Raw genomic sequence first — 57,671 nt, forward strand, 5'->3', positions numbered from 1 at the left:
AGTAAAGCTAGATACAGTTACGTTACATCTGTGCTTTTTTTACAGATAAAATGCCGATCGGCTGGACAAATAGCACGCTTGCGGTCGAAAATAGCCCCCTCTCAAACCACAATAAGCCAGAAAAATTTATGAATGCAGTTGTTATTGCAGTTTGCTTGATGCTGGGGCTCAGCCTGGCAAGAGTTCACGTCGTTATCGCGCTCACCATCAGTGCGCTCGTAGCAGGCTTAGTGGGTGGCATGGATTTACAGCATACGGTCGATGCATTTAATACCGGACTCGGTGGTGGTGCTCAAATCGCTCTCAGCTATGCCTTATTAGGCGCATTTGCCGTTGCCCTTTCTCACTCGGGTCTAACGACGTTAATTTCAACAAAAGTGATAGCCCAGCTGGGTAAAGAGCAAAATAGTCGTAACATCGATCGCGTGCGTTGGTTACTGTTGCTTGCCCTACTGGCAATGGCCGTTTCTTCGCAAAATATTTTGCCTATCCATATCGCCTTTATTCCCATATTGATCCCGCCATTACTACACGTCATGTCTAAATTACGTCTAGATCGCCGTTTAGTGGCGTGTGTACTCACCTTTGGTTTGGTCACCACTTACATGATCTTACCCATTGGCTTTGGCGGCATCTTCCTCAACGATATTTTGCTCTCTAACCTTAATAGCAATAATCTTGATGCCGTGCGCGAACAGATCCCAACGGCTATGTTGATACCCGCGCTTGGGATGATTGTCGGCCTATTAGTCGCCACATTCATTAGCTACCGTAAGCCTCGTGAATATCAACAAGCAACAGCGTTAGTTAACGAACCCGAAGCCAGCATTAATCGCCGCAATATTCTAATTGCCCTTAGCGCCATATTGGCCACACTATTGGTGCAACTCTATACTGGCTCAATGATTTTTGGCGCTCTGATTGGCTTTATCATCTTCAGTTTTTCAGGGGCGCTTAAGCATGTTGCCGACCAAGATATCTTTAATCAAGGCGTGCGCATGATGGCTAATATAGGCTTTATCATGATATCGGCTGCTGGGTTCGCTGCAGTGGTCAAAGAGACTGGTGATGTCAGTACCTTAGTAGAATCACTCTCTTACTTGATTGGCGATAATAAGGCGTTAGCGGCGTTCTTGATGTTAGTGGTTGGCTTATTGATCACTATGGGCATCGGCTCATCATTTTCAACCATCCCCATTATCGCCACGATTTACGTGCCTCTGGCCATGAGTTTTGGCTTTTCTGTTGCCGCAACGATTGCACTAGTCGGCACAGCGGCAGCATTGGGCGATGCGGGTTCACCAGCCTCAGACTCAACCCTAGGCCCCACTGCGGGTCTTAATGCAGACGGTCAACACGACCATATTCGCGACAGCGTGATCCCAACCTTCATCCACTATAATATTCCGTTGCTGATCTTCGGTTGGATTGCCGCTATGGTGTTGTGACCTTGATGGCATAACTTAGCGACTTAAGATACGAAAAAGGCAGCCACTTGGCTGCCTTTTCGCTAACTAAGATACACCAATATTAATGGCGCTTAGAAAGTGTAACCCACACTAACCATATAAACCCATGGATCGATATCGGTTTCAATCATCACAGGTGTATCACCAAGATTGAATTTAACATCAGTGCTGATTTGTGCATACCAAACAGAGGCGTTCACCAGCCAGTTCTTATTCACTTGATAATCAAGACCAACCTGAGCCGCTAAGCCCCATGAATTACTTAGACTGAGATCAGACAACGCGCCGTTCAGATCATTGGTAAAGTCATTGTCGAAGAAATTGGTAAAATTAACACCGGCACCAATATATGGACGAAGTTTAGATTGAGCCGAACCAAAATAGTACTGTGCGACTAAGGTTGGCGGAAGGTGCTTAGTTTCGGCAATCTTACCAACGCCGTCTAATGAAATGTCGTGACTAAAAGGTGTTGCCGCTAACAACTCAACCCCAATATTATCGGTCAGCATATACCCAAAGTTAAGCCCCAACTGAGTATCATTATCGACTTTAAATTCACCAAAACCTGCGACATCTTGGCTAGATTCATTTGGTGCGACCACAACGGCACCTGCACGCACAATAATATCACCAGCTTGGTGAGCAGAAACCGCAGCGCTAAATCCGCCAGCGAGTAGGGTGGCAGCGACAAGACCTGAAACAAGAGATTTTTTCATCATACTACTCCATTAATACAATTGTGTATTGAGATTGTTATTAGCAATTTGCTTACATTTGCCGCCATCCTGCCAGCTGCAACCTTGCTGCATATTGATCCATATCAATAAAACAAAACCCACTACAATCACGAACGCATATTAGTGACACTGGTCACACCCACGGAACAAACATTGAAAATACCCCTTTAAAAAGAGTGACCTAGATCAAACGACAGAATATGCCTCACCTCAAAATGAAATAAAAAATGGGCTTAACCCAACAGGATGAAAGCAACTTAGCGTTAACATTTCGTGTTGCCAATTGGGTCGTATCCGATAGTAAAAAAACACATATCAAATTACCCCAAATGCTCAGAGGAACAGCTAAGTGATTTGTTAAAGATTGGGCACTCGGCCAGTCTAATTTATTGAGCGCAAACTTTAGGTATAAAAAAAGGAGCCGTAGCTCCTTATTTCAGACAAAACAACTGCAGGTTTAACGAGCTGGCACTGGCTTCATAATCACCTCAGTGGTGTATTTATCATTATTGATAACAGGGAATTTATCGTACGTTTGAAAAATAACCATACCGTTATAGCGGATCATCGCAACCACCCCATAATTAATGCTGCTGTCGATAGTCTCTGCGGCAAAGGTGAATTTAAATGGTACAGGCACCTTAGCAATATTAAACGATTTCTGAGCCACAATAACTCCAGGTGTATCAAGATCGATAACAGCAATGGTAATAGCACTGCCTTGAGGTAAGGCTATGCGCTCTAAATAGCCTGCCGCTCCATTAACGATCACTGGCGGCTCGGGCTCAACGGTGACGCAAGCGCTAAGCAACAATAAACAAAACAGCGTAATAAACCCTTTTACTTTAACTTTCATTATGTGCATCCCATTAACTCATCATAAAAAATACCTTAAGCCCCAAGCCGCACTTAGGTTGTTCGCCACGGTTTAACCTCACCAAACTCATCACTGCGTTAAACGAATTAAACCTTCTTGTGTGGCAGATGCCACTAAGGTGCCATCTTCACTGTAAAACTCCCCTCTGACAAACCCTCGACCGCCCGACGCATTTGGACTATCTATGCTGTAAAGCAACCACTGACTTAGATCTAAAGGACGGTGAAACCACATGGCATGATCTATCGTGGCCATACGCATGCCCGGAGTTAAAAATGACACTCCATGGGGCTGGGCTGCGGTCACTAAAAAATTAAAATCCGACGCATAGGCCAGCAGATATTCATGCACCGACAGATCATTGGGCACACTACCGTTGGCGCGGATCCATACATACCGCTTAGGATCTGATGCCGCTGGCGCTACCGGGCTGCTGGGGTTCACTAAACGCATCTCTAGCGGGGAGTCAGCCATAAACTTTTCAAGCACATGGGCTGGCACTTTATCGCGCAGTGTCATCGCCAGTTCTTGTTGGTTCATTAATCCTTCAGGTCCGGGCACATCTGGCATCTGGCTTTGGTGTTCAAAACCTTGCTCATGCGCTTGAAACGAACAGGTCATGTAAAAAATCGGCCGCCCTTTTTGAATAGCTTTCACTTTTCGCGCACTAAAGCTGCCACCGTCACGAACCACTTCGACATCGTACACTATTGGCAGTTTTTCATCGCCGGCGCGTAAGAAATAGGAGTGAAATGAATGAACTTGCCTTAAAGGGTCAACGGTTTGCGCCGCCGCGCTTAAGGCTTGGCCCATCACTTGCCCACCAAATACGTGACCGAAGCCTAAATCTTGGCTCTGGCCTCGATAAAGGCCAACCTCTATCTGCTCAAGCGACAACAGCGATAACAGATCATCTAATACTTGACTCATTACACCTTACCGACAATATCTACTTAAATTAGACGACAAGCTTACCTTAGAAGACGTTCATATGACTAGGGGCTAGCAGGAGCGGAAGGCTTTTAATTACGCGGGCAATTACTCAATCACAATATGATGTTCACCTGCACTTCTTTTAGCCCATGCAGTGACCTGAGCTTCGCCACTGGGATGAACTTGGTAAGGACGTGCTTGTTTAAGCTCATGCCAATGGGCATGTATAACATTTGGATTGCACTCAGCATCGGTAATGCGCATGTGTTGAGATTCGGTAAACTTGCCGTGACTCACACTACCTGCAGCGACCAATAAATGCTGTCCGGTGGGCGCTAAAGTCGACGTTAAAAATAACATGACTGCATTCACCGATGAGGTCGAAAATAGTGGCTTAACTAATGGTGACAAATGATGTTCAGTCATTTGGGTCAACGCGTGGGGAGTAATCGAATTAACACAGATATTGCTATCCATACCTTCAATGGCCAGGCTATTAACTAAGCCAATTAATGCCATCTTACTGGTGGAAAAACAGCTTTCATGTCGATCGCCATATAAAGCACTGGCACCACAGCTCATGAGTATACGCCCATAACCTTGGCGTTTCATTTCAGGCCACACCAACTTGGTTAGCATAAAACTGCCATTGACATCGATATCGAGTTGTTGCTGCCACTGGGCATAAGAAAGATCCTCAAACGCACAGGGACGATGAATACTGGCATTATTAATCACAATATCAATATGGCCCCAGCGAGCAAGAATTGTCTTAACCGCATCATTTAAACCCACACTATCACGCACATCTAACTTAAAGCTCAAGGTCTGCGCGCCGAGCTCAGTTAAGGTTTGCGCTGTTTTGATTAGGCCAGAGTCTTGAGTTAACACAGCGTTAGGATCGGCAATACCTGCATCAATGAGCGCGACATGCGCGCCTCGCTCAGCAAGGGCGATGGCATAAGCTCGCCCTAAGCCCGCTCCGGCTCCAGTGATAACTGCCACCTGTTCATCAAAACGCATCAGCCATTTTCCTTATGTCATTGCCTTGTTGATGCTTCCCTACATCAAACTATTGCAACTAAATAATCTTATATTAATTAATTAGATAATAGTTAATTTGGCCATTAACTGACCTTACACTAGAGTCCTATGACAGCATATATGATGGTGATATTCTTTGAGGTCACCGACAAATATGAGTCAGGATCGGCAAAGCATTGTGCGCTCGTTCAAACTTTGACGATTTAATTTTACAAATTGATAACAACAAGATTGCTTGCCCAACAAACAAAATGATAATGGGTGTTTTTGATAAAAATAGAACGAAGCAGTTCACATAACGCTAATGCAAGCACTGCAAGGCGTCACTGTTTTTTGCTATGCTACTCATCGACAGTCTCGAGCGAGTATCGCTCCCACCCCTATTCGGCTAAATAAGTACTAACACGATAATGAATCCTTGGATCCTGGCGACACGCCCACGCACACTTCCTGCAGCTATTGGCCCCTTATTAGTAGGCAACATTTTAGCGATCAACCTAGCACAATTCAGCTGGTTTATCGCCGCTATCTCCATGCTATGTGGGGTTTTACTGCAAGTGGCAGTTAACTTAGCAAACGACTACTTTGACTTTAAAAGCGGTATCGACACCCATGAACGCTTAGGCCCTGTACGGGTAACACAGAGCGGCTTGCTGGCGCCCGAAAAAGTGCGCAATGCCATGCTAGTCTGTCTGGCTCTAGCGTTAGTAGTTGGCTCAATACTCATTTATCATGGCGGCTTGCCCATCGCACTATTAGCGCTCTTGTCAATTTTAGGAGCCCTTGGTTATAGCGGTGGCCCCTATCCATTGGCGTCGCATGCATTGGGTGAAGTGGCGGCGTTTATCTTTTTTGGGTTAGTGGCTGTCGTGGGTAGCTTCTATCTACAGGCTGGCACGACCAACACCGCAGCCTGGTTGCTTGGCAGCGCTATAGGCCTATTTAATGCGGCCATCATGTTAGTGAATAACACCCGAGATATTCCAACCGATGCTAAAGCAGGTAAATTGACCTTAGCGGTCAAAATTGGTGAAGGTCAAGCGCGGGTGCTCTACCAGGCATTGGTTTATCTGCCTTTTGCACTGATTATCGGTGGTTTTTTTCTGGGTTTATTACCGGGTTTACCAGTACTATTGGGCGGCTTATCGCTGATTTTGGCGCGTAAACTCAACAGTGAATTTAGCCAAACATCTGGGGAAGCCTTAAACCCCTTATTGGGCAAAACGGCCAAATTAACGATTATTTTTAGCGCATTATTTAGTCTAGGCTTAGCGTTTAACTGGGTATGAGCCAACCAAAGCTGATATGACACCGCTACGCTAAAGTAAACAAGTCATAACACATTATTAAGGCCAGTGGGTCACTGGCCTTAATAATATTATTGGGGAGATAAATTTAGCGATAACCCGAAACTTATCACTCTTTACACCTCGTATTCGGTACCATCTTTTGAAGTGAATTGCTTATTGCAACTTCCCGCCTGTCCGCTAACTAGACTCGTCCAACTGCGCTGTGATGGCGCCTGTTGACTGTTAACTATGGTCATTAATGTCGCTTCAACTTGCACATCGTCAATCCCTGCTAAGTCATTACAGCCATACTCACCACGACGATTGATCGACACTTCAACGTGAAAGCCATTGTTTTTCAGTACTAATGACGTCGGCTCACATTTATGCCCTGTTAACGCGACAAACTGTCTAGGTTCTGCCAACCCACTTTGGCTACCGTCGGCAAAGAATGCCAATAACTGCTTATAATAAATCACATAACTGCATACATCCTGATGCGACCCATTACTCAACGGAAAGTGTTGATCCAGCACTTGCTTGGCATAGGCTGTCGCTTCACAGTCGCTGTGTTGCTCTAAGGCGGTGTTTGCGTTTGCATGTGTCATAGGCATTACCTGCTTGATGAAGTTGTAAATACTGTGGTCGATAAGATTAGATTGCTGTGTGTGAATATTCATAGCTTCATCCTCGTCTATAATTTGGCACGTTTATCACGTTTGGGGCATCTCAAAGCTGACTGACTAATGGGTATCGACTTTGCCGAAATACACTGCAATTACACTTTTCTCGATTGCTTGATTTGTAGTCTAGTCTTTTTTTCTTTACAATTTCACAATAGAAATTTCACAATGTGAATTTTACAAAATGAAAAACAACACAAGCTTAATGAGAAAGTCACATTTTTTAGGGACCAAAATCCGGAACCTCAGAAAACGTAACAACCTTACCATGGAAGATTTGTCCGCCCGCTGTATCCGTGTGGATGCCGATTCGGCACCCTCGGTCTCCTATCTGTCGATGATAGAACGAGGCAAACGTGTGCCTAGCGCCGGCATGTTAGCTGTGATAGCGGCGGTGTTTCAAAAAGAGGTCGACTGGTTTCTTGACGATGCGCCCGAGCAACAAGCCATCACCCCAGTAAAAGGTTCTCGCGGCGGCATAAGTGGCATGGCGTTAGAGCCAAGCTTTTTGTTTTCCAATGAAATTTTACAAATCGCCATCCCTGAGATGTTGTCACAAACCGGCATCAGCGGCCGCCAATTTGCCCACTTGTTAATTCGCGCTCATCAGGAACATCACCAAAATCATTTTCCCGATCTTGAACGCGCCGCTGAAGAAGTGGGCTTAAAACGCATGCCGCTCAGCCTAGATGATCTGCTGGAAATTGTCGCCAAGTTGGGATTAACAGTAAAATGGTTTACCCGCGCGCCTAAACAAATCCGCCTTGAAGCGGGCGCTAGCGATCAGCACATCATCACCTCTTATTTTGAAATGCCCAATAAGCTGTGCCTCAACAAATTACTCAACAATCACACTAATCGACTCAAATACGATTTAGCCGTCCACATAGGCCATTGTGTTTTACACAACAAAGATGGCTTAAAAAGCATTATGGTCGCGGGTCGAAGCCACGGCACTAGCCTAAGTGAAGACAGCTTTAGCGCGCCGCAATCTTCCACCGTCGATGCGCAAGATATTTTGCATGCTTGGCGTGATTTTGAGTCAAGTTTTTTTGCTGGCGCCCTGCTTTGCCCCAAAGTACCTTTTAGGCAACTGCTCGACAGACACGGTTATGAAATTGATGTGGCTAAACGTGTTGGAGTGTCGGCTTCGGTGGCGATGCGCCGCATGACGGCCGTGTCACCTTATAGCCATTGGCACTATTTTGATGCCTACTCACCAGGAAAACTCAAAGCCGTCTATCGAGGCAATGGCATTCCGCTGCCTTGGGGCAATATGCGCCAAGTTGAAGATCCCTGCCAGCACTGGGCGGTATTTAGAATGATCAATGCCACTTCGACGGGGTCTTCGGCACAGATCTCGATTTTAGATGTGGCTCAAGAGCCAAAAATTTACTGCTGTGAATCCATTAGGGTGAACGATCTGGCTGGCACACCCCATGTGCTATGCGCCGGTATTGACCTCAACCCCGCCATCGAAGCTCAGGGCGGCGATGCACAAGCTATCGCCCATGAGCTGAAACAGGTCTGTGTTGATAACGGCGGCTCAGCTCACCTGCCCACCAGCATTAAAACAGATATTAAACGCGTGGCGAGAATACTCAATATCAATTGGATTGAGCGCGGCATAGACAACGAAGCCAGATTGATCTGCTCGCGGGGCTCAACCTGCCCACGTAAACCCAGCTGTTACGCCAGCGGCACTTGCGGCGGATAGATAATCGTATCAGCGCTATCACAACGGCAAAGGCCACAGGGGAACCCGTGGCCTTTTGCTTATCCATATCTCAACGGTTAGATGTCATAACTATTGGCTATAACTTCACTAACGTACGTGGCTTGTGGCTCCAATTGAGGTGATATTTTTCCCCTGCTGGAGTATCAACTCGCTCAAAACTATGGGCACCGAAGAAGTCACGTTGACCTTGTAATAGGTTAGCAGGCAAGGTGTCGCAGCGATAACTGTCATAATATGCCAATGCCGAGCCGATACAAGGTACAGGCACCCCGCTTAATACGGCTTGGGCCACTGCGCTGCGCCAATCGAGCTGCTTGGTTGACAATGCTGTACTAAAGCTCTCAGCCATCAACAAGTTGCTCAGTTCCATCCCTTGTGTTTGCGCGGCTTGATAAGCCTCAGTGATCGACTGTAAAAACTTGGCACGAATAATACAGCCAGCGCGCCATATCTTAGCAATTTCGGCAAAGTCCAATTGCCAACCTCTCTCGGTAGCCATCATCGCCATCAGCTGAAACCCTTGGGCATAGCAAGCAATCTTGGCGCAATATAAGGCGTTTTCTAACTGTTCGATAAACGTCGTCCGCTCACTGCCGGTAAGCGCCGCCTTGCTTGGCCCCGCTAGACACTGGCTTAATTGTTGACGCTGTGTTTTTTGAGTGCTCATTGCGCGGGCATAAACGGCCTCAGCAATAGTTGGCGCCGGAGTACCTATCTGTAAACTGCTTACCGCGGTCCACAAGCCAGTGCCCTTTTGTCCCGCTTTATCGAGGATCATCTCCACTAAAGGCTTGTCTGTTAAAGGATCGACTTGAGCCAGCACCTCGGCACTTATCTCCATTAAATAACTATTGAGGCTGCCTTGGTTCCAACGCGAAAAGACCGCACTCACTTCTATGGCACTCATGCCACAGGTATCTGACAGCAACTGATAAGCTTCACAGATCAGCTGCATATCGGCATATTCGATACCGTTATGTACCATTTTGACATAATGCCCTGCGCCAGCAGGGCCGATATAGGTGGTACAGGGCTCGCCCTCTGTCACCGGGTTACCTGGCTCTTGTCGCTCTATCGGTAAGCCGGTTGTCGCATCCACTTTAGCGGCTATCGCTTGCCAAATGGGTTTAATATGCTCCCAGGCATTGATATCACCACTAGGCATAAGTGATGGACCAAAACGTGCGCCCATTTCACCACCCGACACAGCGCAGCTAAAAAAGATAAATTGACTCGCATAATGGGCTTCACGGGCGACGGTATCGGTCCATAGGCTGTTACCTGTATCAATGACAATATCATCGGCTTCAATGCCCGCATCAATCAGGGCACCGCAGACGCCATCGACAGGCTCCCCGGCAGGTACCGATAACACCACAATACGGGGTTTAGTGAGATTGGATAACATTTCAGAAAGATTATTACAGCCTTTAATACGCTGAGGCTGGCCGGCTAAGCGCTCTTGTTGTTCTTGTGCCAGTAAGCCATTAACTTTGTCATTATCTAGATCGAACGCAGCCACACGATAGTGGTTGTCGGCAATATTAAGTGCGAGGTTTTTTCCCATCACACCTAGGCCTATCACGCCAATATCGAGTAGTTTTGAATGATTTTGCATTACATGTGTCCCCAGCTATGAATGATGCCTGTAGATGATTGTGTTTACGGAATTTCAATCACATCTCTGGCCAAAAGAGATAAACACTAACAAGCCGATTAATCATTTTTAAACAAGCAGCAAGTTGATAACAATTATACAAAAATGGCTAACTAAATGACTAGGTAATATCCAATATCACTGGTCACTGAGTAAAACAGTGTATTTCAATAAACCGCAAATTTTAGTGTCATTTACTGATTAAGCTCCGCGGTCAATGTGAGGCACAGATCGCGCATTTCATCGAGCTTGGCACCTGAAATGCTCACCTTATCTAATAATTGCTGGGTTAACGTCAAGGCATCTTGTTTTAACGCCGCGCCCGCTAATGTCACATTAATCACTTTTTTACGTTCGTCACGACTGTCAATCGTTCGCGCCACCAATCCCTTACCTTCCAGACGCTTAACTATGGGGGTCAAGGTGCCTAAATCGAGGCGTGTCGATTGAGAAAGATCCGTCAAACTGGCGCCATCGTGTAACCACAATGCCTGCATTACTAGGTATTGAGGATAAGTTAAATCACACTGTTCTAACAGTGGGCGGTAGGCACGCACTAGGGCGTTAGCGGCAGTATAGAGGGCAAAACAGACATTATCTGACAATGCAGGTTTCACTGTTGAGGTCGTTGCCATCCCAGTGTTTTCAGCGGCGTTAGAGGATAGGTTATCTGATGTGCTCGTCACTATGTTGCTGCCCTTAGATTCGTTGTTCACGGTAGAAAGTAATCATAAAATAATGTGTAAAAATAAAAATACAACAATTTGATTTAAAAAGAAAATGTCAAAACCCGATAGCTTGATACCTCAAAAGAGCTGACGTTACGTTGATTTACCGTCAGCCGCCGGCATTTAGTTTGCGCGCAAAGTATTTGCATTATTCAGACTTTGAGAGTAGAGTTTACCACAATTAGTTAGCGCACAAAGCAAAATGAGGTTTTTTCATGCAAGCACAACATATTTTACTCCAATCTCGCCCAGAAGGGATGCCAACGGCAGACAACTTCGCCTTAACTCAAGTCACTCTACCTGAGTTACAGCAAGGTCAGTTTTTAGTCAAAAACCTATGGATGTCAGTTGACCCATACATGCGTGGCCGCATGATTGACAGAGAAAGTTATATCGCACCATTCGCCTTAGGCGAAGTGCTTGAGGGTGGTGCCATCGGCGAAGTAATAGCATCCAAGCACGCCGACTTCCCCGTTGGCAGCAAAGTAAGCAGCATGAATGGTTGGCGCACACATTATGTGACCGACGGTAGCGACCACACTATTTTACCTACAACCCCTTTGTGTGAGTCTCACTTTCTTGGCGTGTTAGGCATGCCAGGCATGACGGCATGGACAGGTTTAAACCGTATCGCCGAGCTCAAAGCAGGTGAAACCCTATTTGTATCGGCCGCTTCTGGCGCTGTGGGTAGTGTGGCTTGTCAACTGGGGTTGTTAATGGGAGCCAAAGTGATCGCCTCGGTCGGCTCTGACGAAAAAGCAGCGAGCCTCAAAGCCATGGGCGTGGAGCAGGTGATCAATTATAAAACCACCACAGACTTAAGCGCCGCACTGCGCACGGCAGCGCCCCAAGGTATCGATGTGTATTTTGAAAATGTCGGTGGTGATCACTTAGTCGCCGCACTGGATAATATGAACGAGTTTGGCCGTATCGCCGTGTGTGGCATGATCGCCGATTACAATGATACTACGCCGTCGCCTGGCCCAAGTAACATTAGTAATATCATTGTAAAAAAACTAAAAATTCAAGGTTTTATTGTAATGGATCACTGGGAACATTATCCAGAGTTTACCCAACAGATGAGCCAGTGGTTGGCTAATGGCCAAGTGAAAGCCGAGCAAACTATCTATGAAGGTATCGAGCAAGCCCCTGCGGCATTTATCGGTCTGTTTGAAGGTAAAAACCGCGGTAAGATGGTGGTTAAACTCGCTTAAACGCCTTAATAAAAAGTCGTAAACTAAACAGCCGACTCGTTAAGAGTCGGCTTTTTTGAGTTTTGGTTATCAGACAACAAAGCCTAAAAAAAACAGGGCCTTAAACAGGCGTTAACCTACCAGCTGTCAAGATTTATTTTACCTTTAATAATCCGATAAAGACGCATAACCCGCCGCCCACCATACCGGCCCACGCTTCTAGTGGGGTATCGCCGCTGAACGCTCGGCTGATCTGCGAGCTTGCCGAATCATAAATGTTATAACCCCACACTGCCAACGCGACGCCAACAAGAATAAGCGCTATACCAATGACTTTATTGACCATCATGAGTCTGTATCCTTTATTTTTAACCATTCGATAATTGGCAACAACACATAAGAACTGACTCGCGTGTAAAGACAGTTAACTCAACGCAATGTGTTGACCCCAACGGACAAGCAGTAGACTGCCGCCAACAAATACCATGTTAAAACAAGCCCTAACCACCCAGTGGTAACTAGCGAATGACAATTTAAACCGCTTAGACACTATCACCATAATCCCCATCAATGTAAACCATGGGGTAAAAAAGAAAATCAACTGCCACGTGACCAACATAACGGCTATATCGTGCAGTCCACCACTGACGCTAAATGTCACAACCGTAGCCAACCCTTTAGGAAAAACTTGGCTTAAGGGCTTCATCACGTGTAGGGATAAGTAATAACCCCATATCGGATTCCAATAATGCCAAAAGAGATGAAAGCCACCAGCCCCTAATGAACGTTGCAACATATTGCGCATCGAACCTGACGCGCCAAGTGGTAACCCGTTGCGCTTTTTGACATACGCAGATAAAGATATCAATTTATGCATACAGATAACACTCTCTCCCACCGCCCTTATCTCATTGTACCAACGCGCAGGAACCACGCCACAGTATTAAGCACAAAATCACTTGCTCTCATTTCTACCAAGCAGTTGACATAATGGAGTAACTTTATAGACTCATTACCACTTAGGCTGCAATCACCTCATCGTTACCATTTTACGGTTGCCAGTCAACAATGGGCATTGCACTATAAGCGGCGACGTTATCCAAACCCGATATCCCTAACACTGTCACGGCTCGCTCTGCCACTCACTGAGAAGTAGATATGCGGATACTTGTAGTAGAAGACAATCCCGATATTTTAGTCAATATAGTGGATTACTTGACACTGAAACACTGTGTGGTTGATGCATTTTATAATGGCACCGCCGCGCTTAATCAGATAAGAGAGCAAGAATACGATCTACTGGTACTGGATTTATCCTTGCCAGGGCTAGATGGCTTAACCTTATGTCAGCAATTACGCGCAGAACAAAACATGTTACCCATAGTGATGCTCACCGCCCGTGACACACTCGACGACAAACTGCACGGTTTTGATGCCGGAGCCGATGATTATTTGGTTAAACCCTTTGCCTTACCCGAATTATGGTCGCGTATTCAGGCAGTGCTAAAACGCAGCCAAAAACAACAGGTGCGTCAGCTTCAAGTCGACGAATTGACACTGGATCTCGACCGGCTTCAGGCGAGTCGAAATGGTCACATCTTCAAGCTAAACCCTAAATGCTTAAAACTACTAGAAATATTAATGCGTCACTCGCCACATGTCGTCAGTCGCGATACCTTAACTGATCAGCTATGGGCCGATGACCCACCTGACTCAGATACCCTAAAATCGCATATTTATTTACTGCGTAATCAAATTGATAAATCTTTTGCTTACCCATTACTGCATACCGTACATGGTCAAGGTTATTGCTTAGCCGCCAAGGAGCATACCGATGCGGCTAACCATTAAATCTCGGTTGCAACTGGCACTTAATTTGGTAATAGTCTCGATGAGTACGTTAGCAGCAGCCGGTATGCTATTGCTGGTATCCTGGTTTGAAGACACACTATTTTATAACCATTTACAGAGCGACCTCACCGATCTCATTAGTCATCATCAGGGCATTACGGAGCCACTGGTGTTACCTATGACCGATACGGTTTACTACAAACTCCCCAAAAACGATCAAAGCCTATTACCCGAAGCCTTTCGTGATTATCCCCAAGGCGCACATGAAATACTGCTCCCCAATAAGGCCTATAACTTATTCGTACACAATGAGTCAGGCTGGAAACACGTGTTAGTACAAGATCAAAGTGAATTTGAACGTTATGAGCTGCTGGTGTTTATTGGAGTCAGCTTAGGCGCTTACTGATATGGATGCTCGGCTTTGGTTTATCTCGACATTTAAGCCGACAGATCTTGCAGCCAATATCGCAACTGGCAAGTGAAGTGGCCAGTCTGCCGCAACAAACGGACAATCGACTCGAACGACATTACCCCAATGATGAAACCGGCCAACTGGCACGCAGTTTCGATCATTATGTATTGCAAGTGAACGAGCTCTTACTGCGAGAGCAGCAATTTGCCGCCAACGCCAGCCATGAATTACGCACGCCTATGATGGTGATCCGAGGCGCACTAGATATGCTGGGTGAAAGTGAAGTCCCCCCCGCCATAGCCCGCCAATTACAACGTGTAGACGGGGCGCTTGGGCAAATGCAACAGCAGACTGAGCTCTTTTTACAGTTATCGCGTACGCCAGATTCACTGTCGGGTAATAACGAGCTCAGCCCATTAGCCGAACTAGCAGCCGCCCAATTAGCTCATTGGCAGCCATTGGCCGATAACCAAGGCTTGCAGTTAACTTTAGAGGTGGTCGAACAAACCCCGCCTCAACCCGCAAACATGATGGTTGCCGTGTTAAATAACCTATTGCGTAATGCCATACAACACACAGCTAGCGGCGGCATTACTGTCACCATCACAGCACATTACCTGCGTGTATCTGATACTGGCAGCGGTATGAGCGACGAGCTACAAATCAAGGCGCGAGAACGCGGTGTTAATGTGGCCAACCCCGCAGGCTATGGCTTTGGGTTGGCAATAATAGAGCGGATTTGTGAACATCAAGGCTGGCGACTCATCTTATCATCTCCACAACACAGCGGCACCCAAGCCACCATCTACTTTGCCGCTAACGAGATTGACGATAAGGCTTTATCCTGACGACAAACATTAAAAATATCCAGCTGGGGTCGATAAACCTGGGTCGATACATCCAGTAAACCCAACATGGAGTCAAACAGATTGTCATGAGAATATCCCTCTTGCTGAGCCAGCCTAGTTAAACAGTTTTCATCTAGCTGTTTATCGGCGGTAAAGGTGTCTGAAAACCAGGTCAACATAGGGACATGGGTTTGTTCTGTGGTCGCCAGCGCATAGGGCATGCCATGCAAGTACATGCCCGACTCCCCGAGCGACTCACCATGATCAGACACATACAGTAAGCCAGTATCCAAATCTTCATGTTGACGTAATTGCTCAATTACCTGAGCAATAATGTAATCAGAATAATACAAGGTATTGTCATAGGTATTATTTAATTGCCGTGCGTCGCAGTTTTGAATGTCACTGCGCTGACAATCGGGTTGAAAATGCGCAAATGCTTGAGGATAACGTTTGTAGTAAGTGGGACCATGGCTGCCCACCATATGCAGCACTATCACGCTCTGCTGGGCATCGAGCTTGTTGAGCTGCTCCTGCAACCCTTCTAATAACACCTGATCCTGACAATAGTCGCCATCACACACGGGATTATTTGCATCAGGTTTAAACTCTACCGTCTGAATACGAGCGCAAACCCCTTTACAGCCGCCGTCATTTTCCAACCACACAGTATTGATCCCCGCCCTGTGGATGATATCCATTAAGTTATCTTGGTTGTCGGCGTCGCTACCTGAAAATTCCTGCCGAGATTGCCGCGAGAACATACAAGGCACCGAAATGGCCGTCGCCGTACCACAGGAAGAGACATCCTGAAAATAGGTGATACCTAAGGGCTTAGTAAATGCATTGGTGTCACGCTCATAACCACCATGTTGAAAATTAGCCGCACGCGCCGTCTCACCGACCATCAACACCATGACCTGTTTACGACTCGACGAAGACTTAGCGGTTAATGTGGCGTCTTCACCTAGCATTTGATACGGCTTAGGAAGGGTAAAATAGGTTGATTTAAGATAACCATAAAGGCTATGGCTAAAATGAGTGGGAATGATCATCTTATTAAGGTAATGGTTATTGCGGCCCACAGAGGCATAGTCTTTATAGTAAAGAGCTGCAATCGCCAAAATCACCAACAAAGAGATCGCAATAGAGACCAACTTCATCGCCAACTCACGCCAAATGGTGCTGCGCCGAATCGGCAATTTCACAATTAGCACCGCAGGTAACAACCCGGTAAACACAAACCATAATAACGCGCTGAGCGTGAAATAAGATTTAGCTTCACCTGAGTGAGTTTGCATCACATTGACCAGCATGTCGCGATCGACAATGGTGCCGTAGTTATACATGGCATAACTCAGTAGCGACGAGATGATGATCAGAGGGACCAACAACCATTTTTCACACCGAAACACAGTCAACAGGCTAAAAATCCCATTAAAGGCAGCAATAAAAAACAGCGGAATGCTTAACACAAACCCTAGGTTAACGTCACTCAACCCTTCTAGTATGCCAAAGAGCTTGACCAACAAGGCCACATTGAGCACCCAAAAAAAATAACACGACACTAATAAGATAAGCCGCGCAGGCGTCAGCGCAATAGCTCCGCCATTAGGGCTGTCTACTGCACCCGGTTTTTCGTTCGCATTTGAGAACTTGTTAACACTCGCAAGCAGAGGTTTAGTCAATAAGGCCATAGCTGGCTTCCATACTGAGAGACAATAATCAGCATGTTATGCTTACGAAAGTAAAAAAAAGGTCAAATGACGAAGTTAATTTAGCCGTTAACAAGACTTTATTAGCGGCAATGCACTGACAGTTGCCCCCCGAGCGAGTGTTCTTTTTCACGGCGAAGACAGGCTGAATAAAGTACAGTGATTGGCTACTGCGATAACATGCTGTGGTGGCAGCGGTAACTAGCCCAAGTGATTAATCACTGTCACTGTGGCTCTATTGTGAGCAGTAATTGAGAGTGGTATGCCGAGATAAAGGGCAGCGGCAGCTTCAATTAGGTGTAAGCCCTAACGATTTTCATCACACTTGGCTTTTGTCACTCACTGTAATGTAGGCAAACTCACATCGCCTACACCTAAGGCATTGCGTTTGAGATGACATATAAGTCGTGAGCAGCTTAGTAATGAGTAATGAGTAATGCTGAAATAATAGCAGTATGACTTAACATGAAAAGGGCCAAAAGGCCCTTTTCATACAAGATTAATCACCCGCCTTACACATGGGCATCGGCATAGCCCATGCGGGTTAATACATTACGCACTAGCTCTAATGTATAAGGATCTTCAATGGTCGCTGGCATATTAAAGGTCTGATTATCGGCAATTTTACGCATAGTACCGCGTAAAATTTTCCCCGAGCGTGTCTTAGGTAATTTAGGCACGGCACTGACTAACCTAAACGCGGCCACAGGGCCAATCTGCTCGCGCACAAGGGCTGTCAGTTCTTTATGCAGCCGCTCATCACTTAAGGTGCAGCCTTTTTTAAGCACCACCAACCCCAGCGGCACCTGCCCTTTGAGCTTATCATCAACACCTATCACCGCCGCTTCTGCCACGGCTTCATGTTGACAGAGCACCTCCTCAAAACGCCCGGTCGATAAACGGTGGCCGGCAACATTAATGATGTCGTCGATACGACTCATAATATACAAGTATCCCTCTTCATCCATGTAGCCCGCATCACCAGTGAGATAGAAACCTGGGTACATAGACAAGTAACTTTCTTTATATCGCGCCTCATTTTGCCATAGTGTCGCCAAGGTGCCGGGGGGCAGTGGCAGCTTTATCACCACATTGCCCGTTTGATTAGCCGCAACGCACTCGCCCATCTCATCAACCACTTGCACATCATATCCTGGCACCGCTAATGCAGGGGAGCCCGCCTTAACCGGCACTGGCGCTGTGCCCATCATGTTGGCGGCTACTGGCCAACCCGTTTCAGTTTGCCACCAATGATCGATAATAGGTTTGTTTAGCTTCTGCTCTGCCCAATGTAAAGTGTCGGGGTCGCAGCGCTCACCCGCTAAAAACACGGTTTGTAAACAACTTAAATCAACATCTTTTATGAAGTCGCCATCAGGATCATCGCGCTTAATGGCTCGAATAGCGGTCGGCGCAGTAAAGAAACTCTTCACCTGATATTGAGCAATAGTACGCCAGAAAATACCGGGATCGGGCGTCCCCACAGGCTTACCTTCAAATAGTAGCGTTGTCGCCCCCACCAGCAACGGACCATAAACGATGAAGGAGTGCCCTACCACCCAGCCCACATCCGATGCGGCCCAAAACACATCACCGCCATTAATGTCGTAGATATTTTTCATCGACCAAGCGAGTGCCACGGCATGACCACCATTATCACGCACCACTCCTTTGGGTTGACCTGTGGTACCAGAGGTATAAAGCACATATAAGGGATCGGTCGCTGCCACTGGCTGACAACCGACATAAGGCGCATCGACCATAGCGGCTTGCCAATCCACATCACGGCCGTCAACTAGATCCGCATGTAACTGATGCCGATTGAGGATAAGGCATTGCTCCACGTGATGAGTCGCTTGGCCTAGGGCATCATCGAGTAAGGGTTTATATGCCACCACGCCCGAAGGTTCGATACCACAAGATGCCGATAGGATCATCTTCGGCTTAGCATCATTAATACGCGTCGCCAGCTCATTGGCCGCAAAACCACCAAATACCACCGAGTGAATGGCGCCTAATCGCGCACAAGCCAACATGGCATAAGCCGTTTCGGGGATCATCGGCATATAGATGATCACTCTATCGCCTTTACTCACCCCTTGGCTTGCCATGTACCCCGCCAGACGGCTCACCTGAGCTTGCAGTTCAGCGTAAGTAATCCCATATGCGGTATCGGTTATCGGACTGACATATTGAATCGCCACTTGCTCGCCACGTCCCGCTTCCACATGGCGATCGACGGCGTTGTAACAGGTATTGATCTCACCACCGCTAAACCAGCGATACATTGGTGCTTGTCTATCATCGAGCACCTTGTCGAAGGGTTTATCCCAGTCAAGTGCGGCAGCGGCATCCGCCCAAAATACGTCTGGCTGCTCTATAGATTGTTGGTGTAATTGGTTATGTAACGCCTTCATTTGCCTCTCCCCGATGACATGGGCTATCACCGATATCGGTTGCCGCTCACTCTGTTTTGCCCCGTGATACCACGAGGACCAGTTAATAGCATTATGAGACACGGCGCACCTTTGCCCATTAGACCTTTGCATAATGGCCACCAAGCTAACACACTAAGACGTTGTTAATAAAGACTTTTTTATTATGTGCATAAGTGATGGCGACAATTTGCCGCCTAAAATCTTTACCTTTACGTAAACTTCATATATCGTTCTAACAAATGTTAATTGTTATGGTATTTTTTGATGAGCGACAAACACACCAGTCAGACGACTTATTCCATTAGCGAGCTGTCAAAAGAGTTCGATATTACCACCCGTAGTATCCGCTTTTATGAAGATCAAGGGTTGCTAAAGCCTAAGCGCCGTGGGCAAACCCGTATCTATGGCCTCAAAGATAGAGTGCGTCTAAAACTGATTTTACGCGGTAAGCGCCTCGGCTTTTCTCTAGCCGAAACCCGCCGTTTATTCGAGCTTTATGACGCCGACAAAAATAGCAGCACCCAGCTACACACCATGCTCGATCTCGTCGAAGAGAAAAAGTCAGCACTGCAGCAGCAGATGGACGACATCAAGGTGGTATTGATGGAGCTCAATTCTGCCGAGCAGCAATGCCGCGCAGCACTAGAGCAGCAACAATAACCTCGGACAGCTAAACCATAGATAATTAACTCAAACCATTAATTTTTAATACTAAAATAATTATAAAAATCAGACCTGTAGGATATAACAATGACTCAACTCTACTCCTCTCTCAATTTTGGTCTCGGTGAAGATGTCGATATGCTGCGTGATGCAGTACACAGTTTCGCCGCCAATGAAATCGCCCCTATCGCCGCTAAGGTCGATGCGGAAAATGCCTTCCCTAATGAGCTCTGGCCCGTACTCGGTGACATGGGGTTGTTAGGCGTCACTGTGCCTGAAGAGTACGGTGGCGCCAACATGGGCTACCTTGCTCATGTGGTAGCGATGGAAGAAATTTCGCGTGCATCGGCGTCTATTGGCCTGAGCTACGGCGCGCATTCTAACTTGTGCGTTAACCAAATTAATCGCAACGGTAACGCCGAGCAAAAGGCTAAATACCTGCCTAAACTGGTGAGCGGCGAGCATATTGGCGCCTTAGCCATGAGTGAGCCCAATGCGGGCTCCGATGTGGTGTCAATGAAACTGCATGCACGCAAAGAGGGTGACCGTTATATCCTCAATGGCAACAAGATGTGGATCACTAATGGACCCGACGCCCACACTTACGTGATTTACGCTAAAACAGACCTAGATAAAGGCCCCCACGGGATCACCGCATTTATCGTCGAGCGCGGTTCCAAAGGCTTTAGCCAGGCACAGAAGCTCGACAAACTGGGTATGCGCGGCTCAAACACCTGTGAATTGGTATTTGAAGATTGTGAAGTCCCAGAAGAGAACATCTTAGGCGGCCTCAACAACGGCGTAAAAGTGCTGATGAGCGGCCTAGATTACGAACGCGTTGTCCTGTCTGGCGGCCCACTAGGGATCATGACGGCCTGTATGGATATTGTGGTGCCCTACATCCACGAGCGTGAGCAGTTTGGTCAATCTATCGGTCAGTTCCAGTTGGTTCAGGGCAAATTAGCCGACATGTATACGGGCATGAACGCGGCAAAATCTTATATCTATAACGTTGCTAAATCTTGCGACCGTGGTGAAACCACCCGCAAAGATGCCGCAGGCGCGATCCTCTACTCTGCTGAGCTCGCCACCAAAATGGCGCTCGATGCCATTCAACTACTCGGCGGCAACGGTTACGTCAACGAATATGCCACAGGTCGCTTACTGCGTGATGCCAAGCTATATGAGATTGGCGCGGGCACCTCGGAAATTCGCCGCATGCTGATTGGCCGAGAACTGTTTAACGAATCTAAATAGTCAATCGCTTATCGATGGCCGAGCCACTTCTCGGCCTTTGATGAGGGCCAACGCCTCATCAGACACCATCACAGTTTACAAAAGGAACATTGACGTGACGCAACTGAGTAGTCGAATCAATCCCCGCAGCGATGAGTTCAAAACCAAACAGCAACAGATGGCGAGTGTCGTCGCCGATCTCAAACTCAAACTCGCCGAAATTGAACAAGGTGGCGGCACTGTCGCTATGGAACGTCATCTTGCTCGTGGCAAGTTATCGCCTCGCCAACGCGTCGAGAAACTACTCGACTCTGGCTCGCCGTTTTTAGAGATATCCCAATTTGCCGCCTATGAGGTGTATGACGATGTGGTGCCCGCAGCAGGCATCATCGCCGGCATTGGCAGAGTCAGCGGCGTCGAATGTATGGTGATCGCCAACGATGCCACGGTTAAAGGCGGCACCTACTATCCGCTGACCGTCAAAAAGCATCTGCGCGCGCAAGATATTGCTAAGCGTTGCCACCTGCCCTGTATCTACTTAGTCGATTCGGGCGGCGCCAACCTGCCACGTCAAGATGAAGTATTCCCCGATCGCGATCATTTTGGGCGTATCTTCTATAACCAAGCCCAGATGTCAGCATTAGGCATTCCTCAAATTGCGGTGGTCATGGGCTTGTGCACCGCAGGTGGCGCTTACGTGCCAGCCATGGCCGATGAGTCCATTATCGTTAAAGAGCAAGGCACCATCTTCTTGGCTGGCCCGCCATTAGTTAAGGCGGCAACGGGTGAGGAGGTCTCGGCCGAAGAGCTTGGCGGCGCCGAAGTGCACACCAAAATTTCTGGCGTTGCCGATCATTTGGCGCAAAACGATGAGCACGCCCTCGAGCTTGCCCGTAAAGCCGTGACACGTCTCAATCACAATAAACAGATTAAAAGCTTGTTAAGCCCTGCCAAACCACCCAAGTTTGATATTAATGAACTTTACGGCATTGTCGGTACCGATCTTAAGAAGCCCTTCGATGTCAAAGAGGTGATTGCCCGTATCGTCGACGACTCTGATTTCGATGAATTCAAAGCCAATTATGGCGCGACGCTGGTGTGCGGCTTTGCCCGCATTCATGGCTACCCCGTGGGTATTGTGGCTAACAACGGCATCTTGTTTTCCGAGTCGGCGCAAAAAGGCGCTCATTTTATTGAGCTCTGTTGCCAGCGCAAAATACCGCTGCTGTTCTTGCAAAATATCACCGGCTTTATGGTGGGTAAAAAGTACGAGCATGAAGGCATCGCCAAACACGGCGCCAAGATGGTGACCGCGGTATCTTGTGCCAATGTGCCTAAATTTACCGTGATTATTGGCGGTAGCTACGGCGCGGGTAACTACGGCATGTGTGGCCGAGCCTTCGAGCCGACCATGATGTGGATGTGGCCAAATGCGCGCATCTCTGTGATGGGCGGCGAACAAGCGGCCGGCGTATTGGCCACCGTTCGTCGTGATGGACTCGCTCGTAAAGGCCTTGAGTGGTCAAGTGAGGATGAAGCGGCATTTCGCGCGCCAATCGTCGAGCAATATGACAAAGAGGGTCACCCTTATCATGCCAGTGCTCGCCTTTGGGATGATGGCATTATCGATCCTGCGCAAACACGCGATGTTGTCGGCTTAGCCTTGTCTGCCGCCCTAAATGCCCCAGTACAAGAAACCAAGTTTGGTGTGTTCCGCATGTAAGCGGCCATTAACTTCGATTTCTCAACGTAGGCAGAGGATGCAAACATGACCGACAAGACAACACTAGACACTCATTTAAACAATAAGTTAGACACCGATTTTCAATATCTCAGCTGCGCCTTAAACAGTGGTGTCGGTGAGATGGTGCTTAATCGCGCCGACAAACATAACGCCTTCGATGAGGTGATGATTAGCGAGATGATCGCAGCACTGGATAGTTTTGCTAGCAATGACGATTGCCAAGTCTTAGTGCTCAAGGCCAATGGCAAAAACTTTAGCGCTGGCGCCGATCTTAACTGGATGCGCAAACAAGCCATGATGGATTTTGAGCAAAACTTGGCCGATGCCAATGAGCTCGCCACCTTGATGCATACATTGGATAAGTTCCCTAAACCGACTATTGCGCTGGTACAAGGAGCTGCCTTTGGTGGCGCACTAGGCCTTATCTGCGCAAGCGATATCGCGATCGCCAACGAGCGCGCCAGCTTTTGCCTAAGCGAAGTCAAGCTTGGATTAATTCCCGCAGTGATCAGCCCTTACGTGGTACGCGCCATGGGGCAACGCGCCTCACGCCGCTACATGCTCACCGCCGAGCGTTTTAATGCAGAAACAGCGTTAAAGCTCAATGTTATCCATGAGATAGCTGATGATCTCGACGCTGCAGCAGCACCCATTATCGCCGCCCTGTTAAGCAATAGCCCACAAGGTATGGCATGGGTAAAAACCTTGTTGTCACGCTTAGAAGATGGCGTTATCGATGACGATACATTGAGCTACACCAGTGAGCGCATCGCCCGTATTCGTGTATCTGATGAAGGTCAAGAGGGGCTAAATGCCTTTTTCGATAAACGTAGCCCAGATTGGAAAGCGATATGAACACCACAATAAATAATGACCCTATTGCCAAGCCAAGCCCGGGAGTTCGCTAACATGTTTACTAAACTACTGATTGCCAACCGCGGCGAAATTGCTTGTCGCATTATCAAGACCGCCAATGCCATGGGGGTAAAAACTGTCGCCCTCTATTCCGATGCCGATAAAGATGCGCGTCATGTGGCGATGGCCGATGAGTCTTTCTACTTAGGTGGTAGCGCACCTAGTGAGTCATACCTAAAAGGCGATCTGATCCTCGATATCGCTAAGCGCAGCGGCGCTCAGGCCGTTCATCCGGGTTATGGCTTTCTATCTGAAAATGCCAACTTTGCACGCCAGTGTGAACAAGCAGGCATCGCCTTCGTTGGCCCAGGCGCCGACGCCATCGATGCCATGGGCAGCAAAAGTGCGGCTAAGATCATCATGGAAAAAGCCAATGTGCCATTAGTGCCGGGTTACCATGGTGACGATCAAAGCGATGCAAGCTTACTTCAAGCCTCGAAAGAGATAGGCTTTCCGCAACTTATCAAAGCGGCCTATGGCGGTGGCGGTAAAGGAATGCGTATTGTTGAGTCTGAAAAAGAAGCACTGGAAGCGATTAACTCGGCGCGCCGAGAAGCGGCATCGTCTTTTGGTAACGATAAATTATTGATTGAACGTTACCTAAGACAGCCGCGCCATGTCGAAGTGCAAGTGTTTGCCGACACCCAAGGCAACTGTATCTATCTCTCCGACCGTGACTGCTCTATTCAACGTCGTCACCAAAAGGTGGTTGAGGAAGCCCCAGCACCCGGTCTAACCGACAGCCTTCGCCGCGCCATGGGTGAAGCAGCCGTTGCTGCCGCAAAAGCGATTGATTATGTCGGCGCCGGTACCGTCGAGTTTCTGCTCGATACCCACGCGACCGATGAGGCGAGCAGCTTCTACTTTATGGAGATGAATACGCGTCTACAGGTTGAGCATCCTGTCACCGAGATGGTCACCGGCCAAGACCTAGTAAAGTGGCAGCTGATGGTTGCCAGTGGCAGCGAATTACCACTGAGCCAAGATGAAGTGCGCATTCATGGACATTCATTTGAAGTGCGAATTTACGCCGAAGATCCGCAAAATGCGTTTTTACCCGCCAGTGGTAAACTGAACTTCCTGCGTGAGCCCGAGCAAAACCGCTATGTGCGTATCGACTCAGGCATTCGCGAAAACGATGTGATCAGTAACTTTTACGACCCCATGATTGCCAAATTGATTGTTTGGGACGAGTCACGCCCACGGGCACTGCAACGTTTAGTGCATGCCCTCGAGTCATATCAAATCAGTGGCCTGAAACATAACATCGAGTTCTTAGCCAATATCGCTGAGCATCACGCCTTTAGCGATGCCAACTTTAGCACCGACTTTATTGAGCGTTACGGCGACACCTTAATTGGTACGAATTTAGATACTGACAATAGCAAAGAGCAAAATAGTGCCCTCGCCTTTGCCGCGCTATACCACCTTTGCGCGCAAAAAGAGCAGGCAAAACTCACCGCTACCAATAGCAATGATCCCTACTCGCCTTGGGGCCAAGTGAGTGGCTTTAGGCTTAACCGCAGCGGCGTTCACCAGCTCACCTTGCTGGATGACCAACATCAAATACAGCACTTAACCCTCAGTCAAGTAGGTGATAGTTATTATCTCAACTTTAACGATCAAACACTGACCCTCAGCGGTGAGCTAAAACAAGATCTGCTGCATGCGGAGATTAACGGCCATAAGAGCAAGATCCCCGTGAGCCGTGAAGGTGATGACTTTACGCTATTTTTACCCTCTGGCAGCTATCATTACCGTGCGATTCAGACTGAAATTTTTGAAGAGCAAGGCAGCAGCGAAGATAAACTAAAAGCGCCTATGAATGGCACTATCGTGACCCATCTTGTTGCAGTCGGCGATAAGGTTGAACAAGGTCAAGGCTTAATGGTGATGGAAGCGATGAAGATGGAATACACCATAGAAGCTCCCTTTAATGGCACCGTTGCTGCCTTTTTCTTTGAGCCTGGCGAGCTGGTCAGTGATGGCGCAGTACTTGCCGATGTCAGCGCTAGTGAGGAGGCTTAATCATGTCCACTAGCCTTGGCAGATACCCAAGCAAGGTAAGCCTTTTTGAGGTTGGTGCTCGCGATGGCTTGCAAAACGAGCGAGCAGTCACTACGGCTGACAAGCTTATCCTTATCGACCAGTTAGCCATGGCTGGCCTAAAGCGCATCGAGGCTGGCAGCTTTGTGTCACCCAAATGGGTGCCACAGATGGCCGATTCGGCGGATATTTTTAAGCAGCTCAATAAACGCAGTGGCGTAGTCTACAGCGCGCTGACGCCCAATTTAAAAGGGCTGGAACTTGCGCTTGACGCTGGTGCAGACGAAGTGGCCATCTTTGGTGCCGCTTCACAGAGCTTCAGCCAGCGTAATATCAACTGTTCAATTGAGGAATCGATAGAGCGCTTTATCCCTGTGATAGAGGCGGCTAAAGCCAAAAACATCGCCGTACGGGGCTATGTCTCTTGTGTTTTAGGCTGTCCCTATGAAGGTGATATTGCCGTAAGTGAAGTCGCGAGAGTGGCAGAACTTCTTTACAAGATGGGCTGCTATGAAGTTTCACTCGGCGACACTATCGGTGTTGGCACGCCCATTAACGCCCGTAAAATGGTTGAAGCGGTTGCCGAGAAAGTCCCTGTAGGCAAACTTGCGCTGCATTTTCATGATACCTATGGTCAAGCGCTGGCTAATATTCTCGCCTGTTTAGAAACAGGCGTGAGGGTCATCGACAGCTCGGTCGCAGGTCTGGGTGGTTGCCCTTATGCCAAAGGTGCATCGGGTAATTTGGCAACAGAAGATCTGGTCTACATGATACACGGTTTAGGCATAGAAACCGGCGTTGATTTACCGCGTTTAATTGAGGCGGGCAACACAATTAGCCAAGCTCTGGGCCGAAAAAATGGCTCTAAAGTGGCCCTTGCGCTGACCGAATAACCCTTAGGCGCGACTAGAATAAATAGATGCTGGGCGCTGAGCCTAGCGCCTCTCACAGGAGATAATAATAATGGCAGGACTCAATAAGCTGGTTAACAGCTACGAAGCAGCATTAGATGGCCTTGAAGACAATATGACCATTATGGTGGGTGGTTTTGGCCTGTGCGGCATTCCTGAAGGGCTTATTGCCCAAATGGTAAAAATGGGCACTCGCGGACTCACAGCGATTTCCAACAACGCTGGCGTCGATGATTTTGGCTTAGGGCTGCTGTTAAAGAGCCGTCAGATCAGCACCATGATCGCCTCATATGTGGGTGAAAACGCCACCTTTGAGCAGCAGATGCTCTCAGGCGAACTCAATGTGATTTTGACACCACAAGGCACGTTAGCGGAAAAAATCCGCGCGGGCGGCGCTGGTATTCCCGCCTTCTTTACCGCCACAGGCTATGGCACCCCCGTCGCTGAAGGTAAAGAGACGCGCGAAATCGATGGCCGTCACTACGTACTAGAGCCAGCGCTAAAAGCCGACTTTGCCTTAGTCCGCGCGTGGAAAGCCGATACTATGGGTAACTTGGTATTCCGTAAAACCGCCGCCAATTTCAACCCTATGATGGCCACCGCTGGCAAAATCACCGTGGTGGAAGCCGAGCATATCGTTGAGCCTGGGGAGCTCGACCCTGATCATATCCATACTCCAGGTATCTATGTCGATCGCCTCATTCAAGGCACGTTCGAGAAGCGTATCGAGCAACGTACCGTTAAAGCAGCCACTAAATAGGAGGAAACACCATGGCGTTATCAAGAGAACAATTAGCACAACGTGTTTCCCAAGAGCTGCAAGATGGCTTTTATGTCAATTTAGGCATTGGTATTCCCACCTTAGTCGCTAACTATATCCCCGAGGGCATTGAAGTGATGCTGCAATCGGAAAATGGGCTGCTTGGCATGGGCGAGTTTCCAACGGAAGAGACCATAGATGCCGATCTGATCAATGCGGGTAAACAAACGGTAACGGCAGTCCCCGGCGCATCTTTTTTCTCGTCGGCCGAGAGCTTTGCGATGATCCGCGGCGGCCACGTAGATTTAACCGTGCTTGGTGCGTTTGAAGTCGATGTGAATGGCTCAATTGCTTCTTGGATGATCCCGGGGAAATTGGTCAAAGGCATGGGCGGCGCCATGGATTTAGTGGCTGGCGCCGACAATATTATCGTCACCATGATGCACGCCGACAAATACGGTAACTCAAAGTTGCTGCCCAAATGCGAGCTACCGCTCACCGGTTATGGCTGTATCAAGCGGGTATTAACCGACTTGGCTTTTGTCGAAATTAAAGATGGGGCGTTCCATCTGCTTGAGCGCGCACCCGGTGTGAGTGTCGAGGAGATCATTGAAAAAACGGCAGGGAAACTTATCGTGCCTGAGCATGTACCTGAAATGGTATTTTAAGCTCACGTCGATTGTTAGCACTACCACATGGTGAGAGTATCTCATGCTAAATGGGAGATAACCCGAGCGTTGGCTCATCGCTTGAGCGCGGGATAAACCGCAAAAACCACCCAAGGATACCGATTCTAGGGTGGTTTTTGTTAAAACGACTTAGCGATTAGCGCGTTGTATTGCTTGAGTCCAAAACTGTCTGGCGAGCTGCCGCGATTCTAACGCTTTGTGCGAAGTACTTTGCCCCAGTTTGCGATCGGCTTGGGATTGTTCATACCCTTCACAGGCCAACTCACTGATGGTTTGTAACGAGTCACTTATCTCTGTGGCCGCAATTCCCTGCTCCTTCATCGCATTGGCACTATGATCTGTCATACCATTGATGCGCTGCATGGTTGAGACTAATCCAGCAAATACCGTTTCCGCCTGCTTCACCAATTCAACGGCGCGAGTCGCTTGGGTTTGTCCTGCGACTAATGTACGTGCTGCATTGGCGGCACTTTGTTGAAATTTATTAACAATTTCATCTATTTGACTGGTAGAGTCGCTGGTTCTCGACGAGAGTTTTCGCACCTCATCGGCCACTACCGCAAAGCCTCTACCCGACTCACCCGCCCTCGCTGCTTCGATAGCCGCATTCAGCGCAAGTAAGTTGGTTTGCTCCGCGATATTACTGATCACATCAAGAACTTCATTGATTGCCACGCTGTCGTGTTCAATCTCTTGTACCACGCCAGCAAAATTGCCGACCTCTTGATTGAGCCCATTGATTGCACTGATCACCGCATCTAACTGCGCATAGCCCTGTGCCACAGTGGCTTGGCTACCTTCAACATCAACGGCCACCTGTTTAATTTGTTCACCTAACTCATTAAAACTTGCTGTCATCTCCTCGACGGCCGCAGCGGCTTGCGCCGTTTGTTGACTCTGGCTGTCAGCCCTTTGCGCTGCAGCAGTGATGGAGTCCAGTAACTCTGAGCTGTCTTGTGCAATGGCCGATGATGTATCTGCCATTCGCCCCACTGCACCGGCCACCTCGGCGGTCAGGGAGTCCATGGCAAATAAGATATTGCCTATCTCATCGTTACGCCCAGTAAAAATATACCTTGCCGCCCCATCATCACATATCGACAGAGCGCGTTCATTAAGCTCACTCAGTGGCCGCATGATCCGCTGCAGCCCAAACCACAGAGGCAACATCATCACCAATGCTAACCAGGGCGAATAGATGCTACAGGCTAAACTCAGCAGCATCAGTACCACTGCAAACAACTTGATTTTAGTGGTAAAACTAAACGTTGCGCTGTCGAGCTCATGGCGCGATTCATCCTTATTCAAACTCTGATAAATCGCTTTTGCTCGCTCAATCTGCGCTTTGTCTGCGCGGCGGCGAACCGATTGATACTCTTTAACCTGACCATTCTCTATAACTGGTGCCACATAAGCATTAACCCAGTAAAACCCGCCATCGTTACAACGGTTTTTAACGATTCCCATCCAAGCGCGACGCGCTTTGAGTGATTTCCATAACATGCCGTAAGCTTGCTTGGGCATATCGGGGTGGCGCACAATATTGTGCGGTTGCTGCAATAACTCCGTTTCTTCGAAACCACAAATTCGGCAAAAGTCGTTATTAGCATGTAAAATATTCCCGCTTAGGTCTGTCGTAGACAACAATATATCTTCGTCGCTAAGCAGTACCTCTTTATCGGTCACTGGTTGGTTATTACGCATTAGCTATCAAATTTAGTCATTGATCGTTGGAATCGCTAAATTCTGAGGCTAAGACCAAAAGATACTTTTGATCTAGCACAACTTTTATGTATCGATAATGTTACAGCTGATGTTTTTAAGAGCGAGATCTCATCTCTGAAATACAATCATAATACTGGGTATTACCTATAGATATACAATTATCAAAGCTAGATCACAGATGTTACAAAAATTGGATCATCGAGGTAATAATAAGCATCAGAAAAAATGCGAAATATAGAAACTAAATTCAATCGATAAACTGTGGCTATTATTTAACACCCCACAGTTATTCATTTCCTAACTGACAATCACAGATAAAAGGCCGCATATTCACGCAGCCTAATGAGTAATCGTAATTATGGTGTAACAAGGTGGAGGAGAGGTATATCACTAAAAGACAATCAGCCGCTATTTCACCCCTAGTTAATTTAATCCCACAAAAACTCACGAAAATGTTTACGACAAACAGACTCGTAACTTTCATTACCACCAATCGCCACTTGCTCACCCTCTTTCATGGGCTTGCCTTCACCGTCGAGTCTCACGACCATGTTGGCTTTTCGACCGCAATGACAAATAGTTTTTAGCTCGACCAGCTTATCGGCCCAAGCAAGCAGGTACTGACTACCACTAAAAAGCTCACCCTGGAAATCGGTTTTAAGCCCGTAGCACAATACTGGAATATCTAAAATATCAACTACATAAGTTAATTGTTTTACCTGTTCTTTACTGAGAAATTGTGATTCATCGATTAAGATACAGTGTAAATGTTGTTGTTGATGAGCACGCTGGATCATCGCGGATAAATTATCGCTAGCACTGAACACTTGCGCGTCAGTCTCAATACCGATACGTGACGCCACCTTACCTATGCCATAACGATCGTCAATTGACGCTGTCATCACTAAAGTGTGCATACCGCGCTCGCGATAATTATAAGATGACTGAAGTAAAGAGGTCGATTTACCTGCATTCATCGCAGAATAGTAAAAATAGAGCTGCGCCAACTGAGTTATTCCTATGATTATTTTGAGGGCACATTTTAACACTAATTAGTCCTATTTCGCAGCTATAAACTGGTTCAATTACCCTAGTTGTGAACCACAAAACATTGCTGACACTTCCCTAACAAAGCAGATTAATGGTATTGTTAACTATTAAATTTGAGTAAAATATCTGAGCAAACTCAAAGTTGCTTAAGACAATTTTAATTCAAACTTGCTACTTTAAACGCGAGTAAATAATAACAAGACAACAATTGAAGGTTCTTATACACATGCGCCAAACATTACTTGCTGCGTCTATCGCGGCCACGATTGCCCTTACAGGCTGCTCAATCCATGAAACTCAAGCGCCTTCTGCCGCAGCGGTTCAAACTCAAAATCCGTTAATGCAACCCAGTGCGCTTCAATATCAAGCGCCTGATTTTAACATCATTAAGGATGAGCATTTTAAACCTGCGCTAGAACAAGGCATTAAAGAGCATTATCAACAAGTACTCGCGATTGCCAATAACAGCGAAGCACCAACATTTGAAAACACCATAGTCGCACTAGAAACCAGCGGCGAACTGCTAAACCGTGCTTCAAAGGTGTTTTATAACTTGGCGGGCACAGATAGCAACCCAACAATGCGTAAAATCCAAGGTGAAATGGCGCCCAAAATGGCCGCTCATTCAGACAATATTCACCTTAACGCACCATTATTCGCTCGCATCGACAGCCTCTATCAACAGCGCAGCACCTTAGGTTTGACCAACGAGGAAGTACGCCTCATCGAGGTTTATCACCAACGCTTTGTCATGGCTGGCGCCAAATTAACCGATGAGCAAAAAGCACAAATTCGCGTGCTTAATGAAGAACAATCGACACTGACCAATGAATTTAGCCAGCGCCTAATGCGCCTGACCAAAGAGATTGCGGTGGTTGTTGATGATGTCGATCAATTAGCGGGCTTGTCTGACAGTGAAATTCGCGCCGCCAAAGCCGATGCAGCGGCTCAAGGCCATGAAGGCAAATACCTGCTTAGCATCACCAATACTACGCGCCAACCTGTATTAGCTAAGCTTGAAAACCGTGAGTTACGCCAGCGTGTATGGCAAGCCTCATCGACCCGAGGTATGCAGGGTGAAAACGAAACGGCTTCATTGGTTGCTCGTCTTGCACAACTTCGCGCCGAGCGCGCCGCACTACTGGGCTACAAGAGCTGGGCTGACTATCGCCTAGCACCGCAGATGGCTAAAAATCCCGAAGCGGTTTACAAGATGTTTGGCTCTATGGTGCCAGCCGTTGTCGCTAATACTCAAAAAGAAGCCGACGATATTCAGGCGATGATCAATAAAACCGGTGGCGATTTTACCCTAGCGCCATGGGACTGGGCGTTTTATGCCGAAAAGGTACGTCAAGAGAAGTTTAATCTTGATGAAAGTTCCATCAAGCCTTATTTCGAGTTCAATCGAGTATTAACTGACGGCGTATTTTTCACACTGGAATCGCTTTACGGCGTGACCTTTAAGCCCCGTCCCGATCTTCCTGTGTACCATGAAGATGTGAAAGCCTATGAGATGTTTGATACTGACGGGACTTCGATGGCGATTTTCTACGGCGATTACTTTGCCCGTGAAGGCAAGCGTGGCGGTGCATGGATGAGCTCATTTGTAGCGCAATCAAAACTGCTTAACAATAAGCCTGTGGTGGTTAACGTGATGAACATCAAGAAGGCGCCAGAGGGAGAGCCCACCTTCGTTAGCTACGATGAAGTGACCACTATGTTCCACGAATTGGGTCATGGCACTCACGGTATGTTCTCTAAAGTCACTTACCCTAGCCTATCGGGCACTGCGGTCTCTCGTGATTTTGTCGAGTTCCCATCGACTTTCGAAGAAGACTGGGCAGCCCACCCTAAGGTGTTAGCTAACTATGCTAAGCACTATGAGACTGGTGAGGTGATCCCTGATGAATTGCTGCAAAAATTACTTAAATCGCGCAGCTTCAATCAAGGCTTCGATACCCTAGAGTATATGGCCGCCGCATTAGTAGATTTAGAATGGCACTCACTACCTGCTGACGCACCATTACAAGATGTAGCGAATTTCGAAGCTAACGCGCTGGAAAAACATGGCATCAATATCGCTGCCGTACCACCACGCTATAAGTCGACCTATTTTGCTCATGCCTTCCCCGGTGGATACTCGGCCAGTTACTACGCCTATATGTGGAGTGAGATCTTAGCGGCCGATGCGTTCGCCTACGTGCAAACCCAAGGTGGATTAAACCGCGACATTGGCATGAAGTACCGTAAGACCATTCGTGAAGTGGGTAACAGTGTGCCACCAATGGAAGCCTACAAAGCCTTCCGTGGACAAGCACCGACCACAGAAGCGTTACTTAAGCGTCGTGGTTTAAACTAAAGCTATTCACGCTAAGCCCATTAAAAATGCCGCTATGATTAGCGGCATTTTTTTATCATTGATTTAGCCTTAGCGGATCATGATGATATCGTCGGCTTTGCGGCCTGATAGCGAAGCACACTTATCACAAACAGCACAATTACCACAAACAGCACACTGCTGGCACCTAAGCCTGCAGCCAGTGATTCGGTAAAGCCTAGCACCACATAGCCACCTAAGCATATCCCGGCGACAATAAGCGCGTAAGGTTACTGCGTAAATACACTGAGCCTTGCGGTTTACACTACAGTGACTCATGCAACGCCCATAAAAATGCCGCTATGATTAGCGGCATTTTTTATCACTGGTTTCGCCCTAGCGGAACATGATTATATCGTCGGCTTTGCGGCTTGATAGCGAAGTACAACCACACTTATCACAAACAGCACACTGCTGGCACCTAAGCCTGCAGCCAGCGATTCGGTAAAGCCTAGCACCACATAGCCACCTAAGCTTATCCCGGCGACAATAAGCGCGTAAGGTAACTGAGTTAATACATGGTCGATGTGATGACAATTGGCGCCTGTTGACGACAAAATGGTGGTATCGGAGATCGGTGAGCAGTGATCGCCAAATACCGCGCCCGCTAATACAGCTGCCAGCATAGGTAGCATCATATTGGTGTGGGTGCCCATGGCCATATCGGCGGCAATCGGCAACATGATGCCGAACGTGCCCCAGCTGGTGCCCGTTGAAAACGCGGTCAATCCGGCCAAAATAAATAATACCGCAGGCAGTAATGCAAAGGGGATATTACCCGTAGCTAGGCTGGCCATATATTTACCCGTTTCCATCTGACCAATCACACCGGCAATCGTCCAGGCAAACAGTAAGATATAGATAGCAGGTAACATAGAGCGTGCGCCCGCAATCATCCCCTTAAGGATTAATGATTTATCTAAGCCTTGACTGAGCACTAACAGTAATGTGGCCACCAAGCCAATGATCGCCCCAAAAAACAGTGATGAAGCCACATCGGTCTTTTCAAAGGCGCCAATTAAGGTAAATGGCAGATTTTCGGCAGCTAACGCATCGGCACCGCTGCTGATCATAAAATAGATAGTGGCGGCAACCAGTACGGTAATGGGTAAAAATAATCCTGAAATTTTCCCCGAATCGGCTTCAGGCAGATCGCTATTGGCCCCTGGTGGTAGCCCTTTAGATTCATCATACAGATGGCCCTTTTGGGCGTTAAGCTCATGCTGGCGCATGGGGCCAACATCGAGCCCCATAAAAGCGACACATAATAGGAGTAACAGCGCAAAGATGGCGTAGAAGTTCATCGGGATCATCTGAATAAACACGCTTAGATGCCCCGTATCGGCAAAACCATGTGCCGTTAAAATACCGCCAATCAGCGCAATAATATACGCCCCCCAACTCGATACTGGTGAGATAACGCAGATTGGGGCTGCGGTCGAATCCAGCAGATAGGCCAGTTTACTGCGCGAAATGTAATAGCGATCCGTTAACGGCCTTGCCACACTGCCGACAACTAAACTATTGAAATAATCGTCAATAAAAACCACGCAACCTAAAAACATGGTCAGCAACTTAGCATCTCGTTTATTACGAATATGCTGACGAGCCCAATCGGCAAATGCCTTAGCAGCGCCGCTGACAGTGATCAACGCAGTGATCATCCCTAGCAAGATAAGGAAGCCAAGAAGATAGACATTCCAGCTATTTAGGGCGCCATCGTCCCAAAATAACCCTGTCACCTGCTTAGTAAGGTAGTGTCCTGAGTCTACTACTGAGTAATCGGTAATAAAAACCGCACCAAGCAGAATGCCCACCCCAAGCGAAAGTAATACTCGACGAGTAAAAATCGCCAGCAAAATAGCCACCACAGGGGGCAGCAAGGAAAGCGCCGAATCGGCGTAACTCAAAGTTGTCATTGTTTTATATTGTCTTCGTTAAAATACGAATGGAGGGCAACTGAACTGGTGGGATATAGCAAAAGATATTACACCTGTCCTATCAGTAGCGCTCCATAGTGATACCAGTTGTCGGTATACCTTCTTTTTATCATTCCGGATAAAAAGCACTATGGCAGTGCTGCCTCTATTCGATGACAGCCCCAGCAGTGAGCTTTGATGAACTCAACCACTTCGGCATCAAATCCTTTCCTATTCGCTATACGGCATCACCCTAACGAATACTACTAATATTTAATGCACCTCTACGTCTCAGGACGCCTACCAATTTCACTATCGGCAGGCGTGACGCACATAAAAACACAAGCGGCTTTAAGGATGCTACCTTAAAGCCGCCCAACGTGATCTATATCACACTAAGTTTTAAATGAACACCAAGACGTTCACTAAGTACTTACAATTAATTAAAGAAGTGCCACTAACTTAGGTACTGCATCAAACAGATCGGCTTCTAAACCATAATCGGCCACTTGGAAAATAGGCGCTTCTGGATCCTTGTTGATAGCCACAATCACCTTAGAATCCTTCATCCCAGCCAAGTGTTGAATCGCACCCGAGATCCCAACGGCAATGTACAGATCTGGCGCAACAATCTTACCCGTTTGTCCCACTTGCAGATCGTTAGGCACATAACCCGCATCCACCGCCGCACGAGATGCCCCTAAAGCGCCACCCAATTTATCAGCAAGCTGCTCTAATATCGCAAAATTCTCAGCACTGCCCATTGCACGGCCGCCCGACACCACAACCGATGCAGCGCCTAAATCTGGGCGCTCTGATTCAGTCAATGTTTGTGAAACAAATTCAACATTACTGGTAAAAACACCACCAAGAGTTTGCTCGGCTGCTACGCCATCATTGCTTACGGCGTCAAATGCACTCACGCGTACCGTCATCACCTTGATGGCATCTAAACTCTGCACGGTTGCCATCGCGCTACCAGCATAAATTGGGCGCACAAAGGTATCTTCACTGACCACTTCAACCACTTCAGACAGTTGTGCCACATCAAGCAAGGCAGCCACGCGAGGAAGCACATCTTTACCTAGGCTCGAGGCCGAAGCCAAAATATGTTGATAATCGTTGGCGATAGAGACCACTAACGCCCCTAAGTTTTCGGCGATGCCATGGGCATAAGCGCCATTGTCAGCCACTAACACATTGCGCACACCGCTCAATTGCTTAGCCGCCTGGGCCACAGTGGCACAGTTTTCACCGGCGACTAATAGATCCACATCGCTACCAATTTGGTGTGCACACGCTACCACTTTGGCCGTGTCTAGTTTTAGACTCGTGTTATCATGTTCTGCTATTACTAGAATCGCCATTAGATCACCTTCGCTTCATTTTTTAGCTTTTCAACCAGCTCCTCAACAGAAGCCACCATCACGCCCGCCTTACGCTCTGCAGGTGGAGTGACTTTTAACACGTTCTGATGCTGCTTTAGCTCAACGCCAAGACTGTCGACAGTGATGGTCTCCAGTGGTTTGCGTTTTGCTTTCATAATATTGGGTAATTTGGCGTAACGAGGCTCGTTCAAACGTAGATCTGTCGTAATAATAGCTGGCAGTGGCATCTTCAACGTTTGTAGTCCGCCGTCGATTTCGCGAGTCACCACCACAGTGTCACCCTCGACCTTCACCTCTGAAGCAAAAGTCGCTTGCGGCATGCCAGCTAATGCTGCCAACATCTGGCCGGTCTGATTGTTATCGCCGTCAATAGATTGCTTGCCCAGTAAAATAAGCTGCGCTTGCTCTTGGGCCTGAATCGCATTAAGCAGCTTGGCAATGGAAAGCGGCGCAAGTGCTTCGTCAGTTTCGACATGAATACCACGATCGGCACCCAATGCCATGGCGGTTCGCAGTTGCTCTTGGGCAGCCTTAGGGCCTATAGTTGCCACGACGATTTCAGTGACAATACCCGCTTCTTTTAACCGAACCGCTTCTTCTACGGCAATTTCACAAAATGGGTTAATCGCCATTTTAAGATTTGCGGTATCGACGTTGCTATTGTCAGCATTCACCCTGACCTTCACATTGGCATCGACGACGCGTTTAACTGGCACCAATACTTTCATAAGGCTTCCTTCTTACTATCTTTTTATGTTGAATAAAAAAGTGCATAGCAAAACTATCACAAACTTAAGCCACTTTACGTGCTGTTGACGTTAACGTCAACAAGAACGCAACGAGAAATCTACAAACGAAAAATGACACAAAACGTCAATATAAAAGGGACTACGTTCACTTTTCCCCATCAATTTTAATGAAATTAGACTCTGCATTAATAAAATGACTATATATAGCAAAATAATTATTTAATTCGTTTGATTAAGACGGTATTAGTTTCTATTATTATCACTGAAATCCTATTCACAATTATATTTAAGTGGGACACCATAATATGAGCGAATTTCTAGATATATTGACGCATGGCCGTCGTTTTAAAGCTGCGGTAAAAGAGTTATCAGTAGAAGACTTAAAAGATGTTGCCAGCAAACTAGAAAAGATTATTACCGATAAAGAGAAGCAGGCTGAAGAAGAAAGCGCAGCTATCGCTGAACGCAATGCTAAAATTGAAGAGATCCGTCTTCAAATGGAAGCCGTTGGTTTATCAGTTGATGATTTAGGCGCTGTAGCTGCTAAAAGTGCACCGAAAAAACGCGCACCTCGTCCACCTAAATATAAAATCGAAGTCGATGGTGAAACCATCACTTGGACAGGTCAAGGTCGAACGCCAACCGTATTTAAAAATGAATTAGAAAAAGGCCGTAGCCTAGAAGAGTTTCTTATCTAGTCGCACAAACGAACATTGCTGAGATCATCAGCAGTGATTTAATAGCAGCAAGCCAACGTTTATGCGTTGGCTTGTTTTTTATAAGAAACAGTATACTAAGCAAATTAAGCGTTGCTAATATTCTTTTTATCCCTCCTTCAGATATCTCCAATAATAACTTTTAGCAAAAACCTTATACCCACACCATTTAATCGCTGCATACATGGACTCAACTTCTCTAGCTAATTTAAAATGGGTTCGTGTCGAAAGGGTGATTGCTTTCTAAATCTAAGTCCTTTTACTTTTAAATCAATACCAAGTAAAAATATGACACCTAAGAAGCCCTGCTCACACGTGGCTGTGGAATCTAGCAATAACACATTACACTAGACATCAACAGACGGTTATACTGTTGATATATATACCTTAAATTATCGTTGCGACTATAGTAAATGCTCAAGGGGAATAGCGATAGTGACTAATTATTAGGACACTCAGGACTGCAAAATTACCAGCATGATAACGACCCTAACAAGACGACTTTAGCGCTTACCGCAGTATTAGAGACAAACGAAAACAGTCATCATAACTTTATGTCAAATGGTGAAACATAACTAATGAAACGCATATAAAGTCAATATAAAAGGTGTTGATATTGATTGAAGCAATGAAGTGAATCAACACAGAAAAAAGCGAGTTATCAACCATGTTAAAACTGCCAGTCGGTTCATCACACTCGAATGTCCAATAATCGGCTTGTTATCGCTAGCATTGCCCTCCTCTATCTATAGATGATGGCAATGCTGACAGTTCAGCGCCTACAAATGTGACTGACCACAGATAAAAATAAAGAGATTCACAAGACAAATGCATTAATACACTTAATAAGTGCAGGGGTTTAATAATATCACCTCGAGTAGTGAATCGATCCATAAATGAATCATCGATGAATTTATCCCGATGAAACGGCACATAGACATGGCATATAGGACAGTGATCGGCAATGTTTTGTTCGCCCCATAACGCCAATATCTATATTTATTTAAAGTCTTTCACTTTGGCGTTGAATTAGGGGCTGTGTTAATGGTCAATGGATGGACATAGCTTTTCAGATGAGCCGCGCTTAATGTCACTATGGTGTTTACACATTAAAATTTGAAGCGATAATTTACCTACACGCTTTCATGCCGCTACAACCCCACTTTACGCCTGTTATTACTGAATCATAATCGATATAACATCATGGCCAATCGTTAACTTAAGGCTATTATTAACACGAGGAAAATAATGGGGCCGCGACAATATAGACGACGCTTACAAGGCCAATTTTACACTCACATACGCAAATATGGTTTATTCGCCCCGCTCATGGCTTATCCCGTTCACCGTCAGAAGCTCAATAATTTCACGCAGGCGATAATCAAGCTGGTTATTTTTAAGGTGTCTTATCGATCTCGTTCAAAGCCATTTTTCCGCTTATGATTAAGATAGATGAGAACAATCACCAACAACAACTTTATCAAGCTTAACTAAAACGGTAGTATTTCTACCTTAAACAGTACAATGTGAATGATGAACTGACATTTGACTGCCACAACATACACAGGCCATTAGCATGAAAAAAATCACCCTTGCCCTATTTGCTTTACTCCTTGCTGGTTGCGCCAGTGAATACACTTTTAATAGCAATTTAGATGGCCAAGCCATTAACGACTATTTTAAAGTGGGAGAGGTCACCCTCTATCCAGAGGGTACTGAGCCAACAGTGCCTTATGAACTCAAAGGTATGGTCGAGGGCGAATCTTGCCAAGAGCGCCCAAATGATGCGCCTGCCTCCATGGGAGCAGCACGCACAGCAGCACGCTACGCCGCCGCCGATAAAGGCGCCAATGGTCTGCTCATTAAACGATGTGTGATGTTTGACCAGCCCAGCAAAACCTGCGTAACTCAAACCTTGTGCGTAGGCCAAGCCATTCTGATTCAAACCAACACAGACAAATAAAACCTTGGCAGGAGTCAAGGTAAACTAAAGCCTTATCAATCAGGCTTTAGTTCCCTGCCCTTTACCGATGAAGCCAAGCTTCATATTATCTTGCGGTTAACCGAGCGAGTTGAATGACTTTTAGCAGCAAAATTCAGGCGGTGGCCATTTGCCACACCCCTTATAAACAAAAATTCGGCATTCCAAGACAACCAGGGCTGGTCAGTGCCGCTAGGGGGTTTGTCGAACTACAGCCTCCATTTAATCATATCGATACCGTGCGTGGATTAGAGCAATACTCGCATATTTGGCTGTTATTTAGCTTTCATGAAAACTTAGCTCAAGGCTGGAAAACCACGGTTAGACCGCCAAGGTTAGGCGGCAATGAAAAGCTAGGGGTGTTTGCCACTCGATCCACGTTTCGCCCTAATGGCATCGGGCAATCGGTAGTGAAACTGCATGGGATCCACCAACAAAAAGGCAAAGTGATGCTTGAGATCTCAGCAATGGATCTGCTCGATGGAACGCCCATCATAGACATTAAACCTTACATCCCTTTTTCAGATGCGATTGATGACGCCCAAGGCGGTATCGCCCATGACGCACCTATCTTAGCCAAGGTGCATTTTACCGATACCGTGCAGCAGCAACTGAGCCAGTACCAGCAAAGCCAGTACCCTAACCTGCAAGCCATAATTGAGGGAGTCCTAGCCCAAGATCCACGTCCAGCTTATAAAAGAGCCAAGGCCGATCCCAAGCAATATCAGGTGGCGCTCTATGATTTAGATATTCTCTGGCGAGTGATAGATGGTTCTATTCACGTGGAGGCGATCCGCCCTTCCAATGTGCAAAAACCTGTTTAGATGACTGACCATGACTGACATTATCGATTATCAAGCCCAGCACAAACAGCGTCTCGCTTACATGCCTTGGCTCTATTTTTCACTTAAGCCGAAACATTTAAGCTGGGCTCAACCCTGGCAAGCAGCCATTCAACAGCACCTGATGGCGGTTGAAACCGTTAGCATAGGTAAACACTGCTTTATTGCGCCACAGGCGCAGCTGTTTGCTGAGCCCGGGCGCGATATTATTATTGGCGACCAATGCATGATAGCCGCCGATTGTTTTTTACATGGGCCGATCATTTTAGGTCGCGAGGTGGCGATCAATCACGGCTGCTCGCTCGATGGTGGACGTGGCAAAATTATTATTGGCGACCAAACCCGCATCGCCAATAACGTCACCATTTACGCCTTTAATCATGGCATGTCGCCCACCATGCCCATCTACCAGCAAAATGCCCACTCAAAGGGCATCGTTATCGGCAAAGATGTATGGATAGGAGCTCAGGCCGGCATCGTCGATGGTGTCACGATTGGCAACTGCGCCGTGGTCGGCATGGGCTGTATCGTCACTAAAGATGTGCCTGATTATGCGATTGTGGCAGGTAATCCGGCTAAGGTGATTGGCGACAGAAGAGATAAAGCCTAATCGTGCAATCATTACGGCTCAATAGCAGACTCGATAGCACACAATAAAATAAAAAAAATCCGATCACCAATGGCATCGGATTTTTTATCGCCACACGGTTTACACCGTCCGCATGTTATTTAGTGCCGAAAATTTTATCACCAGCATCACCCAGACCTGGCAAGATATAACCTTGCTCGTTGAGGCAATCATCGATAGATGCAGTAAATAGCTCGATATCAGGATGGGCTTTCTCTAGTGCAGCAACACCTTCTGGCGCAGCGACCAACACCAAGGCTTTAATTGAGGTGCAACCACGGGCTTTTAATAAGTCGATAGTGGCGATCATTGACCCGCCCGTTGCCAACATAGGGTCGACCACAAGCGCGATACGCTCATGCATGTTGCTGGCTAACTTTTCAAAGTAAGTCACTGGCTGCAAGGTTTCTTCGTCGCGGTAAAGACCAACTACCGAAATACGCGCACTCGGTACGTGCTCAAGTACACCATCCATCATGCCTAAACCCGCACGTAAAATAGGCACCACAGTGACTTTTTTACCTTTAATTTGATCGATTTCAACTGGACCATTCCAACCGTCAATGGTCACTTTCTCAGTTTCAAAGTCTGCGGTCGCTTCATAGGTTAATAAGCTTCCTACTTCTGCTGCTAACTCGCGAAAACGCTTAGTACTAATATCCCCTTCACGCATTAATCCAATTTTATGACGGACCAAAGGGTGTTTAACTTCGACTACTTTCATCGTTTTCTCCTGATGCATATTTGTGTTTTTTGAGCAAATTGCACCGATTTTAGTAGATTTGTCCAAATTGGAAAACATAAAGTTTTATAAACACGGTAAATCGTGAGCTAAGTCCGTTTCAATATTCAAAATCATCACTTTCGAGCGCCTCCACAAACTGATAGAATGCGGCGCATAAAAATCCAATAACGATGTACCCGAGAGGATCCTCCGTGAGCACTCCTACCCAACTAAGCTATAAAGACGCAGGTGTTGATATCGACGCAGGCAACGCCCTGGTAGACAATATCAAATCTGCTGTAAAACGTACCCACCGCCCAGAAGTTATGGGCAACCTCGGTGGCTTTGGTGCCCTTTGCGAGCTACCAACTAAGTACAAACATCCAGTTCTTGTTTCTGGCACCGATGGTGTAGGTACCAAGCTTAGACTGGCCATCGATTACAAAAAACACGACAGTGTCGGTGTTGATTTAGTGGCCATGTGCGTGAACGATTTAATCGTTGCCGGCGCAGAGCCACTGTTCTTCCTCGATTACTACGCCACTGGCAAACTGGATGTTGCAACGGCAACCTCTGTCGTCAATGGTATTGCCGAAGGTTGTGCCCAATCAGGTTGTGCATTGATCGGTGGTGAAACCGCTGAAATGCCTGGCATGTATGAAGGCGAAGATTACGATCTGGCCGGTTTCTGTGTTGGCGTAGTTGAAAAAGAAGATGTGCTAGACGGCGCTAAAGTGGTCGCCGGTGATGCACTTATCGCTTTAGGTTCGAGCGGCCCGCACTCAAATGGTTACTCGCTTATTCGTAAGGTGCTTGAAGTAAGCCAAGCCGATCCGCAGCAAGACCTTGATGGCAAGCCGCTTATCGATCACCTACTCGAGCCGACCAAAATTTACGTTAAGCCGCTGCTTAAGCTGCTTGAGCAAAATGATATCCACGCCATGGCACACATTACTGGCGGCGGATTCTGGGAAAATATCCCACGCGTACTGCCTGATACCGCCAAAGCTGTGGTTAAAGGTGATTCTTGGCAGTGGCCAACCGTATTTAACTGGTTAATGGTCAATGGTAACATCGCCGAATTTGAGATGTACCGTACCTTTAACTGTGGCGTGGGCATGATTATCGCCTTGCCACAAGATCAAGTAGACAGTGCTTTACGTTTGCTAAAAGCTGAAGGTGAAAACGCTTGGCTAATCGGTGACATTGCTAGCCGCAATGGCGACGAAGAGCAAGTGGAGATCATCTAATGCCCCAGTGCTGTCGCGTATTAGTTTTAATCTCAGGTAATGGCAGTAATTTACAAGCCGTTATCGATGGCTGTGATGACAATGTAAATGCCGAAGTCGTTGGTGTTATCAGTAATAAACCCGATGCTTATGGCCTTGTACGTGCCCATCACAGTGAGATAGATACCAGTTGTGTGATAGCGCACCAAGGTGAAACCCGCAGCGATTATGATATTCGCCTGAAGCAAGCTATCGATAAGTATCAACCCGATCTTATCGTACTGGCAGGCTTTATGCGGATATTAACCGATGAATTTGTGCAGCAATTTGAGGGGCGAATGATCAATATTCATCCCTCTTTACTCCCCAAATACACCGGGCTACACACCCACCAGCGGGCAATCGACGCCGGTGACAGTCAGCACGGTGCCAGCGTGCATTTTGTCACACCTGAACTCGATGCGGGACCGGTTATTTTGCAAGCCAAAGTGCCGATTTACCCAGAAGATGATGCCACAACCCTTGCCGAGCGCGTTCATGAGCAAGAGCATGCTATCTATCCACTCGTGGTTAAATGGTTTAGTCAAAACCGCCTAATCATGAAAGATGGCGCTGCTTATCTCGACAGTAAACCGCTCGATGTTATGGGCTATGCCGCCGATTAACGGGCCATAGATAACGCCAGTAATAAAATAGAGACCTTAGGGTCTCTTTTTTATTACTGGCACAGTAAAAGCGGGGGCTTCTTTGCTAGGGCCTGTTGATCTTTCAAGGTTGTTTTTACAGCGAGTTGCTGGGTATTTATACAAGGCAGAAGCTTTGTGGTGTAGTGATTCTACATAACAAGCTGAGAACGCAGTAAAAATACCCAACAAACACTGCCCGAAGGGGTCGGCTAAAAACGTTTTACTCTTTGTTAAGTGAATTTTGCTTAGATGACTAGGCTGCAATCCACTCGCCTCGATTAACACGTTTTTGTCTCGAGCAACATTCAACCAGCAAAGATCAACAGGCCCTAGGCATTTTAAAGAATTGGCCTGTGAGTATTGTTTTTACTGCTTAATTGGTTTTAGATGGAGAGGAGTTAATTTCTGCTAGCCACATGGAAGCAAAGATGAAAAATGTAATTTGCGATATCGATGGTGTATTACTCCATAACAACAAGCTTATCCCGGGAAGTGATATCTTTATAGAGCGGATCCTAGAACAGGGCAATCCGTTAGTCATCCTCACCAACTATCCCGTACAAACCGGTAAAGATCTGCAAAACCGCCTCGGCGCTGCTGGCATCAATGTTCCAGAAGCCTGTTTTTACACTTCGGCCATGGCCACTGCTGACTTTCTTAAGCATCAATCGGGTGATAAAGCCTATGTCATTGGTGAAGGTGCCTTGACTCACGAGTTATACAAAGCCGGCTTTACCATTACCGACATTAATCCTGACTTTGTGATTGTGGGTGAAACTCGTTCATACAACTGGGACATGATCCATAAAGCCGCACAGTTTGTGGCTGGTGGAGCCCGTTTTATTGCCACAAATCCAGACACTCACGGCCCAGCCTATAGCCCGGCCTGCGGCGCCTTATGTGCGCCGATTGAACGCATCAGCGGCCGTAAACCTTTTTGCGTCGGTAAGCCCAGTTCGTGGATCATCCGCAGTGCACTCAACCACATCAATGGCCATTCTGAAAACACGGTTATCATTGGGGATAACATGCGTACCGATATCTTAGCTGGGTTCCAAGCAGGTCTCGAAACCATCTTAGTGACCAGCGGTGTCAGTCAGCTCAAAGATATCGAAAAAGAGCCCTTTAGACCTAACCATATTTTTGACTGCGCCGGTGACATCGACGTTATCTAATCAATCAACCCATAGTCATAAAGCGTAACATTTTAATCAGATGGCTCACTTGCTAAAGTGTGCCATCTTCCCCATCATGTCCCAGCAGTAATATTGAGCGCCACTGACATTATTCATGTCAACTCACACCACTTAGAACCATAATGATCGCGCTCAATAAAGCTCAAACTACCGTCATAAATAACAATAAAAATAGGATATGAGATGCGATTACTCCTGCCCGCATGCGCGCTGATAATACTCAGCGCCTGTAGCCAAAACCCGACAGAGATACACACTGCGTTAAACACGCCAGAGTTTAACGAAACGCGATTTCGTCAAGATATCCAAACCCTGTCATCAGACGCCTTTGAAGGTCGAGCGCCAACCACGCGTGGTGAGCAACTCACGTTAGACTATCTCAGTACCGCCTTTGCCTCGGCTGGACTCATTGGGGCGAACGATGGCAGTTATCTGCAATCTGTACCTATGGTGAGCTATACCGCCAGCGAACAGCAACAAGTTAGCCTTGCAGGTATCACAATGCATTATCGTCAAGACATAGTGCTTAGCAGTCGCCACGATAACCAACAAGTGAATATCAAGGACGCCCCGCTGGTTTTTGTCGGCTATGGTATCAACGCGCCAGAATATCAATGGAACGATTATCAAGGAGTTGATATGCGCGGAAAAATCGCGCTGATCTTAGTCAACGATCCTGGTTTTGCCCTACCCGATTCGGGGAAATTTACTGGCAAAGCCATGACCTACTATGGTCGCTGGACCTATAAATTTGAAGAGGCTAGCCGCCAAGGTGCACTGGGCGCCATTATAGTGCACGATACCCAGCCTGCGGCTTACCCTTGGTCTGTGGTAGAAAATAGCTGGACCGGCGCTCAACAAGATTTAGTATTAGACAGCGCCACTCAAGCACAGCGCGTACAAGTTGAGGGCTGGATAACCCAAACTAACGCCAAGGCACTGTTTGACGCCGCGGGGTTATCGCTAGCCACATTAACTGACCGCGCCGCAAGCGGCCCCATCAATGTGGCACTGGACAAAACTGCCGATATCGCCTTTGCCAATCAAGCCACATACACTAACAGCTATAACGTGGTCGCCACGCTTCCGGGCAGCCAAGCTAAGGCTGAGCAGATCCTCTTCACTGCCCACTGGGATCATATCGGCGTCGATGCCAGTAAAGGGGGTGACCAAATATACAATGGCGCCTTAGATAACGCTTCAGGCATTGCTGGCATATTGGAAATTGCCCGCCAATTTGCCAAACAAGCGAGTGAGGGCAACCCCTTGCAGCGTTCGTTAACCTTTGTCGCCACCACAGGTGAAGAGCAAGGTCTGCTTGGTTCTCGTTATTATGCTGCTAATCCACTCTACCCTTTAACAAACACTGTGGCGGTATTTAACTTAGATAGCACCAACATTTATGGCCGCACCAGTGATTACACCATAGTAGGTAAAGGTAAATCAGAACTGGAAAGCTATCTTGCAACCGCAGCTAGTACTCAGCAACGTATCGCAGTTAGCGAGTCCCGTCCTGAAGCTGGTGGCTTTTTCCGCTCTGATCACTTCAGCTTCGCCCAATATGGTGTACCAGCCGTCTTTGCCGGTGGAGGTAATGAACCTGCCGATGAAGTGTCTAAAGCCTACCGTGCATCAATGAAAGAAAAGATGAAAGGCTGTTATCACAATGTGTGCGATGAATACCGTGCCGATTGGGATCTTTCTGGCGCGCTGCAAGATTTAGGCGTCTACTATCAGGCAGCACAAACGCTTGCTAATAGTGACGACAGGCCCGGTTACTACCCAGGCACTGAGTTTCACCATTTACGCCCAGCCAAGACCCAGGCAGCCAACACGCCGCAAAGGCCAGAAAATGTAACAGCCCAAGGCATGCAGTAATGCTAGTGGCCTAGGCCACAGACTCACTCACGCTTACTGACATGTTTCAACTCACTAGATTGTCAAAGGCTTCTCATTGAAGCCTTTGCTGTATAGATAATCATCACACCATACAAATAGCTCATTTACCCACCAACATTGGCCATAACATCATAAACTGCGAGTCAATTTAAGATTGTCAAAATCTCGGCATCAAAAACCCGACCCAAATAGTGATTAACCACAAAAATCGCCATTAAAATAAACAATCATCATTTTACACCCCAAATAACCATGCAAATAGTCACTAAAAAACCTATAAAACCGACGTTTTATTAAAAAATAGGTTTGGCAAATAGATAAAATGCTGTCAAAGTGGTTGGCAATTGAGGTTAAGTGAGTTTTTGGGAGTTTTTGTTATGTGTTCAATATTCGCCATTTTAGATATTCAGTCCGATGCGACTCCACTACGTCAAGTGGCACTAGAGATGTCCAAACTACTGCGCCATCGTGGTCCTGATTGGTCAGGGATCTACAGCAGTGATAAGGCCATTTTAGCCCATGAACGTTTAGCCATTGTCGATATCGAACATGGCGCACAGCCACTGTTATCTGACGATGAAACGCTTATTCTTGCTGTCAACGGTGAGATCTATAACCACAAAGAACTCAAAGCTGAATTAGGCGATAAGTACAGTTATCAAACCAACTCAGATTGCGAAGTGATTTTGGCGCTATACCAAGAATATGGCAGCGCATTTTTAGATAAATTAAACGGTATTTTTGCTTTCGTGCTGTACGACAAAACCCAAGATACCTATTTAATTGGTCGCGACCATATGGGGATCATTCCGCTATACACTGGCCGCGACGCAGAAGGTAACTTCTATATCGCATCTGAAATGAAAGCACTAATGCCTGTGTGTAAAACCGTGGAAGAATTTAAGCCGGGCCACTTACTGACCCCAGCAGGTTACGAGCAGTACTATCAGCGTGATTGGCAATCTTTTAGCGCAGTAGAGCACAACGACGCCAGCGTCGATGAGCTACGCGATGCCCTCGAAGCTGCTGTGAAGCGTCAGCTGATGTCTGATGTGCCCTATGGCGTATTGCTATCGGGTGGATTAGATTCATCAATCATCTCAGCTATCACCCAAACCTTTGCTAAACGCCGCATCGAAGATGATGGTGCTAGCGATGCATGGTGGCCACAGTTACATTCATTTGCTGTTGGGCTCGAAGGCGCGCCGGATCTGCTGGCGGCTAAAAAAGTGGCCGATGCCATTGGCACCATACATCATGAGATCACCTTTACCTTCCAAGATGGATTAGATGCGATTAAAGATGTGATCTACCACCTTGAAACCTATGATGTCACCACCATTCGCGCAGCCACGCCAATGTACTTAATGGCTCGTAAAATCAAAGCTATGGGAATAAAAATGGTATTGTCAGGTGAAGGCGCCGATGAGCTATTTGGCGGTTATCTTTACTTCCATAAAGCGCCTAATGCCCAAGCCTTCCATGAAGAGTTAGTGCGTAAATTGGACAAGCTACACCTATTTGACTGCCTACGCGCCAACAAGGCCATGGCGGCCTGGGGGCTCGAGGCTCGCGTGCCGTTTCTTGATAAAGAGTTTATCGATACCGCCATGCGCATCAACCCTGAAGCTAAAATGTCAAAAGATGGCCGCATCGAGAAACATATTTTACGCCAGGCATTTGAGCACAAACTGCCCAAAGAAGTGGCATGGCGTCAAAAAGAGCAGTTCAGTGATGGTGTAGGTTACTCTTGGATCGATGGTCTTAAAGATCATGCGGCGCAGCAGGTTGACGATCTACAACTGGCTAACGCCAAATTTAGATTCCCATACAACACGCCCGAAACGAAGGAAGCTTACTTCTATCGTTGTTTCTTCGAAGAACACTTCCCACTGCCTTCAGCAGCAGAAACTGTGCCTGGCGGCAAGTCGGTGGCCTGCTCGACGCCTGAAGCGCTGGCTTGGGATGAGAGCTTACAAGGCATCATCGACCCTTCTGGCCGTGCAGTACAGTCGGTACATGAAAGCGCGTATGCTTAAGCGATAAGTATCACATCGCAAACTAAAAAAGAGACCTTAAGGTCTCTTTTTTATATCGATAATCCTAATCTCATTCGCAAGGCATGCTGCGCTTAAAATAGTGCTCAGGCACCAAGTCATGTACTTCCATGGTAATACTGTTGACCGAAGCGGTTAAGCTTGCCATGGCTTGATAGACACTCTGGGTTAAATGCTGCTTTTGCGCATCAGTGCGTCCGGGCATGATACGAAAAGTGAGATGGATAAAACTGCCATCGGCTAACATGCCGATTTGTGAATGCTCACTGGCGTAACTACGCGACTTAATGGCCGATGACTCAAATAAGGCTGAATTAATCGCCCCTTGATGCACGGCTTGGACTAAGGCGTTGATATCGAACTGCTGCGCCAGTGGCGCCGAATACTCAATGATACAATGTGGCATATTATTGTGACCAAACCGCAAATTCGTTACCGTTGGGGTCCTTAAAGTGAAAACGACGGCCGCCGGGAAAGGAAAATATCGCCTTGGAGATCACGCCTCCCGCCCGCTCCACCTCGGCCAATGTGTGGGTCAGTTGCGCCGAATAGATCACGATCAAGGGCGCACCTTGGCTTAAGTCAAAGTGCTGTTCGCTTAAGTAAAAGCCGCCGTTTATGCCTGCATTAATGAAACAGCTATAACTGTCACCATAATCGACAAATTGCCAACCGAACACGTCACTAAAAAACGTTTTAGTGGGTGCCATGGCTAACACCGGAATTTCTAAATAATTAATGCTTAAGGGAGCGTCCATAATCGCCTCATATTGTCGATAGCAGTAGATAAAACATTAACACAGATAACACGTTAATGACTAAACAAAAAAGAGAGCCTAAGCTCTCTTTTTTTATCGACATCCAAGCGTTTACTTAGGCAATCAAGGCGGCGACTAAACCAATTAAACCACCAAACACCCCACCCCACACGACAAGCCACCCTAAGTGTTTTTTTATCATCTCTTGAACAATTTGTTTCACCAGTTGTGGGGTTAACTCTTCAAGACGCTGGTGTACTATCGCGGTGATTTTAGCTTTCAATTCGGCCAATACATCAGGCTGCTCAATCTCTTGCTTTAATAGCGCATAAAAATCATCACTTTGAGTTATCTCTATCAGTGAGTTTTTCATCTTCTCAATAAAAGGCGCCTTTAATGGTTCAATGGCATCAGTGCCACCAAACATGGCGAGCATGCCGCCCAAAGATGATTGTTCAACCGTGGTCACTAGCGCGTCAAATGCGGGGGTCATGTCCACGCGTTCAATGATAGGGGTTAAGTTAATGTGCGACGCACCATCGCCCTGCTGAGACAAGAATTTATCGATATTCTCGTCGGTAAAAAACTGCTCCATCATCAAATGGGCAATGCCCGCTTTAAACTCTTCAAACCGAGCAGGTATCACCCCACTGCCATATAAACCGGGCACCTTTTCAAACAGCATATGGATAGCAAGCCAGTTGGTTAAGGCGCCCGACAGGGCAAATAATCCGACATTGAGCATCACAGGGGAAGCCAATAAGTAGCCTGTTGCCATCACTGCGCCAGCGAGTAAATTTGTAATAAAGCTCTTGTTCAACGTATCTTCTCTCCAACGACCAAGGTTAACAGCAACTTGTCGACAACCTGCTTTGATGTCTAAAAACGCGCGTATCTTACCATAAGCCACGCCATAAGCCATTGAGTAACAAGTGGCCTTTACTCCTCCGCCCCATGGAAATAACATGGGGGTTAGGCTTTTAAGATCAAGCCCTGTTGGCCTTTGCTCCGCCATTATCGGCATGCTTTAACGATTAACACATCAACAAGTGCCGCAAACCCAAACAAGCGTTATTTCAAGGCCCCGATAATACAGCCAGCTCAATCATCACTTTGATCCCGGTCACACTTAGGTTAAAATCGCGCCCATCAAATTACATGAGGATGCTGTCAATGTTTATCGTTCGTTGGGTTTTAGGTCGTATTATTCTGTTTTTTAATTTCATTTTTGCTCCCAAGAAGCGCCAACGCCCCATAGCAGAACAAACAAAAATCGATGAGCAGACTCGCAACATACAGCTATATCAATATCCAGCCTGTCCATTTTGTGTCAAAGTGCGCCGTGCTATTCGTCGTCAGGGCCTGAATATCGCGACCGTCGATGCTAAACAAGCCGAACACCAACAAACACTGCTAGAACAAGGCGGTAAAGCCATGGTGCCCTGTTTACGCATAGAAGAAAATGGTCAAGTACACTGGATGTATGAATCTTCAGACATCATTAACTACCTTAACCAACGCTTCGCGTAATACTTTTCCCGCGCGTTTATCCCCCCTGACTAACGCGCATCATTTTTTCACATCAGCTTTTAAGGTCACTTGTAACGCTGCTTACATCACCCTGCTACGCTATCTACATCCCACCAGCTCAATAGGCCAATAAATTTATCCTCCGCAGGTGACGCGACCAAGAGATACTAAGGTGTCAACAGTGATAACAGGCGATAGATGCGAAATGACCCAATTTAGGTTATCCTCGAGCCACATTTAAATAAATGCATATAAAGACAATAAAATCATGCAAATAAAAAATGCCGTCATTCTCATCGGGTTATCAATGCTGTGCGCATGCACCGCCAGTCAGCGTAGTGTCGATGATTTCGATATCAAAGTGGAAGACAAGTTCCAAACCCAAATTAAAGGTGATGGCATTAAGCTATTCACTTATAAAATAAAATACGCCACATTACCAACCTTAGCCCAACCACATCCGCAGCGGATAAGACAAATAGAACGCCAACAAGGCAGAAGCAATAACGCCGTACCCGACCTGTCTAACTGGACACAGCAAATTGAATTAGGGCTTGAAAAAACCATTACCATGACAGGATATTGCCGTGATGGCTTTATCGAATTGAGCCGTATCATCGAAATGGGGCGAGGAGAGATCCGTGGTGAGTGTAATGAAGGCGCCAGCACAGAAGATATCGACAAATTCATTCAATAACCATGCCCAGATTCATCTATCCCCCCTTGCCCATTTCAGGCTTCCCCGCAGCCCGTCACGGATGATTCTCACTCAAGCCAACTGTTAAAATAAACGCTCAACGCCCCAAACGAACCAAATCGTTCGTTTTACGTGTTAAGCTCTCACCTCTATCACAATTTATCTGCCGCAGAACAACTATATTCTACCATGAACAAACTAAGTCGAAATGAAAGGCTAGCTGTTATTCTCAAGCTACTTAGCATGCATAAACAGCTGTCTAACCAACAACTCTCCAGATTACTCACGGTAACAGCCAAGACGGTTCGCTGTGATCTCGCCCAACTGGAACAAGACGGCCTAGTAAAACGAATTCATGGCGGCGTCTGTCAGTCTGAAGGGGTGGATATCAAAAAGTACAGTTTGGATGCCATGCTGGCACAATTGATAGAACACAACTTGCTGAGCGACACCTTAGGACTCGATTCAACCCAAGGTAGATTAAGAAAAATGAAACATAATGTATTTGTACTTGGCTCATTCAATGTCGATATCGTTGCGAACCTAGAGCGCTTCCCTCAACCAGGTGAAACGCTGCATTCAAGCAGTAGCAGTATTGGTGCCGGTGGCAAAGGGGCCAACCAAGCTTATGCTGCCGCGAAAAATGGCGCTAACATCACCTTTATGACCAAAATTGGTACCGACCAATTTAGTCAATTTGCCCGCCAACACCTAAGCAGTACTGGCATAGCCAACACCATTATTGTCGAGTCATCCACCAGCCCTACAGGAACCGCGCTCATTTATGTCAGCGAGCAAGCCGGCGAAAATATGATTGCGGTGAATGAAGGCGCGAATATGACCCTCACCGCCGATGAAGTGCACGCGGCCAAGCATCATATTATCAATGCAGAGCTGTTTCTTACCCAACTTGAAACCAATTTTGATGCTATCAAGTTAGCAATGAGTATCGCCAAGGAGAGCGGCGCAAAAGTGATCCTCAACCCCGCACCATACCATGACAGAACCCCTGAGTTACTGCCTTTGGTGGATATGATAACCCCAAATGAAACTGAAGCCTCTCTCATGACTGGCATTGAAGTCACCGACTTAGAAAGTGCTAAGCAAGCTGCAATCGCGATACATGCTTTAGGGGTTAGCTCTGTGGTGATAACGCGTGGCGCCGATGGGGTATTACTCTATGAAAATGGCCAATTTACCCAAGTTGATGTGTTAAAAAGCGCCGTGGTCGACACCACTGGTGCCGGCGATGCCTTTAATGGCGCATTGGTGGCCGAGCTTGCCAAGGGCAGTACGCTGCATGAGGCGGCTAAATATGCCAACGCCTATGCCTCGTTAGCGGTTGAGCGTCTTGGCGCGGCAAACATGCCTGACGCCTCTTTGGTCGCGGCAAGGCTTAACGCTTAATATCCCATTAGCTCTGCGCGCCTTGTTCAGTCTAAAATGACTCAGCATGGTACTCAGTGAGCCATTGATTTCAATTGCAAAAGTCATAAAAAAGCGCAGTCATGACTGCGCTTTTTTGTTATTACAGCCTCCGTTAAAGACCGTTACTGACCGTTATGATGAACCGATAAGCACCCTAAAAACTTATTTTAAGCTGGCAGCGTACTCAACAATACTGCTGCGATATAAGGCCAATAGCTCACTATCATTAACCGCAACCCCCACCTTTTGCGGCGCATGCTCCATCCAATCATCGTGTAGATAAGTGCGACCATCGAACTTCTGAATGGTCATGCCTTCGGCAACGCCATCGGTAACCACCCGAATCGGGCCTTCTCTTAAGGTAAACAACTCCGGATTGATGACATAAGCAATCGCCGAAGGATCATGTACATGGCAAGCTTCGAGACCCACTTTTTCGCTGTAAAATTTTAAGTAGTAACGGCTAACGTCCCAAATAAACTGACCGACTTCGCCCGCATCATCGCGCAGTTGATCAAGATAATCGCGGGTGAAAAAGCTTTGCTCTGTCACATCTAGACCGATCACCACCACAGGCCATGAAGCGGTAAATACCATATCGGCCGCATGAGGATCGTCATGTATATTGGCTTCGGCAAATGGCGTTACATTACCGCGGTGATCATTTTCACCAAATGCGCCGCCCATAACAACCACTTCTTTAACTAAATCAACAATCGTTGGATCGGCTTGAAGCGCTAACGCGAGGTTCGTTAACGGACCAATAGCCACTAGGGTAATTTCACCAGGCTCGGCTTTGACTGCATCGATAATGTATTGATAGGCGGGGCGAGGATCCGCTTGCCCCTCTACCTCGGCAGGAACTTTAACATCCCCAAAGCCCCCTTCACCATGAACAACCACAGTTGGCCCTACTGGAGGACGCACAATCGGCTTGCTGGCACCGGTGACAATATCGGCTTGAAGTTTATACTTTTGCTTAAGATATAAAGCGTTATGAGTTGCATTTTCGATAGTGACATTACCATAAACCGTAGTAATGGCTTTGAGTTCGATGTCAGAATGCGCTTGGGCAAACAGAATCGCCATTACATCATCAATACCGGGATCTGTGTCTAATATAATTTTAGTTGTCATGGGGATCACTGTCCTACTTATTAGGTAAATCGATACTATTACTATAGGGTGTTATACCAAGCCCATTAAGTCAGTAGGAACTGCTTTAATGTGTTTGATATGGCTGAATGTTCTGCCACTGATCACGCCAAGGCTTCGTGGTAACTCACATGATAGTCGAAGGTAATGGCAGGCAGATACAGACAAATTGCAGCGTTTAAGCGCACTGGGCACTATACAAAATTAATCATGGGTTAAGTGTGATAGGTCATCAAACTTGCCTCTAAAAACGAACATATTGGTTCACTTAAGCTCGTGCTAACATCCCCCTCAACCATGGGCTGGATGAAAAATTCACGTAATCAGCGTCATAACCGCACAATGTAACCCTTGCCGATGAGCTAACACTCAATGCCTTAGAAAACCTATACGCCCGCAATCAATCACTGCACATAAAATCATGAAACACAGGGGAAATACAACAGAGGGTCTGAGTTAGCTCATCGCACGCACGTTATTATTTCCCCTCAAAGATGAGAGAAATGAAAGAGGCCACCTAGCGTTTAATCACTTCAAATTCAATTAAATACAATTGTTTAATGTTGCCATATATTGCTCTTATCACCTGTTTTAGCTCATCGAGAGTCATATTCTCTTGCGATGCATGCTCAAGGTTTAGCGCATCAAAGGCGACCGTTGCCACACGATTGACCTTGATGTCGCAAAACCAACGGTTATCTTCATAGGTCGCAACATGCAGCACTTGGCCCACCTGGAAATGGGACTCCGATTCATCTCTTAAGGTGATGTTTTTCGCCCCAGAGAGAATATCGGCCTCAAAGCGCTCAAAAAAGGTGATCTCACCAGCAGGAATAATTGTCATAAATTGTCTCGATTAGAATGTTTGCCTATAGCCGCCTGCTTGAGATTGAGTTAAAATCCGCCCCCGGTTTACGCTATCTCGAAGCTAAGCCCTATTTTGAGTTAATTAAGGTGGAGCCAATGAACAGAAAACAGAAGATAATCAAAAAGACGGCAAAACGTGCTAAAGCGCGTCTCAACAAGCATACGGCTCCTACGATCAAGAAGTATATCTCTAAAGGCGATCGCGCCAAAGAGCTCGCCCGTGAACAAGCTGAATTAGCTGCCAAAGCCAATGCTGCCAAAAATGGAACAGAAGCGAGCGACGGCGAGCAGGCCAGTGACCAAACTACAGAGCCAACCAGCACAGAAAGTGAAAACCAGGCTTAATCGTTCCACACTAGGCGTCGGTCTTTTACCACCTCAGACTCAGGCGCCTTAAGCTTATCCCCAATTTGCTTTTTAACTAGTCTCTGACTCTAGGTTCACCAGTGATGAACTCAGAAACCCGATTGCTGGCTTCACAATCTTGCTCTTCACTCAACTGTGCCATTTGAGCACAAGATGATGATAATGGATTCGGGCTCGATGGACTCAGTTCATCATCGAGAGGCGTTGCATGGTCACTCACCTCAATATCCGCCAGGCGGCTTTGCTGCTGTTGCACCTTGTCAACGAGTCGATATGCCGTCCATACGCCAAGGACACCAAAAACTATAGTGCCCAACACTTGACCGATTAACACCCCTTCAACCCCGCCCCACTGCGCGCCATAATAAACAAACGGTACAGTCCCCAGCGTGGCTTTACCCACATTAAACAAAGTGGAGTATTTGGCTTTACCTAAATTATTAAATGACGCATTAGCGACAAACAGCGCCCCAGAAAACACGAAGAACACCGCGATATAACTGCAGAAAAAGCGGATCAATTCGGCGCTATCACCCTGCATGGCAAACATTACAATGATCTGCTCTTTAAGCCCAAACAATAATAGCGATATGGAGATCACATAAACGCTGCAAAACAACAGCGCCTTGGTTAAGATCTCTTTCACCCTATCGAACTCTCTCGCGCCAAAATTTTGCCCCACAATAGGACCTACCGCGCCGGACAATGCAAATATCATCCCAAAGGCCACGGGCGTAAGCCGGCCCAATACCGCCCAAGCGGCGACATAACTGTCACCAAAATCGGCAATCGCCCGGGTGACGACCGCATTGCCAATTGGGGTAGCAATATTGGTCATCATTGCCGGTCCTGCAATAGCAAAAATCGGGCGAAGATCTTGTTTAAACGCGGTTAAATCAAATTTGCCAACCAACTGGTGCTTAACCATAACGCCGCGTGCGGCAATGATGAGTACAGCCACCCGCGCGAGTACCGACGCCAATGCAGCTCCCTCTATCCCCATGGCAAATAAGAAGATAAAGATAGGGTCAAAAATCAGATTCACGCCGCCACCAGCCAGTGTCGACATCATGGATAACTTAGCATCCCCCACGGCGCGCAGTGCTGCGCCAAGCGCCATCGCTAAGC

General features: G+C 47.0%; 52 protein-coding genes and 1 riboswitch (1 of these 53 running past the window's edge). Of the genes, 29 read left to right on the plus strand and 23 right to left on the minus strand.

What is annotated here, in order from left to right:
- Nucleotides 1-128: 128 nt before the first annotated feature.
- A complete protein-coding gene (locus DN599_RS03345) occupies nt 129-1,448 on the plus strand; it encodes a Na+/H+ antiporter family protein (RefSeq protein ID WP_110456776.1) in 1,320 nt (439 codons plus the stop codon).
- 92 nt (nt 1,449-1,540) lie between these two features.
- Here the strand turns inward: DN599_RS03345 and ompW are convergent, their stop codons facing one another.
- The 4 genes from ompW to DN599_RS03365 all read right to left on the minus strand — a co-directional run bounded on the left by ompW (nt 1,541) and on the right by DN599_RS03365 (nt 5,039).
- Nucleotides 1,541-2,188 carry an outer membrane protein OmpW gene (ompW, locus tag DN599_RS03350; RefSeq protein WP_162599140.1) on the minus strand — a complete coding sequence of 216 codons (648 nt, stop codon included), beginning with the start codon at nt 2,186-2,188 and terminating at the stop codon, nt 1,541-1,543.
- A gap of 475 nt (nt 2,189-2,663) precedes the next feature.
- A complete protein-coding gene (locus DN599_RS03355) occupies nt 2,664-3,062 on the minus strand; it encodes a YbaY family lipoprotein (RefSeq protein WP_110456218.1) in 399 nt (132 codons plus the stop codon).
- A gap of 90 nt (nt 3,063-3,152) precedes the next feature.
- A complete protein-coding gene (gene tesB, locus DN599_RS03360; RefSeq protein ID WP_110456219.1) occupies nt 3,153-4,013 on the minus strand; it encodes an acyl-CoA thioesterase II in 861 nt (286 codons plus the stop codon).
- A 108-nt stretch (nt 4,014-4,121) separates the two neighbouring features.
- Nucleotides 4,122-5,039, minus strand: coding sequence for an SDR family NAD(P)-dependent oxidoreductase (locus DN599_RS03365; RefSeq protein WP_110456220.1), 918 nt, complete (start codon nt 5,037-5,039; stop codon nt 4,122-4,124).
- A 431-nt stretch (nt 5,040-5,470) separates the two neighbouring features.
- On the opposite strand from DN599_RS03365, the gene DN599_RS03370 reads away from it, so the two are divergent.
- Entirely contained in the window at nt 5,471-6,349 is an 879-nt protein-coding gene (locus tag DN599_RS03370; RefSeq protein WP_110456221.1) for a 1,4-dihydroxy-2-naphthoate polyprenyltransferase, read from the plus strand.
- A gap of 134 nt (nt 6,350-6,483) precedes the next feature.
- Here DN599_RS03370 and DN599_RS03375 read toward each other — a convergent pair whose 3' ends face one another.
- Nucleotides 6,484-7,029, minus strand: coding sequence for an aldolase/citrate lyase/malate synthase family protein (locus DN599_RS03375; protein WP_110456222.1), 546 nt, complete (start codon nt 7,027-7,029; stop codon nt 6,484-6,486).
- Nucleotides 7,030-7,216: 187 nt separating this feature from the next.
- Between DN599_RS03375 and DN599_RS03380 the strand changes: the two genes are divergently transcribed.
- Nucleotides 7,217-8,749 (plus strand): DUF3612 domain-containing protein, encoded by a 1,533-nt coding sequence (locus tag DN599_RS03380; RefSeq protein ID WP_110456223.1) that lies wholly within the window; start codon nt 7,217-7,219, stop codon nt 8,747-8,749.
- 97 nt (nt 8,750-8,846) lie between these two features.
- On the opposite strand, the gene gndA is transcribed toward DN599_RS03380, so the two are convergent.
- Both gndA and DN599_RS03390 read right to left on the minus strand, forming a co-directional pair.
- Nucleotides 8,847-10,388, minus strand: a complete 1,542-nt coding sequence (gene gndA / locus DN599_RS03385; RefSeq protein WP_110456224.1) for an NADP-dependent phosphogluconate dehydrogenase — start codon at nt 10,386-10,388, stop codon at nt 8,847-8,849.
- Between the two features lie 233 nt (nt 10,389-10,621).
- The gene (locus DN599_RS03390) at nt 10,622-11,062 is read right to left on the minus strand and encodes a MarR family winged helix-turn-helix transcriptional regulator (protein WP_204165099.1); all 441 of its coding nucleotides are present in this window, start codon (nt 11,060-11,062) and stop codon (nt 10,622-10,624) included.
- 308 nt (nt 11,063-11,370) lie between these two features.
- Here DN599_RS03390 and DN599_RS03395 point away from each other — a divergent pair, with 308 nt between their 5' ends.
- Nucleotides 11,371-12,369, plus strand: a complete 999-nt coding sequence (locus DN599_RS03395; protein WP_110456225.1) for an NADP-dependent oxidoreductase — start codon at nt 11,371-11,373, stop codon at nt 12,367-12,369.
- Nucleotides 12,370-12,502: 133 nt separating this feature from the next.
- Here the strand turns inward: DN599_RS03395 and DN599_RS03400 are convergent, their stop codons facing one another.
- Nucleotides 12,503-12,694: a DUF3185 family protein gene (locus DN599_RS03400; protein ID WP_110456778.1), complete on the minus strand. Its 192-nt coding sequence runs from the start codon at nt 12,692-12,694 to the stop codon at nt 12,503-12,505.
- A 78-nt stretch (nt 12,695-12,772) separates the two neighbouring features.
- Nucleotides 12,773-13,225: an acyltransferase gene (locus DN599_RS03405; protein WP_110456226.1), complete on the minus strand. Its 453-nt coding sequence runs from the start codon at nt 13,223-13,225 to the stop codon at nt 12,773-12,775.
- 281 nt (nt 13,226-13,506) lie between these two features.
- On the opposite strand from DN599_RS03405, the gene DN599_RS03410 reads away from it, so the two are divergent.
- Genes DN599_RS03410 through DN599_RS03420 form a run of 3 tightly spaced genes read left to right on the plus strand, consistent with a single transcriptional unit; the run spans nt 13,507 to nt 15,459 of the window.
- Nucleotides 13,507-14,199 (plus strand): response regulator transcription factor, encoded by a 693-nt coding sequence (locus DN599_RS03410; RefSeq protein ID WP_110456227.1) that lies wholly within the window; start codon nt 13,507-13,509, stop codon nt 14,197-14,199.
- Complete coding sequence (locus DN599_RS03415; protein ID WP_110456228.1) at nt 14,183-14,605, plus strand: hypothetical protein; 423 nt, start codon at nt 14,183-14,185, stop codon at nt 14,603-14,605. The genes DN599_RS03410 and DN599_RS03415 overlap by 17 nt, the downstream gene beginning before the upstream one ends.
- Nucleotides 14,606-14,610: 5 nt before the next feature.
- Nucleotides 14,611-15,459 (plus strand): sensor histidine kinase, encoded by an 849-nt coding sequence (locus tag DN599_RS03420; RefSeq protein WP_110456229.1) that lies wholly within the window; start codon nt 14,611-14,613, stop codon nt 15,457-15,459.
- Here DN599_RS03420 and DN599_RS03425 read toward each other — a convergent pair.
- Nucleotides 15,417-17,156, minus strand: a complete 1,740-nt coding sequence (locus DN599_RS03425; protein ID WP_110456230.1) for a phosphoethanolamine transferase — start codon at nt 17,154-17,156, stop codon at nt 15,417-15,419. The two genes, DN599_RS03420 and DN599_RS03425, sit on opposite strands and share 43 nt — an antisense overlap.
- Nucleotides 17,157-17,686: 530 nt before the next feature.
- Nucleotides 17,687-19,591, minus strand: coding sequence for a propionyl-CoA synthetase (locus tag DN599_RS03430; protein ID WP_110456231.1), 1,905 nt, complete (start codon nt 19,589-19,591; stop codon nt 17,687-17,689).
- Between the two features lie 285 nt (nt 19,592-19,876).
- Here DN599_RS03430 and DN599_RS03435 point away from each other — a divergent pair, with 285 nt between their 5' ends.
- The 8 genes from DN599_RS03435 to DN599_RS03470 all read left to right on the plus strand — a co-directional run bounded on the left by DN599_RS03435 (nt 19,877) and on the right by DN599_RS03470 (nt 28,555).
- On the plus strand, nt 19,877-20,272 hold the full coding sequence (locus DN599_RS03435; protein WP_110456232.1) for a MerR family transcriptional regulator: 396 nt from the start codon (nt 19,877-19,879) through the stop codon (nt 20,270-20,272).
- A 90-nt stretch (nt 20,273-20,362) separates the two neighbouring features.
- On the plus strand, nt 20,363-21,532 hold the full coding sequence (locus DN599_RS03440) for an isovaleryl-CoA dehydrogenase (RefSeq protein ID WP_110456233.1): 1,170 nt from the start codon (nt 20,363-20,365) through the stop codon (nt 21,530-21,532).
- Between the two features lie 94 nt (nt 21,533-21,626).
- Nucleotides 21,627-23,234, plus strand: coding sequence for a carboxyl transferase domain-containing protein (locus DN599_RS03445; protein ID WP_110456234.1), 1,608 nt, complete (start codon nt 21,627-21,629; stop codon nt 23,232-23,234).
- A 45-nt stretch (nt 23,235-23,279) separates the two neighbouring features.
- Nucleotides 23,280-24,110 (plus strand): enoyl-CoA hydratase-related protein, encoded by an 831-nt coding sequence (locus DN599_RS03450; protein ID WP_110456235.1) that lies wholly within the window; start codon nt 23,280-23,282, stop codon nt 24,108-24,110.
- A gap of 54 nt (nt 24,111-24,164) precedes the next feature.
- A complete protein-coding gene (locus DN599_RS03455; RefSeq protein WP_162599142.1) occupies nt 24,165-26,198 on the plus strand; it encodes an acetyl-CoA carboxylase biotin carboxylase subunit in 2,034 nt (677 codons plus the stop codon).
- Between the two features lie 2 nt (nt 26,199-26,200).
- A complete protein-coding gene (locus tag DN599_RS03460; protein ID WP_110456237.1) occupies nt 26,201-27,109 on the plus strand; it encodes a hydroxymethylglutaryl-CoA lyase in 909 nt (302 codons plus the stop codon).
- A gap of 70 nt (nt 27,110-27,179) precedes the next feature.
- A complete protein-coding gene (locus DN599_RS03465) occupies nt 27,180-27,887 on the plus strand; it encodes a CoA transferase subunit A (protein WP_110456238.1) in 708 nt (235 codons plus the stop codon).
- A gap of 11 nt (nt 27,888-27,898) precedes the next feature.
- On the plus strand, nt 27,899-28,555 hold the full coding sequence (locus tag DN599_RS03470) for a CoA transferase subunit B (protein WP_110456239.1): 657 nt from the start codon (nt 27,899-27,901) through the stop codon (nt 28,553-28,555).
- A 150-nt stretch (nt 28,556-28,705) separates the two neighbouring features.
- Here DN599_RS03470 and DN599_RS03475 read toward each other — a convergent pair whose 3' ends face one another.
- Together DN599_RS03475 and DN599_RS03480 are read right to left on the minus strand one after the other, a co-directional pair.
- Complete coding sequence (locus DN599_RS03475; protein WP_110456240.1) at nt 28,706-30,280, minus strand: methyl-accepting chemotaxis protein; 1,575 nt, start codon at nt 30,278-30,280, stop codon at nt 28,706-28,708.
- A 449-nt stretch (nt 30,281-30,729) separates the two neighbouring features.
- Nucleotides 30,730-31,308, minus strand: a complete 579-nt coding sequence (locus tag DN599_RS03480) for a thymidine kinase (protein WP_110456241.1) — start codon at nt 31,306-31,308, stop codon at nt 30,730-30,732.
- Nucleotides 31,309-31,577: 269 nt separating this feature from the next.
- On the opposite strand from DN599_RS03480, the gene DN599_RS03485 reads away from it, so the two are divergent.
- A complete protein-coding gene (locus DN599_RS03485) occupies nt 31,578-33,710 on the plus strand; it encodes a M3 family metallopeptidase (RefSeq protein ID WP_110456242.1) in 2,133 nt (710 codons plus the stop codon).
- Nucleotides 33,711-34,078: 368 nt separating this feature from the next.
- Here the strand turns inward: DN599_RS03485 and DN599_RS03495 are convergent, their stop codons facing one another.
- The 3 genes from DN599_RS03495 to DN599_RS03505 form a co-directional block, all read right to left on the minus strand.
- Nucleotides 34,079-35,647: a Na+/H+ antiporter NhaC family protein gene (locus DN599_RS03495; RefSeq protein ID WP_110456243.1), complete on the minus strand. Its 1,569-nt coding sequence runs from the start codon at nt 35,645-35,647 to the stop codon at nt 34,079-34,081.
- 78 nt (nt 35,648-35,725) lie between these two features.
- Nucleotides 35,726-35,942: riboswitch (Lysine riboswitch) on the minus strand.
- 148 nt (nt 35,943-36,090) lie between these two features.
- Nucleotides 36,091-37,014, minus strand: a complete 924-nt coding sequence (locus DN599_RS03500) for an electron transfer flavoprotein subunit alpha/FixB family protein (RefSeq protein WP_110456244.1) — start codon at nt 37,012-37,014, stop codon at nt 36,091-36,093.
- Nucleotides 37,014-37,763 carry an electron transfer flavoprotein subunit beta/FixA family protein gene (locus tag DN599_RS03505; RefSeq protein WP_110456245.1) on the minus strand — a complete coding sequence of 250 codons (750 nt, stop codon included), beginning with the start codon at nt 37,761-37,763 and terminating at the stop codon, nt 37,014-37,016. Before DN599_RS03505 ends, DN599_RS03500 begins: the two co-directional genes overlap by 1 nt.
- A 326-nt stretch (nt 37,764-38,089) precedes the next feature.
- Here DN599_RS03505 and DN599_RS03510 point away from each other — a divergent pair, with 326 nt between their 5' ends.
- The 4 genes from DN599_RS03510 to DN599_RS03525 all read left to right on the plus strand — a co-directional run bounded on the left by DN599_RS03510 (nt 38,090) and on the right by DN599_RS03525 (nt 41,933).
- Nucleotides 38,090-38,482 (plus strand): H-NS histone family protein, encoded by a 393-nt coding sequence (locus DN599_RS03510; protein ID WP_110456246.1) that lies wholly within the window; start codon nt 38,090-38,092, stop codon nt 38,480-38,482.
- Nucleotides 38,483-40,076: 1,594 nt separating this feature from the next.
- Nucleotides 40,077-40,463 carry an Rcs stress response system protein RcsF gene (rcsF, locus tag DN599_RS03515; protein WP_110456247.1) on the plus strand — a complete coding sequence of 129 codons (387 nt, stop codon included), beginning with the start codon at nt 40,077-40,079 and terminating at the stop codon, nt 40,461-40,463.
- Nucleotides 40,464-40,576: 113 nt separating this feature from the next.
- The gene (gene tsaA / locus DN599_RS03520) at nt 40,577-41,305 is read left to right on the plus strand and encodes a tRNA (N6-threonylcarbamoyladenosine(37)-N6)-methyltransferase TrmO (protein ID WP_110456248.1); all 729 of its coding nucleotides are present in this window, start codon (nt 40,577-40,579) and stop codon (nt 41,303-41,305) included.
- A gap of 10 nt (nt 41,306-41,315) precedes the next feature.
- Nucleotides 41,316-41,933 (plus strand): acyltransferase, encoded by a 618-nt coding sequence (locus tag DN599_RS03525; protein WP_110456249.1) that lies wholly within the window; start codon nt 41,316-41,318, stop codon nt 41,931-41,933.
- A 115-nt stretch (nt 41,934-42,048) separates the two neighbouring features.
- Here DN599_RS03525 and upp read toward each other — a convergent pair whose 3' ends face one another.
- The gene (upp, locus tag DN599_RS03530; RefSeq protein WP_110456250.1) at nt 42,049-42,675 is read right to left on the minus strand and encodes a uracil phosphoribosyltransferase; all 627 of its coding nucleotides are present in this window, start codon (nt 42,673-42,675) and stop codon (nt 42,049-42,051) included.
- A 212-nt stretch (nt 42,676-42,887) separates the two neighbouring features.
- Between upp and purM the strand changes: the two genes are divergently transcribed.
- The 5 genes from purM to asnB all read left to right on the plus strand — a co-directional run bounded on the left by purM (nt 42,888) and on the right by asnB (nt 49,724).
- Nucleotides 42,888-43,925 (plus strand): phosphoribosylformylglycinamidine cyclo-ligase, encoded by a 1,038-nt coding sequence (gene purM / locus DN599_RS03535; RefSeq protein WP_110456251.1) that lies wholly within the window; start codon nt 42,888-42,890, stop codon nt 43,923-43,925.
- Nucleotides 43,925-44,569: a phosphoribosylglycinamide formyltransferase gene (purN, locus tag DN599_RS03540; protein ID WP_110456252.1), complete on the plus strand. Its 645-nt coding sequence runs from the start codon at nt 43,925-43,927 to the stop codon at nt 44,567-44,569. The genes purM and purN overlap by 1 nt, the downstream gene beginning before the upstream one ends.
- 449 nt (nt 44,570-45,018) lie before the next feature.
- Entirely contained in the window at nt 45,019-45,765 is a 747-nt protein-coding gene (locus tag DN599_RS03550; RefSeq protein WP_110456254.1) for an HAD-IIA family hydrolase, read from the plus strand.
- A gap of 204 nt (nt 45,766-45,969) precedes the next feature.
- On the plus strand, nt 45,970-47,664 hold the full coding sequence (locus DN599_RS03555; protein ID WP_110456255.1) for a M28 family metallopeptidase: 1,695 nt from the start codon (nt 45,970-45,972) through the stop codon (nt 47,662-47,664).
- Between the two features lie 398 nt (nt 47,665-48,062).
- A complete protein-coding gene (gene asnB, locus DN599_RS03560; protein ID WP_110456256.1) occupies nt 48,063-49,724 on the plus strand; it encodes an asparagine synthase B in 1,662 nt (553 codons plus the stop codon).
- A 70-nt stretch (nt 49,725-49,794) separates the two neighbouring features.
- Here asnB and DN599_RS03565 read toward each other — a convergent pair whose 3' ends face one another.
- From DN599_RS03565 to DN599_RS03575, 3 genes are all read right to left on the minus strand, one after another.
- The gene (locus tag DN599_RS03565) at nt 49,795-50,148 is read right to left on the minus strand and encodes a 5-carboxymethyl-2-hydroxymuconate Delta-isomerase (protein ID WP_110456257.1); all 354 of its coding nucleotides are present in this window, start codon (nt 50,146-50,148) and stop codon (nt 49,795-49,797) included.
- A 1-nt stretch (nt 50,149) separates the two neighbouring features.
- The gene (locus DN599_RS03570) at nt 50,150-50,500 is read right to left on the minus strand and encodes a VOC family protein (protein ID WP_110456258.1); all 351 of its coding nucleotides are present in this window, start codon (nt 50,498-50,500) and stop codon (nt 50,150-50,152) included.
- A 115-nt stretch (nt 50,501-50,615) separates the two neighbouring features.
- Nucleotides 50,616-51,320, minus strand: a complete 705-nt coding sequence (locus tag DN599_RS03575; protein ID WP_110456779.1) for a DUF445 domain-containing protein — start codon at nt 51,318-51,320, stop codon at nt 50,616-50,618.
- 353 nt (nt 51,321-51,673) lie between these two features.
- Between DN599_RS03575 and DN599_RS03580 the strand changes: the two genes are divergently transcribed.
- The 3 genes from DN599_RS03580 to rbsK all read left to right on the plus strand — a co-directional run bounded on the left by DN599_RS03580 (nt 51,674) and on the right by rbsK (nt 54,134).
- A complete protein-coding gene (locus DN599_RS03580; RefSeq protein WP_110456259.1) occupies nt 51,674-52,030 on the plus strand; it encodes a glutathione S-transferase N-terminal domain-containing protein in 357 nt (118 codons plus the stop codon).
- A gap of 268 nt (nt 52,031-52,298) precedes the next feature.
- Nucleotides 52,299-52,727 carry a hypothetical protein gene (locus tag DN599_RS03585; RefSeq protein ID WP_110456260.1) on the plus strand — a complete coding sequence of 143 codons (429 nt, stop codon included), beginning with the start codon at nt 52,299-52,301 and terminating at the stop codon, nt 52,725-52,727.
- A 243-nt stretch (nt 52,728-52,970) separates the two neighbouring features.
- The gene (gene rbsK / locus DN599_RS03590; RefSeq protein ID WP_239473212.1) at nt 52,971-54,134 is read left to right on the plus strand and encodes a ribokinase; all 1,164 of its coding nucleotides are present in this window, start codon (nt 52,971-52,973) and stop codon (nt 54,132-54,134) included.
- A gap of 183 nt (nt 54,135-54,317) precedes the next feature.
- Here rbsK and DN599_RS03595 read toward each other — a convergent pair whose 3' ends face one another.
- Both DN599_RS03595 and yqfB read right to left on the minus strand, forming a co-directional pair.
- Nucleotides 54,318-55,292, minus strand: coding sequence for a nucleoside hydrolase (locus DN599_RS03595; protein WP_110456262.1), 975 nt, complete (start codon nt 55,290-55,292; stop codon nt 54,318-54,320).
- A 535-nt stretch (nt 55,293-55,827) separates the two neighbouring features.
- Nucleotides 55,828-56,145, minus strand: coding sequence for a N(4)-acetylcytidine aminohydrolase (gene yqfB, locus DN599_RS03600; protein WP_204165100.1), 318 nt, complete (start codon nt 56,143-56,145; stop codon nt 55,828-55,830).
- Nucleotides 56,146-56,273: 128 nt separating this feature from the next.
- On the opposite strand from yqfB, the gene DN599_RS03605 reads away from it, so the two are divergent.
- Entirely contained in the window at nt 56,274-56,522 is a 249-nt protein-coding gene (locus DN599_RS03605; protein ID WP_110456780.1) for a DUF2986 domain-containing protein, read from the plus strand.
- 76 nt (nt 56,523-56,598) lie between these two features.
- Here DN599_RS03605 and DN599_RS03610 read toward each other — a convergent pair whose 3' ends face one another.
- Nucleotides 56,599-57,671, minus strand: partial view of an MATE family efflux transporter gene (locus DN599_RS03610; protein WP_110456264.1) — the 3' portion only. 439 nt of this gene lie beyond the right edge of the window; 1,073 of the gene's 1,512 nt are visible here — the last part of the coding sequence; its start codon lies beyond the right edge, outside the window; the stop codon is at nt 56,599-56,601.

The sequence above is a fragment of the Shewanella algidipiscicola genome, assembly GCF_900380485.1.
Lineage (GTDB): Bacteria > Pseudomonadota > Gammaproteobacteria > Enterobacterales > Shewanellaceae > Shewanella > Shewanella algidipiscicola.

Coding starts and splice junctions, on each gene's coding strand:
- DN599_RS03460 (WP_110456237.1), top strand. CDS start 26,201: ATGTCCACTAGCCTTGGCAGATACCCAAGCAAGGTAAGCCTTTTTGAG.
- DN599_RS03485 (WP_110456242.1), top strand. CDS start 31,578: ATGCGCCAAACATTACTTGCTGCGTCTATCGCGGCCACGATTGCCCTT.
- DN599_RS03510 (WP_110456246.1), top strand. CDS start 38,090: ATGAGCGAATTTCTAGATATATTGACGCATGGCCGTCGTTTTAAAGCT.
- DN599_RS03420 (WP_110456229.1), top strand. CDS start 14,611: ATGCTCGGCTTTGGTTTATCTCGACATTTAAGCCGACAGATCTTGCAG.
- DN599_RS03585 (WP_110456260.1), top strand. CDS start 52,299: ATGCAAATAAAAAATGCCGTCATTCTCATCGGGTTATCAATGCTGTGC.
- DN599_RS03605 (WP_110456780.1), top strand. CDS start 56,274: ATGAACAGAAAACAGAAGATAATCAAAAAGACGGCAAAACGTGCTAAA.
- asnB (WP_110456256.1), top strand. CDS start 48,063: ATGTGTTCAATATTCGCCATTTTAGATATTCAGTCCGATGCGACTCCA.
- DN599_RS03470 (WP_110456239.1), top strand. CDS start 27,899: ATGGCGTTATCAAGAGAACAATTAGCACAACGTGTTTCCCAAGAGCTG.
- DN599_RS03400 (WP_110456778.1), bottom strand. CDS start 12,694: ATGGTCAATAAAGTCATTGGTATAGCGCTTATTCTTGTTGGCGTCGCG.
- DN599_RS03495 (WP_110456243.1), bottom strand. CDS start 35,647: ATGACAACTTTGAGTTACGCCGATTCGGCGCTTTCCTTGCTGCCCCCT.
- DN599_RS03345 (WP_110456776.1), top strand. CDS start 129: ATGAATGCAGTTGTTATTGCAGTTTGCTTGATGCTGGGGCTCAGCCTG.
- DN599_RS03395 (WP_110456225.1), top strand. CDS start 11,371: ATGCAAGCACAACATATTTTACTCCAATCTCGCCCAGAAGGGATGCCA.
- DN599_RS03465 (WP_110456238.1), top strand. CDS start 27,180: ATGGCAGGACTCAATAAGCTGGTTAACAGCTACGAAGCAGCATTAGAT.
- DN599_RS03380 (WP_110456223.1), top strand. CDS start 7,217: ATGAAAAACAACACAAGCTTAATGAGAAAGTCACATTTTTTAGGGACC.
- DN599_RS03365 (WP_110456220.1), bottom strand. CDS start 5,039: ATGCGTTTTGATGAACAGGTGGCAGTTATCACTGGAGCCGGAGCGGGC.
- DN599_RS03500 (WP_110456244.1), bottom strand. CDS start 37,014: ATGGCGATTCTAGTAATAGCAGAACATGATAACACGAGTCTAAAACTA.
- purN (WP_110456252.1), top strand. CDS start 43,925: ATGCCCCAGTGCTGTCGCGTATTAGTTTTAATCTCAGGTAATGGCAGT.
- DN599_RS03555 (WP_110456255.1), top strand. CDS start 45,970: ATGCGATTACTCCTGCCCGCATGCGCGCTGATAATACTCAGCGCCTGT.
- DN599_RS03440 (WP_110456233.1), top strand. CDS start 20,363: ATGACTCAACTCTACTCCTCTCTCAATTTTGGTCTCGGTGAAGATGTC.
- tsaA (WP_110456248.1), top strand. CDS start 40,577: ATGACTTTTAGCAGCAAAATTCAGGCGGTGGCCATTTGCCACACCCCT.
- DN599_RS03435 (WP_110456232.1), top strand. CDS start 19,877: ATGAGCGACAAACACACCAGTCAGACGACTTATTCCATTAGCGAGCTG.
- rcsF (WP_110456247.1), top strand. CDS start 40,077: ATGAAAAAAATCACCCTTGCCCTATTTGCTTTACTCCTTGCTGGTTGC.
- DN599_RS03410 (WP_110456227.1), top strand. CDS start 13,507: ATGCGGATACTTGTAGTAGAAGACAATCCCGATATTTTAGTCAATATA.
- DN599_RS03580 (WP_110456259.1), top strand. CDS start 51,674: ATGTTTATCGTTCGTTGGGTTTTAGGTCGTATTATTCTGTTTTTTAAT.
- DN599_RS03370 (WP_110456221.1), top strand. CDS start 5,471: ATGAATCCTTGGATCCTGGCGACACGCCCACGCACACTTCCTGCAGCT.
- DN599_RS03570 (WP_110456258.1), bottom strand. CDS start 50,500: ATGGACGCTCCCTTAAGCATTAATTATTTAGAAATTCCGGTGTTAGCC.
- DN599_RS03405 (WP_110456226.1), bottom strand. CDS start 13,225: ATGCATAAATTGATATCTTTATCTGCGTATGTCAAAAAGCGCAACGGG.
- DN599_RS03355 (WP_110456218.1), bottom strand. CDS start 3,062: ATGAAAGTTAAAGTAAAAGGGTTTATTACGCTGTTTTGTTTATTGTTG.
- ompW (WP_162599140.1), bottom strand. CDS start 2,188: ATGATGAAAAAATCTCTTGTTTCAGGTCTTGTCGCTGCCACCCTACTC.
- upp (WP_110456250.1), bottom strand. CDS start 42,675: ATGAAAGTAGTCGAAGTTAAACACCCTTTGGTCCGTCATAAAATTGGA.
- DN599_RS03430 (WP_110456231.1), bottom strand. CDS start 19,591: ATGAAGGCGTTACATAACCAATTACACCAACAATCTATAGAGCAGCCA.
- DN599_RS03525 (WP_110456249.1), top strand. CDS start 41,316: ATGACTGACATTATCGATTATCAAGCCCAGCACAAACAGCGTCTCGCT.
- DN599_RS03565 (WP_110456257.1), bottom strand. CDS start 50,148: ATGCCACATTGTATCATTGAGTATTCGGCGCCACTGGCGCAGCAGTTC.
- tesB (WP_110456219.1), bottom strand. CDS start 4,013: ATGAGTCAAGTATTAGATGATCTGTTATCGCTGTTGTCGCTTGAGCAG.
- DN599_RS03375 (WP_110456222.1), bottom strand. CDS start 7,029: ATGAATATTCACACACAGCAATCTAATCTTATCGACCACAGTATTTAC.
- DN599_RS03505 (WP_110456245.1), bottom strand. CDS start 37,763: ATGAAAGTATTGGTGCCAGTTAAACGCGTCGTCGATGCCAATGTGAAG.
- DN599_RS03450 (WP_110456235.1), top strand. CDS start 23,280: ATGACCGACAAGACAACACTAGACACTCATTTAAACAATAAGTTAGAC.
- DN599_RS03455 (WP_162599142.1), top strand. CDS start 24,165: ATGTTTACTAAACTACTGATTGCCAACCGCGGCGAAATTGCTTGTCGC.
- gndA (WP_110456224.1), bottom strand. CDS start 10,388: ATGCAAAATCATTCAAAACTACTCGATATTGGCGTGATAGGCCTAGGT.
- DN599_RS03550 (WP_110456254.1), top strand. CDS start 45,019: ATGAAAAATGTAATTTGCGATATCGATGGTGTATTACTCCATAACAAC.
- DN599_RS03475 (WP_110456240.1), bottom strand. CDS start 30,280: ATGCGTAATAACCAACCAGTGACCGATAAAGAGGTACTGCTTAGCGAC.
- DN599_RS03415 (WP_110456228.1), top strand. CDS start 14,183: ATGCGGCTAACCATTAAATCTCGGTTGCAACTGGCACTTAATTTGGTA.
- DN599_RS03595 (WP_110456262.1), bottom strand. CDS start 55,292: ATGACAACTAAAATTATATTAGACACAGATCCCGGTATTGATGATGTA.
- rbsK (WP_239473212.1), top strand. CDS start 52,971: ATGCATAAACAGCTGTCTAACCAACAACTCTCCAGATTACTCACGGTA.
- DN599_RS03390 (WP_204165099.1), bottom strand. CDS start 11,062: ATGGCAACGACCTCAACAGTGAAACCTGCATTGTCAGATAATGTCTGT.
- DN599_RS03425 (WP_110456230.1), bottom strand. CDS start 17,156: ATGGCCTTATTGACTAAACCTCTGCTTGCGAGTGTTAACAAGTTCTCA.